48 protein-coding genes (2 of these 48 cut by a window edge) are annotated in these 57,671 nt (G+C 45.8%); 31 read left to right on the top strand and 17 right to left on the bottom strand.

The window, feature by feature from the left end; genetic code table 11:
• Positions 1-972: the 5' portion of a DUF6588 family protein gene (locus tag J4N23_RS15880; RefSeq protein ID WP_207428697.1), read on the bottom strand. 126 nt of this gene lie to the left of the window's left edge; the window shows 972 of its 1,098 coding nt (coding positions 1-972); it begins with the start codon at positions 970-972; the stop codon falls past the left edge of the window.
• A gap of 129 nt (positions 973-1,101) precedes the next feature.
• Between J4N23_RS15880 and J4N23_RS15885 the strand changes: the two genes are divergently transcribed.
• Positions 1,102-2,139 carry an RluA family pseudouridine synthase gene (locus J4N23_RS15885; RefSeq protein ID WP_207428699.1) on the top strand — a complete coding sequence of 346 codons (1,038 nt, stop codon included), beginning with the start codon at positions 1,102-1,104 and terminating at the stop codon, positions 2,137-2,139.
• 34 nt (positions 2,140-2,173) lie between these two features.
• Positions 2,174-3,007, top strand: a complete 834-nt coding sequence (locus J4N23_RS15890; protein WP_207428700.1) for an aminotransferase class IV — start codon at positions 2,174-2,176, stop codon at positions 3,005-3,007.
• Between the two features lie 63 nt (positions 3,008-3,070).
• Here J4N23_RS15890 and aroC read toward each other — a convergent pair whose 3' ends face one another.
• The 7 genes from aroC to J4N23_RS15925 all read right to left on the bottom strand — a co-directional run bounded on the left by aroC (position 3,071) and on the right by J4N23_RS15925 (position 11,082).
• Positions 3,071-4,159, bottom strand: a complete 1,089-nt coding sequence (aroC, locus tag J4N23_RS15895) for a chorismate synthase (RefSeq protein WP_207428702.1) — start codon at positions 4,157-4,159, stop codon at positions 3,071-3,073.
• 66 nt (positions 4,160-4,225) lie between these two features.
• A complete protein-coding gene (gene aroA, locus J4N23_RS15900; RefSeq protein WP_207428703.1) occupies positions 4,226-5,482 on the bottom strand; it encodes a 3-phosphoshikimate 1-carboxyvinyltransferase in 1,257 nt (418 codons plus the stop codon).
• Positions 5,482-6,582, bottom strand: coding sequence for a chorismate mutase (locus tag J4N23_RS15905; protein ID WP_207428704.1), 1,101 nt, complete (start codon positions 6,580-6,582; stop codon positions 5,482-5,484). The genes aroA and J4N23_RS15905 overlap by 1 nt, the downstream gene beginning before the upstream one ends.
• Positions 6,583-6,615: 33 nt before the next feature.
• Positions 6,616-7,446: a prephenate dehydratase gene (locus tag J4N23_RS15910; protein ID WP_207428705.1), complete on the bottom strand. Its 831-nt coding sequence runs from the start codon at positions 7,444-7,446 to the stop codon at positions 6,616-6,618.
• Positions 7,447-7,666: 220 nt separating this feature from the next.
• Positions 7,667-9,544 carry a hypothetical protein gene (locus tag J4N23_RS15915; protein WP_207428706.1) on the bottom strand — a complete coding sequence of 626 codons (1,878 nt, stop codon included), beginning with the start codon at positions 9,542-9,544 and terminating at the stop codon, positions 7,667-7,669.
• A 262-nt stretch (positions 9,545-9,806) separates the two neighbouring features.
• Complete coding sequence (gene aroB / locus J4N23_RS15920; protein ID WP_207428707.1) at positions 9,807-10,874, bottom strand: 3-dehydroquinate synthase; 1,068 nt, start codon at positions 10,872-10,874, stop codon at positions 9,807-9,809.
• 1 nt (position 10,875) lies between these two features.
• Positions 10,876-11,082, bottom strand: coding sequence for an RNA-binding S4 domain-containing protein (locus tag J4N23_RS15925; protein WP_207428708.1), 207 nt, complete (start codon positions 11,080-11,082; stop codon positions 10,876-10,878).
• A 104-nt stretch (positions 11,083-11,186) separates the two neighbouring features.
• Between J4N23_RS15925 and J4N23_RS15930 the strand changes: the two genes are divergently transcribed.
• Positions 11,187-12,350, top strand: coding sequence for a proline dehydrogenase family protein (locus tag J4N23_RS15930; RefSeq protein ID WP_207428710.1), 1,164 nt, complete (start codon positions 11,187-11,189; stop codon positions 12,348-12,350).
• 59 nt (positions 12,351-12,409) lie between these two features.
• Here J4N23_RS15930 and J4N23_RS15935 read toward each other — a convergent pair whose 3' ends face one another.
• The 3 genes from J4N23_RS15935 to J4N23_RS15945 form a co-directional block, all read right to left on the bottom strand.
• The gene (locus J4N23_RS15935) at positions 12,410-12,715 is read right to left on the bottom strand and encodes a phosphoribosylpyrophosphate synthetase (protein ID WP_207428711.1); all 306 of its coding nucleotides are present in this window, start codon (positions 12,713-12,715) and stop codon (positions 12,410-12,412) included.
• A gap of 113 nt (positions 12,716-12,828) precedes the next feature.
• Positions 12,829-13,467, bottom strand: coding sequence for an HAD family phosphatase (locus J4N23_RS15940; protein WP_207428712.1), 639 nt, complete (start codon positions 13,465-13,467; stop codon positions 12,829-12,831).
• Between the two features lie 42 nt (positions 13,468-13,509).
• The gene (locus tag J4N23_RS15945; RefSeq protein ID WP_207428713.1) at positions 13,510-14,304 is read right to left on the bottom strand and encodes a phosphatase PAP2 family protein; all 795 of its coding nucleotides are present in this window, start codon (positions 14,302-14,304) and stop codon (positions 13,510-13,512) included.
• Between the two features lie 196 nt (positions 14,305-14,500).
• Between J4N23_RS15945 and J4N23_RS15950 the strand changes: the two genes are divergently transcribed.
• A complete protein-coding gene (locus tag J4N23_RS15950; RefSeq protein WP_242689260.1) occupies positions 14,501-15,232 on the top strand; it encodes a response regulator transcription factor in 732 nt (243 codons plus the stop codon).
• Between the two features lie 21 nt (positions 15,233-15,253).
• Here J4N23_RS15950 and J4N23_RS15955 read toward each other — a convergent pair whose 3' ends face one another.
• On the bottom strand, positions 15,254-16,108 hold the full coding sequence (locus J4N23_RS15955; RefSeq protein ID WP_207428714.1) for an alpha/beta fold hydrolase: 855 nt from the start codon (positions 16,106-16,108) through the stop codon (positions 15,254-15,256).
• 471 nt (positions 16,109-16,579) lie between these two features.
• Between J4N23_RS15955 and J4N23_RS15960 the strand changes: the two genes are divergently transcribed.
• Positions 16,580-19,543 (top strand): sugar-binding domain-containing protein, encoded by a 2,964-nt coding sequence (locus J4N23_RS15960; RefSeq protein ID WP_207428715.1) that lies wholly within the window; start codon positions 16,580-16,582, stop codon positions 19,541-19,543.
• Between the two features lie 83 nt (positions 19,544-19,626).
• Here the strand turns inward: J4N23_RS15960 and surE are convergent, their stop codons facing one another.
• A complete protein-coding gene (gene surE / locus J4N23_RS15965) occupies positions 19,627-20,361 on the bottom strand; it encodes a 5'/3'-nucleotidase SurE (protein ID WP_207428716.1) in 735 nt (244 codons plus the stop codon).
• 76 nt (positions 20,362-20,437) lie between these two features.
• On the opposite strand from surE, the gene J4N23_RS15970 reads away from it, so the two are divergent.
• Both J4N23_RS15970 and J4N23_RS15975 read left to right on the top strand, forming a co-directional pair.
• Complete coding sequence (locus tag J4N23_RS15970; protein ID WP_207428718.1) at positions 20,438-21,328, top strand: diacylglycerol kinase family protein; 891 nt, start codon at positions 20,438-20,440, stop codon at positions 21,326-21,328.
• Positions 21,329-21,358: 30 nt separating this feature from the next.
• Positions 21,359-21,598 carry a hypothetical protein gene (locus J4N23_RS15975; protein ID WP_207428720.1) on the top strand — a complete coding sequence of 80 codons (240 nt, stop codon included), beginning with the start codon at positions 21,359-21,361 and terminating at the stop codon, positions 21,596-21,598.
• Between the two features lie 11 nt (positions 21,599-21,609).
• Here the strand turns inward: J4N23_RS15975 and J4N23_RS15980 are convergent, their stop codons facing one another.
• The gene (locus J4N23_RS15980; protein WP_207428722.1) at positions 21,610-21,837 is read right to left on the bottom strand and encodes a hypothetical protein; all 228 of its coding nucleotides are present in this window, start codon (positions 21,835-21,837) and stop codon (positions 21,610-21,612) included.
• A 250-nt stretch (positions 21,838-22,087) separates the two neighbouring features.
• On the opposite strand from J4N23_RS15980, the gene J4N23_RS15985 reads away from it, so the two are divergent.
• The 13 genes from J4N23_RS15985 (at position 22,088) to J4N23_RS16045 (ending at position 43,932) form a co-directional block, all read left to right on the top strand.
• A complete protein-coding gene (locus tag J4N23_RS15985; RefSeq protein WP_207428723.1) occupies positions 22,088-22,831 on the top strand; it encodes a DeoR/GlpR family DNA-binding transcription regulator in 744 nt (247 codons plus the stop codon).
• Between the two features lie 474 nt (positions 22,832-23,305).
• Positions 23,306-24,523, top strand: a complete 1,218-nt coding sequence (locus tag J4N23_RS15990; protein ID WP_207428724.1) for an exo-beta-N-acetylmuramidase NamZ domain-containing protein — start codon at positions 23,306-23,308, stop codon at positions 24,521-24,523.
• Between the two features lie 267 nt (positions 24,524-24,790).
• Positions 24,791-27,814 (top strand): SusC/RagA family TonB-linked outer membrane protein, encoded by a 3,024-nt coding sequence (locus J4N23_RS15995; protein WP_207428725.1) that lies wholly within the window; start codon positions 24,791-24,793, stop codon positions 27,812-27,814.
• Between the two features lie 11 nt (positions 27,815-27,825).
• Complete coding sequence (locus J4N23_RS16000; protein WP_207428726.1) at positions 27,826-29,349, top strand: SusD/RagB family nutrient-binding outer membrane lipoprotein; 1,524 nt, start codon at positions 27,826-27,828, stop codon at positions 29,347-29,349.
• A gap of 5 nt (positions 29,350-29,354) precedes the next feature.
• Positions 29,355-30,140 (top strand): hypothetical protein, encoded by a 786-nt coding sequence (locus tag J4N23_RS16005; protein ID WP_207428727.1) that lies wholly within the window; start codon positions 29,355-29,357, stop codon positions 30,138-30,140.
• Positions 30,141-30,151: 11 nt separating this feature from the next.
• The gene (locus J4N23_RS16010; RefSeq protein ID WP_207428728.1) at positions 30,152-31,741 is read left to right on the top strand and encodes a PKD domain-containing protein; all 1,590 of its coding nucleotides are present in this window, start codon (positions 30,152-30,154) and stop codon (positions 31,739-31,741) included.
• 63 nt (positions 31,742-31,804) lie between these two features.
• The gene (locus J4N23_RS16015) at positions 31,805-32,839 is read left to right on the top strand and encodes a glycosyl hydrolase family 18 protein (protein ID WP_207428730.1); all 1,035 of its coding nucleotides are present in this window, start codon (positions 31,805-31,807) and stop codon (positions 32,837-32,839) included.
• 210 nt (positions 32,840-33,049) lie between these two features.
• The gene (locus J4N23_RS16020) at positions 33,050-34,909 is read left to right on the top strand and encodes a PQQ-binding-like beta-propeller repeat protein (protein ID WP_207428731.1); all 1,860 of its coding nucleotides are present in this window, start codon (positions 33,050-33,052) and stop codon (positions 34,907-34,909) included.
• Positions 34,910-35,158: 249 nt separating this feature from the next.
• Entirely contained in the window at positions 35,159-38,113 is a 2,955-nt protein-coding gene (locus J4N23_RS16025; RefSeq protein WP_242689261.1) for a glycoside hydrolase family 3 N-terminal domain-containing protein, read from the top strand.
• Positions 38,114-38,302: 189 nt separating this feature from the next.
• Positions 38,303-39,115: an N-acetylmuramic acid 6-phosphate etherase gene (gene murQ / locus J4N23_RS16030; protein ID WP_207428732.1), complete on the top strand. Its 813-nt coding sequence runs from the start codon at positions 38,303-38,305 to the stop codon at positions 39,113-39,115.
• 9 nt (positions 39,116-39,124) lie between these two features.
• Complete coding sequence (locus tag J4N23_RS16035; RefSeq protein ID WP_207428733.1) at positions 39,125-40,642, top strand: sodium:solute symporter; 1,518 nt, start codon at positions 39,125-39,127, stop codon at positions 40,640-40,642.
• Positions 40,643-40,703: 61 nt separating this feature from the next.
• A complete protein-coding gene (gene nagB / locus J4N23_RS16040) occupies positions 40,704-42,623 on the top strand; it encodes a glucosamine-6-phosphate deaminase (RefSeq protein ID WP_207428734.1) in 1,920 nt (639 codons plus the stop codon).
• Positions 42,624-42,627: 4 nt separating this feature from the next.
• Positions 42,628-43,932: a sugar MFS transporter gene (locus J4N23_RS16045; RefSeq protein ID WP_207428735.1), complete on the top strand. Its 1,305-nt coding sequence runs from the start codon at positions 42,628-42,630 to the stop codon at positions 43,930-43,932.
• A 141-nt stretch (positions 43,933-44,073) separates the two neighbouring features.
• On the opposite strand, the gene J4N23_RS16050 is transcribed toward J4N23_RS16045, so the two are convergent.
• A complete protein-coding gene (locus tag J4N23_RS16050) occupies positions 44,074-44,364 on the bottom strand; it encodes a hypothetical protein (protein WP_207428736.1) in 291 nt (96 codons plus the stop codon).
• Between the two features lie 529 nt (positions 44,365-44,893).
• Between J4N23_RS16050 and J4N23_RS16055 the strand changes: the two genes are divergently transcribed.
• The 9 genes from J4N23_RS16055 to J4N23_RS16090 all read left to right on the top strand — a co-directional run bounded on the left by J4N23_RS16055 (position 44,894) and on the right by J4N23_RS16090 (position 53,989).
• Positions 44,894-45,385: a hypothetical protein gene (locus tag J4N23_RS16055; protein ID WP_207428737.1), complete on the top strand. Its 492-nt coding sequence runs from the start codon at positions 44,894-44,896 to the stop codon at positions 45,383-45,385.
• 163 nt (positions 45,386-45,548) lie between these two features.
• A complete protein-coding gene (locus J4N23_RS21290; RefSeq protein ID WP_370527289.1) occupies positions 45,549-45,857 on the top strand; it encodes a DUF6660 family protein in 309 nt (102 codons plus the stop codon).
• A 71-nt stretch (positions 45,858-45,928) separates the two neighbouring features.
• Positions 45,929-48,106 (top strand): TonB-dependent receptor plug domain-containing protein, encoded by a 2,178-nt coding sequence (locus J4N23_RS16060; RefSeq protein ID WP_207428738.1) that lies wholly within the window; start codon positions 45,929-45,931, stop codon positions 48,104-48,106.
• On the top strand, positions 48,103-48,519 hold the full coding sequence (locus J4N23_RS16065) for a Fur family transcriptional regulator (RefSeq protein ID WP_207428739.1): 417 nt from the start codon (positions 48,103-48,105) through the stop codon (positions 48,517-48,519). Before J4N23_RS16060 ends, J4N23_RS16065 begins: the two co-directional genes overlap by 4 nt.
• A gap of 59 nt (positions 48,520-48,578) precedes the next feature.
• A complete protein-coding gene (locus J4N23_RS16070; protein WP_207428740.1) occupies positions 48,579-50,543 on the top strand; it encodes a heavy metal translocating P-type ATPase in 1,965 nt (654 codons plus the stop codon).
• A gap of 185 nt (positions 50,544-50,728) precedes the next feature.
• A complete protein-coding gene (locus tag J4N23_RS16075) occupies positions 50,729-51,097 on the top strand; it encodes a hypothetical protein (protein ID WP_207428741.1) in 369 nt (122 codons plus the stop codon).
• A gap of 91 nt (positions 51,098-51,188) precedes the next feature.
• The gene (locus J4N23_RS16080; protein WP_207428742.1) at positions 51,189-51,962 is read left to right on the top strand and encodes an MbnP family protein; all 774 of its coding nucleotides are present in this window, start codon (positions 51,189-51,191) and stop codon (positions 51,960-51,962) included.
• A gap of 1 nt (position 51,963) precedes the next feature.
• Complete coding sequence (locus tag J4N23_RS16085) at positions 51,964-53,010, top strand: cytochrome-c peroxidase (protein WP_207428743.1); 1,047 nt, start codon at positions 51,964-51,966, stop codon at positions 53,008-53,010.
• Positions 52,973-53,989, top strand: a complete 1,017-nt coding sequence (locus J4N23_RS16090) for a hypothetical protein (protein WP_207428745.1) — start codon at positions 52,973-52,975, stop codon at positions 53,987-53,989. The genes J4N23_RS16085 and J4N23_RS16090 overlap by 38 nt, the downstream gene beginning before the upstream one ends.
• 85 nt (positions 53,990-54,074) lie before the next feature.
• Here J4N23_RS16090 and uxuA read toward each other — a convergent pair whose 3' ends face one another.
• Complete coding sequence (gene uxuA / locus J4N23_RS16095; protein ID WP_207428746.1) at positions 54,075-55,259, bottom strand: mannonate dehydratase; 1,185 nt, start codon at positions 55,257-55,259, stop codon at positions 54,075-54,077.
• 30 nt (positions 55,260-55,289) lie between these two features.
• Positions 55,290-56,132: an SDR family oxidoreductase gene (locus J4N23_RS16100; RefSeq protein ID WP_207428747.1), complete on the bottom strand. Its 843-nt coding sequence runs from the start codon at positions 56,130-56,132 to the stop codon at positions 55,290-55,292.
• A gap of 139 nt (positions 56,133-56,271) precedes the next feature.
• Here J4N23_RS16100 and J4N23_RS16105 point away from each other — a divergent pair, with 139 nt between their 5' ends.
• Together J4N23_RS16105 and J4N23_RS16110 are read left to right on the top strand one after the other, a co-directional pair.
• Positions 56,272-57,138 (top strand): AraC family transcriptional regulator, encoded by an 867-nt coding sequence (locus J4N23_RS16105; RefSeq protein ID WP_207428748.1) that lies wholly within the window; start codon positions 56,272-56,274, stop codon positions 57,136-57,138.
• A gap of 62 nt (positions 57,139-57,200) precedes the next feature.
• A protein-coding gene (locus J4N23_RS16110; protein ID WP_207428749.1) for an SDR family oxidoreductase crosses the window boundary here: on the top strand, positions 57,201-57,671 show its 5' portion. Its footprint extends 348 nt past the window's final position; 471 of the gene's 819 nt are visible here — the first part of the coding sequence; its start codon is at positions 57,201-57,203; the stop codon falls past the right edge of the window.

Below are 57,671 nucleotides of genomic sequence, written 5' to 3' on the forward strand. Positions count from 1 at the left end.
AAATCTGTCGTCGATCTTAACCGGATCTGTAAACACTTCGTATTGTTTGTCGATTGTACCAGTTGAAGTGGATGCAGTTGCGGTAGTCGTAATAGGATAGTTTCCGTAAAGACCCGCTTTAGTATTGGAAGTCACGTAACCAACCGACACGAAAGGAACGAACATGAAAAGCTTTTTAGAAGCGATCGCCTCTACACTGATACCAGAAAATTCAACTTCGAATTTCTGATTGTCGAAGTTTCTGTTTGCATCAGATGCATTTTTAGGTCTTGCATCTTCCTCTGGTCTTACGTCGATGTCGTCGTATGCATACTTAATGGAGTTGTAACCTACTGCAACAGCTAGATCAACAGGTACCAGCTTAGCGGCAGTTTTGGAAACCAGTTTCAAGGGCTGGAATTTCAGACCTCCACCTTTCATGCCTACCGTTCCGAAATCGTCGCCTGCTTTAATGTCTGGTGAATAGCGAACCATTGCTTCAAAACCCTTCACTAAGCCAATATTCGCCTGAAGCTGCACTCCTGGCATCGGAATATTAAGACCTTGAGGTAAATTGAACTCGGTCACTTTTACGTTGCCCTGGCTATAAACAGCCATCCTTGGTCCCTCTTCCTCTGCGCCCGCAATAGTTGGTGCAATAACATCATTGCTATTAACAGGTCTAAGGGTATTCGACAAGCCAATTTTGGTTACATCAAACGTTTTTGCGCTTGTAGGAGGCATTGCTGCAGTAACTCCAACCTTCAAATCGAAACGTAACAGTTTCTTGGTTGTTCCGGTAGTGGCCCATCCTGAATTAAGCCCCAAGCCGGTTCCTTTGAAGAAAGGTTCCAGATAAGCTCTCGTTAATGCAGTAGCATCTGCAGGGGAGGCTTTAATCAGGTCTGATATTTCATCCTGTGCCATCGAAGGAATTGAACAACCAAGGCCTCCAAACAGGAGAATCGTTTTTAGTTTAGTAGAAATTTTCATCAATAACTCATTAATTTTTAGATGCTTTAAAGTTGTCAAAAAAAATTCGAAACAAAAATACCTTGTTTTGGGTATTTGCCAATTGCTTCCGTTTTTTATACTCAGCAGGAAAGGCTAATTTTGCCGCTTATGTCGGAAGAGCTAAGTTTCACGGAGGCTGAAGAGCAGGATTTATATGAACACTTTCGCCTTGTGGTAGACAAAGGGCAATCGTTGTTGCGAATTGATAAATTTTTGATGCATAAAATAGAAAATGCATCAAGAAACAGGATTCAAAACGCCATTGAAGCGGGCAGCGTGCTAGTGAATGAAAAGCCAATTAAATCGAGCTATAAGGTAAAGCCTATGGACCTTATCTCGGTAGTACTAGCTCATCCGCCGAGGGATACCGAAGTCTACCCCGAAAACATTCCTTTGGATATCATGTATGAAGACGATGATGTGCTGATTGTGAATAAGCCGGCGGGGATGGTTGTTCATCCCGGATATAATAATTATAGTGGCACCTTAGTAAATGCGCTGGTGTATCATTTTCAGCAGTTGCCGCAACTACCCGGCAACGATGGTCGGCCGGGCTTGGTTCACCGGATCGATAAGGACACCTCGGGACTGCTGTTGATTGGTAAAAACGAGCGGTCCATGGCTTATCTGGCGAAGCAGTTTTTTGATCATACTATCACCAGGAGATATATCGCTCTGGCTTGGGGCGACCTCGTCGAAGATGGCACTATTTCTGGCTATATTGGTAGAAGCATGCGCGACAGGAAAATTATGGATGTGTATGATGACGAAAGCAAGGGCAAGTGGTCGGTAACGCATTACAAAGTTCTGGAGCGCTTTGGCTACGTAACGCTGATTGAATGTCAGTTGGAGACCGGGAGGACCCATCAGATCCGGGCGCACATGCAGCACATCGGGCATCCATTATTCAATGATGCTACCTATGGTGGCGACAAGATTTTGAAGGGTACGGTATTTAGTAAGTACCGCCAATTCATAGATAACTGTTTCGAAGTAATGCCACGGCAGTCGTTGCACGCGCTTTCCCTCGGTTTTGTGCATCCAAGTACCAAAGAATATATCTATTTTGAGTCCCAGTTGCCAGCTGATTTTCAGGGAGTGCTGGAAAAGTGGAGAAATTATATAAAAGCAAACCAATCAGAATGACGCTTTTCGGGTTGTTAACACATCTATTTACTTTATGAATTTTATCAATTATAACGGTAGCATCCAGCCAGCTAATCAAGCTGTTTTAACTGTAGGAAACCGGGGGTTCAAATATGGAGACGGCCTATTTGAGTCAATGCGTTTTATGAGAGGGGAACTTCGGTTTGCTGACCTTCACGCTGAGCGTTTGTACCGCGGTATGAAAGCTTTGAAGCTGGAAGGGTACTATGCTTTCGACGAGTATTTTCTCAAGGATAAGGTGAGAGAGTTGGTGAAAAGGAACGATGCGGGTGCGAATGCCAGGATCCGACTGACCGTCTACCGGGATTCGGACGGGCTCTACAGCCCTACAAGCAACCAGTCGGCCTACGCTCTGGAACTAACACCAACAAAAGAAGAATTTTATATCCACAATTCGAAGGGATTGATAGTAGATGTGTATCAGGAGCTTACAAAGCCTATTAACTTCCTCTCCAATCATAAAACTTGTAACTCTTTACCATTTGTAATGGCCGGCATTTACCGGACACAGAAAAACCTGGACGAAGTTTTTATACTGAATCAAAATGGCTTTTTGTGTGAAGCAATGAGTTCAAATGTGTTCGTTCTGTATGATAAGAAGCTGTACACCCCGGCTCTTACCGAAGGTTGTATCGCCGGTGTAATGCGGCAGGTGGTAATGCAGTTGGCAGAAGAAAGTGGCTTGCCAGTGATCGAGGCACAGATAAACCCCGATATTCTCAATGTTGCGGATGAAGTATTTCTTACAAATGCAAGTAGAGGAATTCAGTGGGTGATGGGCTTTAACAACCGGCGATATTTCAACCAGATGTCTAAAGATTTGCAGGATTTACTGAATAATTTTTAGCTCCCATCAGGGTTTCAATAATAAAGGCGTCGTAGTGGTTACGACGCCTTTTTATTGTTAATGCTACAGATAGCTATTTTGTCTTAAGTAGTGGTCGGCGATAACGAGCGCAGCCATCGCTTCAACGATTGCGACCGCGCGGGGCACCACACATGGATCATGGCGTCCTTTTCCTTTGATCTCGGCAGCGTTCCCCTCTTTGTCTACCGTCTGCTGGTTATGCATCACTGTAGCTACAGGTTTAAATGCAACTCTGAAAGATATGTCCATGCCGTTAGAAATTCCCCCCTGGATTCCTCCCGAGAAGTTGGTGAGGGTAGTTACTTTGCCGTCCGCGGCAGGCTGGAAGATGTCATTATGTTCCGTTCCCCGCATTTCTGAACCAGCAAATCCGGAGCCGTATTCAAATCCATGTACTGCGTTGATGCTCAGCATCGCTTTGCCCAGGTCAGCGTGTAGTTTGTCGAAAACTGGTTCACCTAAACCTACCGGGCAATTTCGGATAATACAGCTTACCTTTCCGCCAACAGTATCACCAGCTTTACGAACAGCGTCAATAAATTCAATCATCTCGTTGGCTGTGGCCGGATCGGCGCACCTTGCAATATTGCTTTCGCGGATTTCCAAGAGCTGGTCCAAATGAGGAGCATCGACGATCGGAGCGTCAATCGTTCCTACTGAAGAGACATGTGCAAAAACCTCTATTCCTTTTTGCTTCAAGAAGAGCTTTGCAACTGCTCCGGCTGCTACGCGGGCAGCAGTCTCACGAGCGGAAGAACGTCCACCGCCGCGGTGGTCACGAATTCCGTATTTCGACTGATAGGTGTAGTCAGCATGTGATGGGCGGAAAATATCTTTGTTATGATCGTAATCTTTTGATTTCTGATCTTCATTCGGGATAAGCAGTGCAATAGGAGTCCCGGTGCTTTTTCCTTCAAAAATCCCGGAAAGGATTTGAGCACTGTCGCTTTCCTTTCTCTGAGTAGTGATTTTCGATTGTCCCGGCTTACGTTTATCCAGTTCCGACTGAATAAATTCCATATCCAATTCCACATTTGGAGGGCAGCCATCAATAATCACCCCGATTGCTGTGCCATGTGATTCTCCGAAAGTCGTAATGCGGAATAGTTGTCCGAAAGAGTTACCTGCCATTGTTTTGGTTTTAGAAGTTAAAGTTGAGAGCCGACTGGCCATCCAATCGAATCTCTCAACCTCAAACTAAATTTCGAATCCTGCTTTTTTCAAATCTTCCCAGAAAGATGGATAGGATTTGCCTACCACCTCTGGTTCTTCAATTTCAAGCTGGTTTATTTTAAGAGCCAGAGGAGCAAAAGCCATTGCCATTCTGTGGTCTTCGTAGGTTCTGATAGTTATTTTATCAGGGAAGTGCAGATTGCTGCAGTCCAGATGGTAAAGCTCGTTGTCTTCTCTCAACACAATACCTATTTTAGCCAGCTCGTTCTGCAACGCTGCTACCCTGTCTGTTTCCTTGATCTTCAACGTTTCTAATCCTGTAAAGGTAGCATTGTGACCAAGGGCTGCACTAACAACTATTACAGTCTGGGCTAAATCCGGGCAGTCTTTCAAGTCGAAAAAGCGACCCTGGAGTTCATTGCAGTTTTTTGTCAATTCGAGACCCGTTTCCGTGAATTTGGTAACAATCCCAAAGCTCTCCATGATGCTGCTTATCCTGCTGTCACCCTGAAGGCTATTTTCCTTCAGAAAGGGAAGGGTGATGCTGCTTTCATCAGATAAGGCTGCAATGGCGTACCAGTAAGAAGCAGCGCTCCAATCCGGTTCAATTGTAATTGCAGAGTCTTTGAAAGGCTGAGGAGGAATAGAAATGGTGTTGCCATCCCATTTGTGGCTTACGCCAGCTTCTTCAAGCATCGCCAAGGTCATTTCCACATAAGGACGAGACGTTAAATCGCCAACGATATTTAAGTCGAGCCCCTGGGGAAGAGAAGCAGCAACCAACAGCAGGGCAGTGATAAACTGGGAGCTGATGTTGCCCTTAATATCTACCTGCTTGGTAGCTTGTTGGAAGTTTGATTGGAATTTCAAAGGGGGGTAGCCTTCCTTCTCTACATATTCAATTTCTGCTCCCAAAGTTCTCAGCGCATCTACCAGGATTCCGATGGGACGTTGTTTCATCCGCTCCGTTCCGGTAATGATCACTTCCTGGCCTGTAACAGCAAAATAGGCGGTAAGAAAACGCATGGCGGTCCCCGCAGGGCCGATGTTCACCACCGGAGTTTCTGAAGTTTCAGAAGTCTTTCCGGTAGCCAGATTCCTAAGAATCCCGTCAAGCGTCACCGTATCATCAGCAGAGGAAAGGTTTCGAACTTCCACCTTTCCGCTGCTTAATGCATTCAGTATCAAAGCCCTGTTACTCTCGCTTTTTGAACCCGTAAGCTGTATGGTACAAAAAGTCTGTTTAGAGGGCTTTGAGAGAATTAATTTATTTTCCGTCATTATTCAACAACGGTTTTGTCGTTCATGATTGCAGTTTGCTTTTTAATTGACTCATCGTGAATCAACTCTAACAACTTGGTGGTAAACTCCTCGTCTAAGTTTAAAGCTTTTGCAAAGTTTGCACGTTTAGTGATCAGTTCTTCCCAACGGTTAAGCTGTAGAATCGTGATGTCGTTATCTCTTTTGTATTCGCCGATCTTCTCAACAACCTTCATTCTTTCAGCAACTTTCTGGATCAGTTGGTCGTCGATTTTGTCAATTTGCTTACGCAGCTCAGCCAGTTTATCAGATACTGCAGGGTTTTGCGGTTCCTGGTGACGAACGGTTAAGTTGTCGATCAAGTCTGATAAGGCGGCAGGAGTCACTTGTTGTTTCGCATCGGTCCAGGCAACAGAAGGATCGATATGTGACTCGATCATTAGTCCGTCCATCTCTAAGTCTAATGCTTTTTGAGAGATGTAAGGGATCAGCTCGCGGTTACCACAAATGTGACTTGGATCGCAGATGATAGGTAATTCAGGGCAAAGAGTCATTAACTGAATAGTCAGTTCCCACATCGGCTCATTACGGAATGCTGATTTCTCGAAAGAAGAGAATCCACGGGAAATACCAGCAAGCTTAGTAATTCCAGCGCCATTAATCCGCTCTAAAGCACCAACCCATAAAGAAAGATCAGGATTTACCGGGTTCTTAACCATTACAGGGATATCCACGCCCTTAAGCGCATCTGCAATTTCCTGAACGGTGAACGGATTTACTGTTGAACGGGCACCCACCCAAAGGATGTCAACGCCGGCAGCTAAAGCTTCTTCCACGTGTTTTGCGTTTGCAACCTCTACCGTAGTAGGTAATCCGGTTTCTTCTTTAGCACGCTTTAACCATTCTAAACCAATGCTTCCGATACCTTCAAATTCTCCCGGACGAGTACGAGGCTTCCAGATTCCTGCACGAAGTACAGAGATTTTTCCTGTTTTAGCTAAAAGGTGTGCCGTAGCTAAAAGCTGATCTTCAGTTTCAGCGCTGCAAGGTCCTGCAATTACCAATGGTTGCTTGTTCGGCATCCATGCGCTTAGTGGTTCTATGTTCAAATTCAGTTTCATACTAATTAAAGAGTTAAATGTTAATGCAATTGTCTATACTGTTTCGTTTTTAAGATATTCTCCCATGATCGTGAAGTTCACGGTATGCCGCAATACCTGACGGATTGCCTGCTCATACTTTTCTTTCGAGCCCCACTCGATATCCACATAAAAATTATATTGATTTCGCTTGCCCAACACAGGCATCGACTGGATTTTGCTGAGGTTGATTCCGTGCTCTGCAAATACGTTGAGCACTTTCGCCAAAGACCCCACATCGTCTGTCACCTGGAACGATAAAGAAGCTTTATTGGCATTTGTTATGTGAATATCTTTATTATCTGTAAGGATAAGGAAACGGGTATAGTTCTTTTTGTTCGACTCTATCCTGCGCTCCATAATGTCTAACCCGTAAAGTTTAGCTGCTAACTTATTAGCAATTGCCGCTGTGTCCGTTAGTTGTTCATCGCGGATCTTCTTAGCGCAGGCAGCGGTATCCGAACTTTCAACCACATTCAGGTGAGGAAATTCACTAAAAAAGTCATCACACTGGCGGATTGCAATCGGGTGTGATTCTACCCGTTTAATCTGCTCGAACCTAACACCCGGGAGGGCTAACAAATTAAGTTGAATGTGAAGGTAAACTTCCCCGATAATTGAAAAGTGGTAGTCGCGGAGGAGTGAGTAGTTGGGTAAAAGACTACCGGCAATTGAGTTCTCAATAGCCATCACTACGAAGTCGGCTTCTTTGTTTTTCAAAACCTCGCAGGTTTTTTTGAAGGAGCTGCACTCGATTGTTTCGATGTCTTCCCCGAAAAACTTTAAAGCTGCTTCTTCATGAAACGATGCCTTAATTCCCTGTATGGCTACTCTTTTCTTCTCCATATGCTAAAAAAAAAATCCCGGCTGTTTGGGCCGGGACTTTGTATATGAGTTCTTTTAGTCAAAACATATTAGTCCCGGCTCTTACTGATAGTAGTAAAAGTAACCGAACCAATATGTAGTGTTGTTTGTCATTCTTGTCTTGTCTGGCAAAAGTAAGTTTCTGGATTTGAAATGGCAAATGGAAAATGAATTTTTTTAAAACAAATTCACCTAGCCCTGATTAGTCCTTTGATTCTTTATCCTGCTTCTCTTTTTTACGTTGTTCCCGTTTTTCCTTGCGCTCTTGCTGTTTCGCTTCTTTCTTCTTTTGCTTGTCGGTATGATCTGGCCCTGAAATAGCGTTCCCGATTTTCAGCAGGATATTTTTGTCGGCACCTTTTCCGTCCTGGTAGACCCCCATCATCGCAGAAGACATGCCGTCTACCGAAGCATCGAACAGAAATTTGAAAAATGACTGCCAGGGCTCCCGCTCTACATTTACCGGCCCTTTTTTAAATTCTCCATTTTTACGCGGATTATCATTGGGTGTGACCATGTTTGATACAAAGGAAAGAAAGCCTTTCCGATCGAGGGTGTCTGTGTCTTTATCTCTTTCCAAAAAGGCAATCTTCATACCCGAGTAGTACATGTTAACGTTGCCTGTTCCCCGGTATTCGTTCATCTTCAGGTGAGCTTCCATTTTGTTTAGTCTTCCTTCCTTGACCTCAATCAGTCCCAGAGGCTTGGACACCGGATTAAATGCGCGGGCATCCATTGGCCCAAGTGCTGAGTAGACGGTATACGAGCCGGCTTTGTCGAGCAGGTTGAAGGTGTACCAGGTTTTGAGTAGACCGGCGTTCATGACCCGGCTACGGCTAAAGACTTCTACTTGTGGCTTTCTTTTTTTCTGAGCTTCATTGTTAGTAAGGTTAGCTATTTCAGTACGGGTGTCTATGAACGACAGGGTAGAAACTTTGTCCGATTTGTCGGCCAGGATCCGGTAATAGATATTGCTGTTAAGGATGCTGATTCTTTTGAAGGTTAGATCAAAGGCGATTGTCTGATAACGTTCCTGGGGATAGGCATTCCGGCGATTCTCTTTTTTCAGCGGATAGTTATAGTTGGAGTAAATCTCGACCCAGGCGTTTGAAACATACTTATGATCAACGAAAAGCTGCTGGGTGCGGATAAATTGATCCACATCGATACCCTCGAACCTAATTTTATCGAATTTCCAATGATAGCGGTCTTTAGCGAAACCGGCTATTTTATGAAAGCGTTCTTTGCTGTATCGCGGTATTACAGCGGCCTGAGCAATGGTAAGCGTTTTCTTCGCAGGTAATAATTCCATGTCCCTGGCCACAATGTGGTAGTACTTGTCCGCGCTGGTCATTCGGAAGTAGCCTACTTTCAAATTGGTTCTGCTTTTATCGCTGGTGCTCTTTACGGGACTGCTGGTAAAATCCTTAATGAGGATATCGATGTTTCGCAGATGGTCGAACTTGTTCCTGTTTTTATTCACATAGCGGAAATCAAGGTTGTGTACTTCCATCGTTTTCACATGCATCCTGCTGAACAGGGATTTGAAGGATTTGTACAGCAAAGAGGGGTCGGAAGGACGGTTGTTATTAGGGCGGAGCTTGTTGGTAATGTGTACTTTCGGACTAAGAACTGAGACTTTTCCCACTCCGAAGCGACGTCCCTCAGGCGTTTTTGTAAACCCAAAATCACTCATCACCATTTTTTCCACCCTGATATCTGCTACGTTATTGGGTGCTTTGTTGTTAGCAATAAGCTTTTGAAGAACGCGGTTATCGGCAGTCAAGCGCAGATTGCTGATGGTGGCATAACCAGAATCAATGTCAATGTTGATGTCTGAGTAGGCAAAGTGATAAAGGCTGTCGCTTGCTTCCACGATCATGTCTTTTATTTTGTCTTCCAGTTTTGCTTTCAAGATCGGTTTGACCTTAGACGGCCGCGGCTTGCCTGTTTTTTTTGATATAGGTTCTGAAAGATCCCGCTTCAAAAAATAAAAGGCAGCAATGGCAATAAGCAGGATGGTAACAAGAGCGGCAATTATCCAGGCAGCAATGCGATAGCCTGTTCTTCTTTGTTTCATAGTATTCTGGGGTAGATTAAGTCATAAGGCGTTTATTTTCAGAAGGTTTATAGTAATTGGAATTTCCGTAAAACTACCTGTATCAAGAGCGTTGTGCGACACCTTTGTTCTTGTGTGATTGCTAATGATGTTGCAGACAGCTGGTCCGGTTGATAAGGCAGTGGGGGGATAAGGATTGGTGGATAGCAGGGCTGGAGGTGATTATTGGTTTACTGCCCGTGTCCAAATAAAAAAAGGGATGTTTTAATTCATCCCTTGTATTTTACCCTTTTACGATGCTGTTGTAAAAGTCGAGACTTTCCAGAATCTTGTCTTCCTCCAGGTAGTTGTTATAGTCGCATTCGCCCAGTCTTTTTAAGAGTGCGAAGCCGATTTTTCCTGAGGTGTTCTTTTTGTCATTCTTCATGAAATCGATCAGGTCCGGATAATTTTCCAGCGGAATTTCGTAATCAGGGAAGACTGCCCGGACTAGCAGTATCAGTTCGTCCAGTTCATCCTGACTGAGGGTGTTGTATTTATGCGAAAGATAGGCTTCACAGATCATGCCGACCGCAATAGCCTCACCGTGCAGCAAGGAATTTTTATCGTTTTGAAGCGAGTAGCTTTCTACGGCGTGACCAATTGTATGCCCGAAGTTTAAAGTCTTACGCAGCCCTTTTTCAAAGGGGTCCGTCGTCACCACGTGGTTTTTGATCTCAACGGAACGATAGATGATTTCAGGAGCAACGCTTAACGGCGAAACGCTTTTTAATTTTTCAAGATATTCCTTGTCGGCGATAAAGCCGTGTTTGATAATTTCAGCAAAGCCCGAGATCAGCTGGCGATTATCCAGGGATTGCAGGAATTCAGTGGAGATGAAGACGGCTTTTGGTTGCGCGAAGGTTCCCACGATGTTTTTCACGCTACCCAGGTCAATACCAGTTTTTCCTCCCACCGAGGCATCCACCTGCGACAACAGTGTGGTAGGAATCTGCACGAAATCTATTCCCCTTTTGAAAGTGGAGGCCGCGAATCCGCCCAGATCGGTAATAACACCACCACCCAGGTTGATCATCAAACTGTTGCGATCTGCCCCGAAATCCAACAGGTTGTGCCATACCCCGATGCAGTAATCAATATTCTTGTTTTCTTCTCCCGGATCTATTTCAATGATATCGTACGTGTCCAGCTCGGGCAGGTACTTGCCGATCAGCGGCATGCAGTGCTGAGACGTGTTCGAATCTGTAAGGAAGAATATTTTGGTATAGTTGGATGAGTTGATGAGGCTTTTTAACTCGCGTAAATCGTTGTCAAAAAATACGGAGTAGCCGTTACTTTGAATAGGAAGCATATTATATTACCAGGATTTTTTGATCTTCAAACTCGATAATGTCTCCGCGTTTTACCTTCAAACGCTTGCGGGTATCCACATTGCCGTTGTACTTTACAAGGCCCTCGCTCACTACTATTTGCGCCTCGCCGCCAGTTTGTACTAGGTTGGTGGCTTTCAATAGTTGGATGAGTGGGATAAATTCGCCCTCGAGCTTAAATTCAATCATTTTGCAAACTTACAAATACTGATTTAAGATTTTGGAACGTATCATTGCATTATCTCTATTTTGTTTGGCACAACATTAGCCGAAGAATTGATTTTGATTTAAGTATGCTGAATTTTGATAATACAGAAATCGCTTTCAGGGGAAAAAGCGATAAAGAGTTGAACCGCGCTTACTGGCTTTTTAAAATGTTAAGTAATGGCGTGGTGAGCAAGTTGGGTACTTCGGTTGCCTCCTCTGCGCTAAACGTGGGCTTGCCGGTTGGAGGTTTAATAAAAAATACAGTGTTCAGCCAGTTTTGTGGTGGCGAAAGCATTGAAGAATGTGAACCAACTATCGAAGCATTAGACCGGGGCTTTGTGGGATCCATTCTCGACTATTCCGTGGAGGCTGTGCTGAACGAGGAAGGATTTGCAAACACCGTCGAAGAGATTGTTCAAACCATTCGGAGGGCGAAAGAAGACCGGCGTATTCCTTTTGCGGTGTTTAAGCCCAGCGCGTTAGCCAGGGCAGCGCTGCTTGAGAAGTTGGGGGCAGGACACCCTTTAACAACGGCCGAGCATGCGGAATTTTTCAAGGTGAAGGGGAGGATCAATCATATTTGTAAAACTGCTTACGATCATGATGTTCCGGTAATGATGGATGCGGAGGAGAGTTGGATCCAGGATCCGATAGATACACTTGCTATCGAGATGATGCGTTTGTACAATCGGGAAAAAGCAATTGTGTACAACACCTATCAATTATATCGTACTGATAAGCTGGCATCGCTTAAAGCGGATGTTTATTTGGCAGAAACCGACGGGTTTATTTTGGGAGCAAAGCTGGTGCGGGGAGCCTACATGGAAAAAGAGCGGGCTAGGGCCGAAGCGCTGGGATATGCTTCACCCATTCATGCTACTAAAGATGCTACAGATCGTGATTATAACGAGGGCCTGGTGTTCTGCGCAGCGCATTTGGAACACGTGGCACTGGTGGCAGGTACGCACAATGAGGCGAGCTGTCTGGTACTAGCCGAGCTGATCAAAAAGAAACAGCTTGTGGAAGACCATCCGCATATTTATTTTGCCCAATTATTGGGGATGAGCGATAATCTTAGTTTCAATCTGGCTCACGAGGGATACAACGCAGCTAAGTACGTTCCATACGGGCCGATAAAAGCGGTAATGCCGTACCTGATGCGAAGGGCAGAAGAAAATAAAGCAATAACGGGTAAAATGGGAAGAGAGCTGGCCCTGATTGCTGCCGAGCGGAAGAGAAGATCATCTTAAAAATAAGGGTACGAATCAGGCTTAGTTCCTGATTCGTACCCCTGACTAAGTGCTGCAAGCTAGCCCGGCGTATTAAGTTTTTTTAGTAATTCCTCAGAAACGTCGTCAGAATAGGCGTTGTATCCGTTTACAAACGATCCCTTCAAGTTGTATTTATCTGATTTTATAGCGTAAACGATCATATTGTCCGCCGGATCTGACATTCCTTCAAACCTGTGGATTTCGCAAATGCTGAAATCGTCAGGAGAAAGTGCAATGTTCTGATCACTATTATGTAGAACGCCATTGGCGAGGTTGAAGTCTAATGTGAAGCCCCGTTCTTTTAATCCAGCTAAGGCTTCTACTACTGTTTGATAGTTTTCCATATCAATTTAACAAGCTCCCACTTTCTTTTGTTTAATTGCTAAAGCCAGATTTTTCTGAAAGTGTTCGCTTCGCCAGGCCCTATTTTCGTTTTCTTTAAAGAGCGGCAGCAGGTCTACGACAATAAGCCGGAGCGGGCCATGAAGCTTTCCAGGGAATCGTCCGCGGTAAGCAGATGGGTGTGAACAAAACCTGCTTCAATGGCACCTTTGATATGCTGCGGACTGTCGTCAATATAAAGCGTTTCACTTGGGTCAAGATTGCTGTCCTGCAGCACAAACTGAAATATTTCCGGATGCGGTTTTCTCATTCGGACAAGATGAGAGTAGTACACTTTTTCAAAAAAAATATCATTGGTGTCCGTATTGAACTCTCTCTTAAGATACTCGGTGATGTAATCGAGGTGAATTTCGTTGATATTACTTAAAAGAAAGGTACGATATCTCTTTTGCGCAGCAAGAACGATCTGGTGGTTTACAGGCGGAATCCCGACCAGAAGGCTCATCCAGGCTCTGTTTATTTCTTCATCGCTCAACTCGGGTCTGTTTGTGATCTTTCTGATGCCATCCCTAAACTCAGCCGATGAGATATTTCCTTTTTCGTACTCGTCAAACAAAGGGTTTTGTCCCACATGTGCGAAAACGTTCTCCACATTCTGGATGCCCAACTCAGTAAAAGTATGTTGTGTTTTTTTGAAATCTATGGTGAAGATGACGTTGCCGTAGTCAAAAATTATATTCTTAATGTTGTTCATCCTGCAAAGGTATCAGCCTAAGCAAAACAGCAAACAGAAATTTTATTTGTCAGGTCGGTAAATGAGGGATAAGCCTGCCGTGCGGCTTTGGTAAACGGGACTAAGTTGAAGTTTTTGCGTATTTATTTTTAAAGACTGGTGGACGAATCGCTTCATTCTGGGATAGAGAAAGTAGGCTAGATCGGTAGATAGGATTCCTACACCCGCCCCGGCAATCACATCTGTAAACCAGTGTTTGTTATGGTAGATCCGCAGCGCCCCGGTAGTGGCTGCTATGGCATAAGCAGAGATCCCAAAGAGCGGTGATGCATCTCGGTATTCCAGTCGCATAAACTCTGCAGCTGCGAAAGCTGTTGTCGTATGGCCGCTCGGAAAGGAGCGCCTGTCGGAGCCGTCCGGCCGCATGCGACCGCTGATTCCTTTCAGATTATCTGTTGTCGTCTTGCCGATGTAGTGGGATAGTCCGTAAAGAAAAGCCCGGTCCATGAAGCCGTTGCGGCTTTTAAATCCAAGCAGGTTAAGTGCGAACACCGCTTCAGCAGGTGTGTATTGGAGCGCATCGTCAATCTTCATGTTAACCCGGCGATTTTTGTCTTCGAGCACTTCGGCCCGGATCTGCTTGTTCAGGTGATGGAGCTTATGACTGTTATTCGCCAGCAAGCCTAACCCAAACATCACGACAGGAGCTGCATATTCGGGATTGATTGGCCGGCGAGACTTAGTCGGAGCAGCCGCCGCAAAACTTGAGTCAGAAAGTTCGCTAAAGGAAGTTGGTAACGTCTGCGCTCCCGCTGCTGATACGAACACAAACAATAGTAGTATTGCAAAAAACTTCATCACACTTGAAATATCAGAGGCGGAAAGTCTTTCGATTCTCCACCTCCAAATGGTTGACAATAAACGCCTGAATTCCCCAATTCTAAAGCTTTAAAGTTACTGAATTGTAAGGGTTTATACTGTTTAAGAAAAATAAGGTTAGGAGTATTTTTAAATTTTATAAAGAAGCATGTTGGAAGAAGGGATTAAGTAAAAGATGTCGCTTGCTGTTATTGCCCCGCGGGTAGTGAAAGCTTCTCCTGATCCAAACAAATTTTGGATAAACGAGCTTAAAGGAGTGATGGAGAAGATTAGATTAATACTTGCCGAAGATCATGTCATTGTTAGAAACGGACTTAAATCGCTGTTGCAAACTCAGACTGACATCGATGTGGTAAGAGAGGCGAGTAATGGATTGGACGTGCTATCGGCACTGGATGGAGGTCTCATAGCTGATTTAATCCTGACAGATTTAGATATGCCCGAAATGGACGGGTTGGAATTGGCTCGACAGGTCCGGGAGAGGTACCCCCAGCTTAAGGTGATTGTTCTCTCGATGATGGATAACGAAAAGTATATTTTTGATGCCTTTGCTGCAGGCGTGAACGGTTATTTGTTGAAAAATGTGAGTATTGAAGAGCTAGTTTTTTCGATCCGACAGGCCGCCACCGGTAAAGAGGTGCTGGCCATGGAGCTTGGGATGTCAATGCTGAGAAGGGCAAGTAAGCATCATAATAATACTTTTTTTAATGCTGGCGTGAGCCTAACTGTAAAAGAAATGGAGGTGTTGACCTTAATCGCAGACGGGTATACCAATCAGGAAATCGCCGAGGTTACTTTCACCAGTCGCCGGACGGTAGAGGGACATAGGCAAAGCCTGATCGACAAGACGGGTGTTAAAAATACGGCGCAACTAATCCGTTACGCTTGTAAAGAAGGTCTGGTGTAGATCCTGGAACGCATAGCAGTTTTATAATGCCATAGTTCGCGTTGGTACTTGCAAAAACTCTATCAGATCTTCATTCAATTTTTGTTTGTGCGTGAAGAATAAGCCGTGAGGTGCATCTTCGTACACAATAAATTCTGCTCCAGGGATCAGCTCCGCGGCCTTTTCGCTCGTTGCTTTAATCGGCACGGTTTCGTCACTTGCTCCATGAATAATAAGAACGGGAACATTAATACTGTTCATCTCATCGCGAAAGTCTGTTTCAGCAAAAGCGTGGGCACAATCCAGAGTAGCTTTGGGAGAGGCTTGCATAGCCACCGTCAAATTCCAGTCTAGCATGGCCTGGCTTGCCGGGTGGTTGAGCCAGCTTACACCATAAAATTGCTTGCCGAAATCTGCCAGAAAGCCGGCCCTGTCTGTTTGCAGCTCAGAAAGAATTTGCTGCAGCTTTTCCGGTGGCACTCCGTCCGGATTATCGTCGGTCTTCATAGTGAGGGGAGTAATTGAACTTATCAGGACCACTTTCGCCACCCGAGCCCCGTGATGCCGGCTCATATATCGCACTACTTCACCACCTCCCATTGAAAAGCCGACAAGGGTAACGTTGTGGAGGTCGAGCTGGTCAAGCACTGCTTTTAGATCGTCGGCCAGTACGTCATAGTTGTAGGGCGCCCACGGCTTATCCGACTTTCCGAATCCTCGCCGGTCATAAGCAACACACCGGAAGCCCATCTCTGGTAAAACGCTCATTTGGTACTCCCACATCTGGTGATCCAGCGGCCAGCCATGAATGAATACAACCGGTTTTCCTGTTCCCCAGTCTTCGTAGAATAGGTTTACCGGACTTCCATCGGGATTTTGGGATTTTATGAATTTCATCGCTGAACTAGTTTATTGTCAAAAACCTGTATTCCTCAAATTGGTTTTGAAAATGAACATCTCTGCTCCAGATCCTCGCCTTCCTACCTTTTTTACCCCGATGGGAGTCAGCAGCTGAAGAAGAACGGCTCTTGGCCGCACATGCTCCGCTGAACTATCCTTTTTAGCGGAGCTGGTGCGGAGAAGGTGCGGAGAAAGTGCGGCCAAACCCCCCGCTGGACCACAACTTGTCTCGTCCCCACCATCACCAATACTTACAATTACTGACAGCGATTATCCGGAGTTGGATGGCTAAGATGAAAAGAAGCGGCTCGCGATGATGTTCTTCCTTTCTTTATAAGGTGTTAGTTAATACGAGGTAATACAGATTTTACATATCGGAATTCTCAATTCAGTTATCTTTCGCTACTCAATTGGATGGACGCTAAGATTCATACCGGTTGAGAACCAATTATTAAACATTCAAGTTATATGAAGAGACACCTGATCCTGCAAGCGGCTTTTTTAATGCTGCTGGGGCTAACAACAGCTTTTGGTTCGGCCCGAATCAAGTACAACTTCAACCCTGGCTGGAAACTGTTTGTGGGGGATGAAAAGGGGGCAGAAGCACCAAATTACGACGACAGTTCCTGGAAGTCGGTAACACTTCCGCATGCCTGGAATGAAGATGCCGCCTTCAAAGTGGCGATCGACCACCATCCTACCGGTATTGTTTGGTACCGGAAACGCTTTAAGCTTCCTTCTTCCGATAGAGGTAAAAAAGTGTTTCTTGAGTTCGAAGGAGTACGTCAGGCAGGTGAATTCTACTTAAATGGAAAATTTATCGGCTTACATGAAAATGGTGCAATGGGTTTCGGATTTGATGTTACCGACCTAATAAACCCCAACGGGGAGAACGTGATCGCGGTGAGGATTGATAATGACTGGGCCTACAAAGAAAAAGCCACCGACACTAAGTTTCAGTGGAGCGATAAGAACTTCAACGCCAACTATGGGGGGCTTCCTAAAAACGTTTGGCTTCATGTAAGTGATAAACTCTACCAAACGCTACCGCTTTACAGCTTTTTAAAAACTACCGGAGTGTATGTTTATGCTAAAGATTTTGATATCCCCGGAAGGGCCGCAACTATTGTAGCAGAATCTGAAGTAAAAAATGAGCATGGTCGCGAGCAGACCTTTCAATATGAGGTAGAGGTGAAAGATTTGGATGGGAAAACGCTGAAGGTATTCAGATCATCGGCAACGCGAATAAAACCGGGAGAAACTAAAACGGTGAGCGCCAGCGCTGCTATGAAAAACCTTAACTTCTGGAGCTGGGGCTACGGATATCTTTACGATGTGCAAACCCGTCTGAAAGTGAATGGGAAACTGTTGGACGAGGTGAACACGAGAACCGGTTTCCGCAAGGCCGAATACAAAAATGGGATGGTCTACCTGAACGATCGCGTACTGGTGATGAAAGGCTATGCACAACGTACCAGTAACGAGTGGCCTGCTCTGGGATTATCCGTACCACCCTGGTTAAGTGATTACAGTAACGGACTGATGGTAGAAAGCAATGCCAACCTGGTTCGCTGGATGCACATTACACCTTGGAAACAAGATGTAGAATCATGCGATAGGGTGGGTCTGATCCAGGCGATGCCTGCCGGTGACGCGGAAAAAGACGCAAAGGGTGTACAATGGCAGCAAAGAACAGCGCTGATGCGCGACGCCATCATTTACAATCGGAACAACCCCAGTATCTTGTTTTACGAAAGTGGCAATGAGTCGATCAGCGAAGAGCATATGGCTGAAATGAAGGCTATCAAATATAAATACGATCCTCACGGCGGTCGCGCTATCGGTTCGAGAGAGATGCTGGATAGTAAGGTTGCCGAATACGGTGGTGAGATGCTTTATACGAACAAAAGCGCTCATATCCCGATGTGGGCTACTGAATATTCCAGAGATGAGGGTCTGAGGAAATATTGGGATGAGTTCTCGCCTCCTTTTCACAAAGATGGAGATGGGCCTTTATACCGAAATGCACCTGCAAGTGCTTATAATCGTAATCAGGATTCTCATGCCATTGAGAATGTCATCCGTTGGTATGAGTTCTGGAGAGAACGTCCGGGAACGGGCAAACGGGTAAGTTCCGGTGGGGTGAATATCATCTTCTCCGACTCCAACACCCACTTCCGTGGGGCGGAGAACTACCGCAGGAGCGGGGAGGTCGATCCGATGCGGATTCCGAAAGATGGCTTTTTTGCTCACCAGGTAATGTGGGACGGCTGGGTAGATGTGGAAAGACATAGTAGTCATATTATCGGGCATTGGAACTACCAGCAGGGCGTTAAGAAAAATGTGTACGTGGTATCAAGTGGCGAGAAGACAGAGTTATTGATTAACGGGCAGTCTAAAGGTTTTGGAGAGCGCAGCCACGGCTTTTTGTTTACCTTTAAAGATGTCGCTTATGAGCCCGGCACAATTAAGGCCGTATCCTACGATGCTCAGGGCAAAATCCTGTCGACAGATGAAATAAAAACAGCGGGAGCTCCGGCAGCTCTAAGGCTTAGCGTGCAACAGGCGCCTAAGGGACTAAAAGCAGACGGTGCCGATGTAGCACTGGTACAGGTGGAAGTGGTGGATGCGCAGGGAAACCGCTGTCCTACAGCTCTAAACATGATTGACTTTAAGCTAGAAGGAGCGGCTGAATGGCGCGGCGGGTTAGCGCAAGGTCCCGATAATTACATCCTGGCGAAAAGCCTTCCGGTAGAAGGCGGCGTCAATCGGGTGCTTATACGGTCTACTACCCAAGCTGGACAGATAGTGCTTACAGCCAATGCCGAAGGACTGAAATCAGCCACAGTAGCATTCAAGTCTGTTCCAGTAAAGGTAACGAATGGTCTTTCCCTGGATATGCCTTATGACGGGCTTCGTCCCAGTCTGAAGCGGGGACCGACACCAGCCGGAGCTTCGTTTAAGCCTTCGCGTATTGCTCATCAGATAGTAAATGCAACAGCAGGTGCCAACAGTGAAAGTGTAAAAGCTTCATTTGACGACAACGAACTTTCCGATTGGGTGAACGATGGAAAGATATCAACGGCCTGGATAAAGTACGACCTTGAGAAAGAAGGAATAGTAGATGAGGTGACGCTGAAACTGAATAACTTCAGAAGCCGTTCTTACCCGATCAGTATTTCGGTAGATGGAAAAGAAGTGTTTCGTGGTAATACGCCGACAACCCTTGGCTATTGCACTCTTATTTGTGAACCAACAAAGGGAAAGTCGGTAACTATTCGCTTGACGAATGAAAATTCCGGTAAAGACGATTCCAATATCGGAACCGAAGTAAATGGGAAGAAATTGGATGACGGTGTAGCCCGCGATGATAAGAATGCCAAAGGAACCTTAAGTATTATTGAAGCTGAGATCTATAGCAGAGTTAAATAGGAGGCAGAGGTTTGTTGAACAGCTAAGCGAATGAATACCAGGAATAATCCGGTGCGATGTGGCCCCGGATTATTCTTTTTAAGCTAGACCTGCTGGGTTTGCTGTACTCTTTTCAGTTCCTCTTCGTTCGTAAGATCAAGCCTTAGCGGTGTTATGGAAACAAAATTATTCTCTACAGCCCAGCGGTCCGTTCCTTCTTCAGCCGGCTCCAGTGGGGTAACTGTGAACCAGTAGTGCTTGCGTCCCATCGGATCAGTTCCGGGTATGATGGTACCATCGTACAACCTCACCGATTGTCTTGTCCATTTGATTTCCTGAGGATCAGGTGGGAAATTTACATTGTACAGGGATAGCTCGTTCTTCTCCAACAACATTGAAAGCGTTTTTTCTACAAAGGGGGCCAGCAAATCAAAGTTCGGCTCTGTTTTTCCGACAGGAGTGCTTAAAGCGATTCCCTTAATTCCTAAAAGCACTGCCTGTTTAGCTGCTGCTAAGGTTCCTGAATGCCACATCCCGTTCCCCAGGTTCGGGCCCATATTTATTCCGGATAAGACCACGTCTGTATTATTCCAAAGATGAGTTCCCAATGCAACGCAATCTGCAGGGGTTCCGTTTACACGGTATGCCTCGATTCCCGGAAATTCGATTGGCGATTTTTTATAAGAAAGCGGACGGGAATGAGTCACCGCATGCCCCATAGAAGACTGTTCTACATCGGGGGCTACCACCCGCACTTCTCCAAATTTGGAAGCAACTTTGGCTAAGGCGGCAATCCCCGGACTATAAATCCCGTCATCGTTTGTTACCAATATTCTCATAGTATATTTTTAATAAATCCTTCAATCGTGCCAAACAATTAACAGGAGCTATGTTTTAAAGTTTAGAGAATTAACAATGCAGGTAGTTACCCTTTTACACAATCCGAAAGCCGGAGATGAGTCCCACTCGAAAAAGGAACTCGAATCAATGATCGAATCAGCCGGAATTAAATGTCATTATTCTTCTCTAAAAAAGGAAGGTTGGGATCAGCTTGACGAGGAAACGGATTTTGTAGCCGTTGCTGGTGGTGATGGTACTGTTAGAAGAGTGGCAAAGAAGTTTTTGGAGAGAGGGCTCAACAATAAGTTTCCGCTAGCAGTTTTTCCCGCCGGCACTGCCAATAACATCGCCAAAACCCTGCAAATGCCGGAAGACGATAAAGAGGTGATTCAAAAATGGAAGCATCCTGAATTTAAAAAGTTTGACGTCGGCAAGGTTGAAAACGTGCAGGGTGCCAGCTTTTTCCTCGAAGGCTTCGGTTTTGGAATTTTTCCATTACTGATGCAAGAGATGGAAAAACAGGACGAAGCCTTGAAAGATACTCCGGACAAGAAGTTGCACCTTGCGCTTGCGTTGCTGCAGCAAATAGCAGAAACGTTTCAACCCCTGCAGGCCACCATTGATATAGACGGTACTGTTCATAGTGGAAAATTCTTGATGGTAGAGGTAATGAACATACAGTCTATCGGGCCGAATCTTGTGCTTTCACCTTTCGGGGACCCGGGAGATGGTGAATTTGAGGTGATCCTGATTCCGGAAACACAACGTGAGAAATTGCTTGCTTACGTCAAAGCTAAATTAAATGGGGTGGAGGACCCGGATCTCTTTGACACCTGCAAGGCTAGGGAGCTTCGCATTAGCTGCGATGAATTTATAGCGCACGTAGACGACGAACTTGTAGAGGCGAAGCACGTGCCGACGGTTCATCTGAAGTTGATGGAGGGTTTGCTGAAATTTCTAGTTTAACCTGAATCGCGCACCTAAATCCTAAAAAACATGAAATTAAGAATTTTTGATGGTGGTAGTAAAAGCCAGTGGATTGGTTCAGGATATCGGTATGTAAAGATCACCTATTCGAAAGACATTGGCCTAAAAGACACTCTTACCGGAGAATTCTACCTTCTGGAGCCTTATCTTAACGAGGATGAAGCCCTGGAGGATGAATCAGTAGTGGATATTAATTCTCCGGAAATTGAGGAGATAATGCAAAACAAAACCGGTCGCTATTACCAGTAGCGGCCCTCTGTCTATTCCAGGTTTTCCTCGTTTTTGCCAGGGTGGGGCAGTATGTCCGTGTCCGATCCTCCGTCCAGGTCCCCATAGTGTTTCTCAAACTCTTCGTCCTCCGGAATCAATTCATCATCGTCGGGCCGTGGCGTGATTTCTTCGGCTTCGGCATCGTTTGACTGGCCGGGTACTGGATCAGGACCGGGATTTTGAGTTCCTGATTTTTTCAGATGTTCTTCAATTTCCATAAAATACCAGCTTTATTATTAAACTTCCCGGGGATGTATTGGTTTTTTGTTTTTGTCCTTTAATAGAAGAGACAAATTTGAAGTTCTAGAAGCAGGTTGTGTAGAAAAAGGGGAGCACTTGCGAGCATATAGAGCCCTTTATTTTTAATTAAGTTTAATTTGTTTCTTATTTTTTGTTTTTTTATCGAAAATTTCATTCTTGCTCTTTTGGATGGAGAATGATTCCCAAACTTCAATCGGACGAAAGTAAATGCTCAAAGAAGAACGCCAGGCCTACATCATTAAACAGATCAACCTTCACAATAAAGTATTATCATCAGACCTAAGCACTGAGCTGAATGTTTCTGAAGATACCATAAGACGGGATTTGAACGAGCTTGCAGAAACAGGTAAGATTATTAAAGTGTATGGGGGCGCCTTGTCCAAATCCTTTCACTATCCTTTTACCGAGAAGGAAACCTATGCAAAGGACTCGAAGAAGGAGATCGCTAAAAAAGCCTTGAGTCTTATCAAAGATGAGATGGTATTGCTTGTAGGTGGCGGAACAACGATGATCGAGATTGCACGCATGGTGCCAAAGAACTTGCGTTGTACTTTTTTTACGATTAGTCCTTTAGTAGCACTGGAACTGGTAGAAAATTCGAACATCAACGTGATTCTTCTTGGTGGACAGCTTTCGCCTAATGCTCATATTAGTATAGGATCGATGGTGATTAACCAGCTGGCAGATATACACGTTGATCTGTGTTTTCTGGGAACAAATGGTTTATCTCTTGAAGCCGGAATCACCGATTCTGATATTGAGGTAGTTCAGGTAAAGAAAGCAATGTTGAAGGCTGCGAAAAAAACAGCGATAGTAAGTATTGCCGAAAAACTAAATTCTGTGCAAAAGATGAAGGTGTGTAATCTGAACGCCATTCATTATTTGGTAACAGACCTCGAGCCTTCTGATGCGGCTTTGCACGGCTACTCAAAATTTGTCGAACTTATCTGATAGACCGTATTCCGTCTTATTTTGTAAAACCTGGATAGTTAAGGGTAACTCTTGCAGTTGGGGCTGAATTTCGAAAACCGAACCTGGTCGCACTATTGACCGTTTTATGTCTTTCAATTTTTTTAAAAGGCCCAGGGATAAATCTGCACAAAGGTGCATTTTTAGTCCGCTTGTGCGTATTTTTTTTTTGTTTCTCCCCCTTTCTGTGTGTGTTTTTGCATGTTTTAAAGAAAAAAATGCGTTTTCTTGCATTTTATAATTTTATTCCATAAGTTTGAATTGTGCGCCTGAGCGCAGCTAACCAACTAAAATTATTAACTAATTAACAAGCTCGCTTTTGAAAGAAAGCAGTATTGTCGACCTCTTTAAACAAGGTAAACTCAATCTCAAATAGTTGTAGGGTGATTTTTGATCTGGCGGGAGCTGTTTCTGATTGTCATAAAAACTGTAATGCATAGGTATTAATGTTTAGATATGAAAAAGATCCTGCTATTGACCTTGTTATTCGCCGGCGTTCTAACCCCGTCTGAGGGGCGGGATACGGAGCCGAGGTCCAAGAAAACTTCAATTATTACCGGAGCTGATCAGACAGAAAAGTACCTGCCCTATTTAAAAGGTAAGCGAGTAGGACTCGTCGTCAATCAAACTTCTATCATCGGGCACCGTCATAGCGTAGATAGTCTTAAAGCGCTGGGTGTGAATATTGTCAAAATATTTGGTCCTGAACACGGCTTTAGGGGAAATGCAAGTGCCGGTGTTCATGTGGACGATGAAAGAGATCCCAAAACAGGCATTCAGGTAGTTTCTCTTTACGGGAAAAATAGCAAGCCATCTAAAGAAAGTTTACAGGATGTCGATCTGATGGTTTTTGATATTCAGGACGTGGGCGCTCGTTTCTATACCTACACAATTACCATGCATCGCGTGATGGAGGCTTGTGCCGAGAATGGAAAGGAATTGCTCATTCTGGATCGTCCGAATCCTAACGGGTATCTGATAGACGGCCCGGTCCTAAACCCGGATTTGAAGTCGGGTATTGGCATTCATCCCGTTCCTATAGCCCATGGAATGACCGTTGGAGAGTATGCTAAAATGATAAATGGGGAAAAGTGGCTGGCAAATGGCGTTCAGTGCAAAATCACAATTATTCCTGTCGCTAATTATTCACACCACCTGCCCTACGAGCTCCCGGTTAGTCCTTCGCCAAATCTCAATACTCCTGAATCCATAATTCTTTATCCATCCACCTGTCTCTTTGAAGGAACGGTGATAAGTCAGGGTAGGGGTACATATACTCCTTTTACAGTGCTTGGGAATCCGGAGTTGAAAGGTAAATATCCCTTTTCATTTACACCAAAGAGCATCAAAGGAATGAGTGAAACTCCGCTGCATATGAATAAGGAGTGTTTCGGGCTGAATCTGCGAAGCGAGGAGGTGGTTGCGGCTTTGCGAAAGAGTGGAAAGATTAATCTCAGTTGGATGATGGAGCTGTATGCCGCCTATCCAGATAAAGAGAGGTTTTTTGACTTTACGCAAAGTAAGGAGATGGGAAATATAGATAAGCTGGCAGGCGTGAAGGAATTTAGGGAGCAAATTATTGCCGGCGTTTCTGAAAAGGAGATCAGGAAAAGTTGGAAGAAAGGATTGTCGAAGTATAAATCGATTAGAAAGAAATATTTGCTTTATAAATAGCCTTTTTTGGTGTTGGTTTTTCTTGTTGCTGTAGGAATTGACTAAAAAAATGTCGTTTTGTTTGAATTTATTTGTGGGAGTGCGGTGATGGGGACTTTTTTTTGATTTTTCTTGCGTTTTTTTTCTTGTTTTGTTTTAATGTTGCAAATTCAAATAATATATTTGAGGTATATCGCGAATTTGAGGTGATTTGGTGTTCGTGTTTATGCGGCTTTATTCATTTTGTTAGAAATTTTTAATTATATATAAACTCAATCATTCATTTTTATGAAAAGAAGGCTACTCGCATTTATCCTGGGCCTGCTCGTGTCGATCCCCGTCTTTGCTCAGCAGCGACAGATCACAGGGACGGTTACTTCGGCAGAAGATCGGCTCCCCTTGCCGGGCGTCTCTGTCAAGGTGAAAGGAACTAACCTAGGGGTTAGTACCGCGGCCGACGGAACGTACTCCATTCGCGCCTCTACGGGACAGGTTCTTCAGTTTTCTTTCGTTGGTACGACGCCTGAAGAAAGGACGGTTGGAGAGGCAGACGTCATTAATGTGTCGCTTAAAGCGGATGCACAAGTATTAAACGAGGTAGTAGTGACCACAGCCCTCGGGATTGAGAGAAGCAAGCGGACGCTCACATATTCGGTACAAAAAGTACAGGGTGAGGATCTGCGTGCCTCCAACCAGGCCAATATTATTAATGGTTTGCAGGGGCAGATTGCCGGCGCTCAGATCACCTCTGCAGGCGGTTCGCCGGGCCTTCCTTCCGAGATTATTTTAAGGGGGGTATCCTCCTTAACTGGCGATAACCAGCCTTTAATGATCGTCGACGGAATCCGGGTAAGTAACGCATCTACGGATGGGACAGTGAACCGTCTAGCCGACTTCAATCCGGAAGACATTGAAGATATTTCGATCCTGAAAGGTGCAGCTGCCGCAGCCTTATATGGCATTGATGCCGCTTCTGGGGCGATCATTATTACGACCAAAAGGGGAAAAGAGGGGAAGATGAGCGTAAACGCTTCTTTGCGGTCGTATGTAGAAACGGTAGGACGCCTGCCTGAGCAGCAGAAATTGTATACTAACGGACTCGGAGGTACCTTTGACGAAAGCTCTGTTTCTTCCTGGGGAAGGAAGTTTAGGAGCGATGAGCTGATCTATAATAATATGGAGCGGTTCTTTCAGACCGGGCTGGTGAACGATGTGAACCTTAATGTTAACGGCGGCACGCAAACGTATAGTTACTATATGTCGGGTAATTACCGCTCGGGGAGTTCGATTATCCCCAATACGGAGTCAGACAAACTTTCCCTGTTGATCAAGGGTACAGCGAACCTGACGAAAAAACTTGAGTTAACGGCCTCGGCCAACTATATAAGGAACGATATCCAGGAAGGATTGGTGGGCAGCAATTCAGGGGGGTGGGCAAACAGCATCTATTTTTATCCGCTTCGCTACGATATCGAAAGATATCAATATGAAAACGGCAATCCTTATTATGAGTACTTCGAGGAAACCAACTCCCAAACCACAGCGAGGATATCACCAATGTGGGGGGTGCAAAAAAATCCGAGGAATTCAGGAACACAGCGGGTGGTGATTAACGGAAATCTGAATTATAAACCGGTGAAGTGGATTAATCTGTCTTACCGGCTTGGCCAGGATTATTATAATCAGGGTTATGGCAATGTGACGGTTGCAGGGACGCCGGGTTTTATGGATGGAAGAATCTATGAGAGCAAGGGTAATTATGTAAATCTTACCTCGATCTTCAACAGTACCTTCGACCGCGAGATTGTGAAGAATCTGCGAGGTACACTGATCCTCGGCACCAGTCAGGAATACTATGAGGGGAGATCCAATACTTTTTCTGGGGAGAATTTTTTGGTTCCCGGGGTTTACAGTATTAATAATATAGCTCCCGCAAATCTGATAGTAGCAGAGGGGAACCCGAAAAGAAGGAGGTATGCTGTTTACGGCGACTTTAAGCTAGACTACAAAAATATGCTGAGTGTCGGTGTGACCGGTAGAAATGACTGGACCTCTACCTTGCTTGGTGATAACCGGACATTCTATTCTCCTTCCGTTTCCGGGAGCTTCACGTTTTCAGAGTTGTTCAACAATCGGGGCGACTGGTTTGGAAAAGTTCGGGCGAGCTACGCTAAAGTAGGTAAAGACGCACCGATATATGCTACCAATACGGTATTGACCCAATATTTCGGTATAGGCGGAGGATTTCAGAATAACGCCACAGGTGGAAACCCCAACCTTGTTCCTGAAACTACAATTGAGAAGGAATATGGTCTGGAGTTTAGCCTCTTTAAAAATCGCTTACGTTTAGAAACTGCGTATTACGATAAGGAAAGTAACGATCAGATCATTACTGCCCGCGTACCCTTACCCACTGGTTTCGTCATCCAGACCTTTAATGCCGGCAGCCTGCGAAACCGCGGGGTTGAGCTTTCGCTGAGTGGAACTCCTCTAAAGAACAGAAACCTAACCTGGGATGTCACCCTGAACGGCTGGAGGAACCGGTCTAAAATGCTCGAATTTCCAGGACAGATTGAAGTATTCCCCTATACCTTCGGGCAGCCGTATTCAGCGGCCATCGCGGGCTCGATGATCAACATGCCGGTGCTCGGCATTATCGGTATCGAGTATGAGAAAAATCCGGACGGATACACAGTTATTGGTGACGATGGTTACCCGGTGATCAACTCGGAAGGCAGGCAAAGCTATATCGGGAACAGGGAACCTAAAGTTAATTTTGGTTTGTTAAATAAGTTCAACTACAAGAATATGTCCCTTTCCTTCCTCTGGGACTTTAGGTTGGGCGGAGACGTTTACAATGCTACCAGACTTGGCATGATCTCACGCGGAATTGCGGCCGACGTCGGAGAATGGAGAGATAAGGAGTTTGTCTTTGATGGAGTTGTGCGTCAGCCTGACGGATCGTATGTTAAAAACACCAGGGTTGTTCCGCTGGACTATAATTATTTCACTACCAACTATACTTCTGTGGGAACGAATTTCGTGGAGGAGGTAAACTGGGCTCGGGTGCGTTACATCACCTTTGGTTATTCTCTTCCCCAAAGTCTGACGAGCAAACTCCGTGTAAACAGCCTTCGTCTTGAGCTTTCGGCTCAGAATCCGATCCTCATTACCAACTATTCAGGAGGTGATCCCGAAGTAAACAGCGCCGGCCCGAATGCTGGCGGGGGTGGAGGAAGCACTATGGGTGTCGACTTTGGAGCTATTCCGATTTCAAGAACTTATTCACTTGGACTGAGCGTTGGACTATAACAATTACAGCAATGAAAAAGATATTTAGACTTATTCCGGTACTGGTTCTCTTGATTGCGACATCGTGCGAGAAACTGGATATCAACACCAATCCGGTTCAACCGGTAACCACCTCCTCCAACTTGAGGCTACCTGCGATTCTAGGGAACATGGCCTACCATGCCTATTCACATGCGCGCTATTCGAGCTTCCATTCATTTTATCTGACCAGTAGGTATAATACACTTGCGGAGGAAGCTCGCTGGGACTATAACCAGATCACCCGTATGGGTGCATGGCGCTGGCATTATTTTGATGTGGGCAGTAACTGCATTGGGCTGATAGAAAGGGCAGAAGAGGAAGGTTCTCATAACTATATGGGAGTGGCGAAGATCATCCTGGCCCTTTCTTATCTCACTGCTACGGACTCCTTCGGAGATATGCCCTTCAATCAGGCATATACCGGAACATTCAACCCGGTGTACGATCCGCAGGAGGTGGTTTATCAGGGAGTGGCTAAGCTGCTGGATGAAGGAATTGCAGATATTCAGCGGAGTGGTTCAGGCGCTCAGGTGATGAACGAAAAATCGGATCTGCTCTATAAAGGCGATATGAGTAAATGGATAGCCTTCGCTCATGCGATAAAAGCACGGATGCTCTTGCATACTGCCAATTTTCAGGATGGTTACGATGAGGTGTTAGCAGAAGCGGGTGCCGCTCTGAATGGTTTTGGTGATGCAATATTTAATTACAGTACTGCACCCACAAAAGACTGGGAACGCAACATGTGGGGGCCGACCATTCCCAGACCTGAGTGGAATTTTGCGGATATCGTCAATGAATTAAATAATACCGTTTCTACGGATTTCTTCATCAACTATATGAAGGTGAACGATCAGGGCCTGGTCCATGATCCCCGGCTCTACAAGCTTACAACGCCCGGTGCGAAAAATGCCTATAATGGCGCACGCGCTTCCGAGGGTTTAACTGTAGAGGGCTGGCCTACGCCTACCACCCCTCCTACAATGGACGATTTTGCAAATCTATATAATGGGTACTGGACTGCCGATAATTCTCCTTATCCATTATTTCTAAAAGAGGAGCTGTATTTCATTAAAGCAGAAGCTGCTTTTTATAAGAACGATAAAAATACAGCTTACGAAGCCTATAGGGATGGCATTATGGCGAATATGACGCGGCTAGGGGTAGCAAGCGCCGACATAGCGAGCTATATGGCTTCCAGCAAAGTAAAGCAGAGCGCTGGAGAGCTGCTGATCAGTGATATTATGATGCAAAAGTATGTCGCTTTGTACCTGCAACCGGAGACCTGGGTGGATATGCGAAGGTACGGCTACAGTGCGACGGCATATCCCGGTATTTATCGTCCCCTGAATGTGCTGCCCGAATTTGGGGACAAGTGGATCCAGCGTTTTCCTTATGATCCTCAGACGGAATATATTTATAATCCCCAGGAGATCAAAAGGCTGGGAGCCACTGCGCGAAACTGGGTGTTAACACCCGTTTGGTGGGCTGAAAAATCACAACTTAAGAACTAAATTCTATGAAATTATACATGATAGCTTTGATGGCCGGCCTGATGATGTCAATGGCGGCCTGTAAAAAACAAAGCCCTGTGGAGGAATTGGGAGCGACAAGTGGGAGGTTAAGGGCGGAAGTTCGTGTAACGCTCAGCAACAGAAGACCAGCTCTGGAGGAAACCGTCCGCGTGACAGCTTCCAGCTGGCATACGGAGGATAGGATATCGAAGGTCGAGTTCCTTCACACGCTGATAGAGAAGTTTGGCGTAAAACTACAGCTGGACAATACCACTTTTAGCACCTGGAGCAGTACCGACCCTGTAATGGTAGTGACTGACACCATCAAAAAGAATGAAGTTTGGAAGTCGGTGAGTAGTGTCAACAAGGAACTTGATAACTATTTCGTAACTGCGACGAACAACTATGTTATCTCCGGCGATTACACACTCTTTAAGCCTGTTCCCGGAACCTATGCAATGGAGGGTCAGGAACTACTGATGAAACTGTCGGAGGAGGCGTTCTCGATCCTCAGAAACCAGTTGTCATTCGTGATAGCCGTTGCGGATTATCAAAAACTGTTTCCTAATGCTCCCGCAGCAAACTACACAACCAGCGGTACGACTAGAACAGGCATTTCCGATGCCGGTCGTGCTTATCTGAGGGCAAACCTGACCCGCCAGCTTTTAGTGGATACCGGTTTCAAATCGCTTAAGAAAGAAGGTACGCTGCGGGCCATTTTAACAGTTCGAACTATCGTTGATTCGGGCGCAGCGGCAGAAGTTGTCAACGAGTTTGAGTCCACTTTTTAATCTGAAGTACGATGAAAAGAATTAATTTTTTATATCTGATCGCTGCCTTCCTTTTTTTGCTGGGAGGTTGTAAGGAGGAGGAGTTTACAAGAATTGAACCAGACGGGGAATTTGCTGTAAACTTCGATTTTCCGCAGGCCGAGGTCTTTGCACCTGCGAAAATAGTCCTCACCAATCGATCCAAGTATAGTGAATCCTATAACTGGAAGTTTGAAGGTGGCAAGACGCTGACTGCTGAGGGGCTTTCTGACCTGAACACCAGCACTTCTTTGGTTCCGGATACGATCTATTACGCTCTTCCTGGAAAATACACGGTTACCTTGACCGCGACGCAGGGTGGCAGATCGGAAACTATCTCTAAAGAGATCACTATTCAGAAGATGCAGCCGAAGATAGTCGTACCGGCAAATCTCGGTATCATGCAGGAAGCCACCTTCTCTGCGAATGTTTTCAAGTATCCTAACCAGGATGTTACCTATGCCTGGGATTTTGGAGAGCCTGGTTTAACTTCTACCGAGGCTTCACCTAAAGTCACTTTCCAGGATGAAGGCATGCATACGGTGACTTTAACGATAAACGACGGTCAGGAAACCTTGACAGCTACTGCGCAGGTAGTGGTGCTTGGGGAGCTTGTTAAAACCTTGTACTTCACTGACGTGAGGACGGGAAAACTATACAAGAAAAGATTCACGCAATTGAAACCAAGTAGTGCGCTACAACTTCCGGCTAATGTAGGTTTACACCCGCTTGGGATAAATGTATTTAATAATAGGGTTTATATATCCGATGCCGGAACGGGAGTCGTATTCACTTCGTTGAAATCCGATGGACGCGTTTTCTCTGTAAACCTTGAGGGGGGAGATGAAAAGACGATCACACAGCCAGCGCCAAATAGTGCTTATGGGGATGATCCGTTCTACAGTACTGTGGATGCGAACGGAACGGTTTATTTTGTTACTCGATTTGGGGGAGTAAGAACCATCTCAGCTTCTGCTGTCGATGCAGCTTACCCTCCGGTACGTTTTAGCGTCACTGCTGCACATGCAGGAACCACAAGTACTTTCGGATGGTTAGATGGAGGGCTTCAGGTGATAGACGGAACGCTTTGGTATTCCAAACATGGATCCGCCGGGAAAGGCTTGTATAAGTATAACGCCAGCACTGCTGCTTTCATTGAGGCTGTACCCGGGCTAAAGGATGCAAAGATTCGGAACTTCGCCGTTGACACGAAGAATGGTAAGATCTATTTCGCCATCAACTTTGTGGGGGGCGGATTGAATAAGGGCTTTTACAGGTCGAACCTTGACGGAAGTAATATCGAGCTCCTGGACGCTATGCCTAATTTTTCAACCGAGGGAGGAGCAAATGAACAGACGTATGTGACAGGAATAGCTATCGATAGCGCACCTGACGATGGCACTGCAGGCTATGTGTATTGGGGATACCGCGATGCTGCGGATATAAGTGCGACAGGTGTAGTAGTTGGTGATGGTAGTAACTCCGGAATCAAGCGCTATGCTCTTGACGGTAGCAAGCCCGTCGAATTTTTCCTAAAAGGTTTTATTCCATATGGTATTGCGATCGATCACACCAAGAGATAATCATTCCATCATTTAATATGACCCGAGAGTTCCAATAGGTGCTCACGGGTTAATCTAAGTTTTATGAGAAAAATTACTTTTTTATCATTCGTTCTACTATTAGGGCTTCTGTCCTGCACAAAGGAGAATGAGGGGGTGCCAGATGGGTACTCCTATGCAGCACACGTTTTGCCGGAAGGGGAGTACGTTCCGGATAACAGCTTTAAGATTGTGGCCTATTATTCTGAAGCGCGGGTACCCGATTCCATTGAACTAGTAAAGTTCAAAATGATCACCCATTTGCACTACGCTTTCGCCTATCCCAATACGGACGGCACTTTAAAAGCGATTGCCCAACCTGCTAGATTTGAAACAATGATTCAGCGGGCAAAGGAAAACGGCGTTAAAACGGCTATTTCTTTATCGGGCGGAGAGGCTGTATACTCTGCTCTTGCCGCCGATCCCTTACTGAGAACGAAGCTTATAAAGAATATAAAGGATTTCGTACTGAAGTACCAGTTAGATGGCGTGGACATCGATTGGGAGTATCCACGATTAAATAAGGCTAATGATATTACTTACGAGGCCTTTGTGGTAGAACTCTCTGATACCCTGCACCGCTGGCATAAATACCTGAGTGCTGCGGTGACCCCCGCTCTGTATCAGGGGTCAGTAAAAGAAGGGATAACTCCTGCCGCGGTAGCAGCGATGGATTTTGTCAACATCATGGCTTATGACGGTATTGGATGGGACAACCAAAATCCCAATCACCACTCGACGTATCGTATGGCGGAAACAGCGTTGAATGTATGGCTTACCGAGAAGGGGTTGCCGAAGGAAAAAGCCGTGCTTGGTTTTCCTGCTTATGGGAAAACTACCGCTAATGTAGCTCTGGCCTACAGAGACCTTCTGTTTCAGGGAAAGGCTAATCCTCTTGAAAATTCCGTTACTATCCAAAACGCTACCTACTACTACAATAGCTTGGACGTGGTGAAACAAAAGGCCGTACTGGCGAAGCAAAATGCCAACGGCTTGATGGTATGGGAGTTTTATCAGGATGCAAACGGGCCTCAGTCGATGATCAAGGCGGCCAATGATGCGATTGGCAGAACGTACTAGTTAGATCAAAGGTCTTCGGAAGTGCACTAATACTTCCGAAGATTCTTTTTGGTAGATGAGGCAGAAGAAGGATTTAAAACAAGGGAGTCTCGGCTTCTTATATGCGTTTTTCTGCATGTTTGTTTTAAACTATTGCATTTTTATGAATTATTTTTCTTATTTTTATGCCGGGTTCTGCGGATCTTCTGGTGCTTTTATGCTTTTGTAGATATGCTTGCTAAGACACTCTTCATATTAGTGCAACTTATAGCCGCCTCGGGTATCCTGCTCGCTCAGTCCCTGAAGTTCGCTTTCGTAACCGATACCCACATCGGGGGGCAGACGGCGGCAGAGGATCTTCGCCGTACCGTGAACGACATCAACTCACTTCCTGATCTGCAATTCGTGATTCTTTCAGGGGATATTACGGAATTTGGTTCAGACGAGGAGTTGAGGCTGGCAAAACAGATCCTTGACAGCTTAAATAAGCCTTGGCATATCATTGCAGGGAATCACGATTCTAACTGGTCAGAGAGTGGTAGTAATAGTTTTCTTAAGGTATTCGGGGGTGAAACGTTCTCTTTTGCTGCCGGCGGATATTTTTTTGCCGCAACCAGTTCTGGTCCGAACATGCGGATGGGACCAGGCCAGGTGCCAAGAGAAAATTTAGTATGGCTGGATTCGGTGCTAGCCGCTATGCCTGATCCGGAAATGCCTTTGATTTATATAAACCACTATCCGCAGGATTCTTCTCAGAACAACTGGTACGAAGCAATTGACAGGGTGAAAAAGAAGAACGTTCAGCTATTACTTTGCGGACACGGGCATTCTAACCGAAGGTTTAAGGTAGAAGGAATTCCTTCTGTGATGGGACGCTCTAATCTGAGGGCGAAAGATAGCATTGGTGGGTATAATATTGTCACGATTCAAAATGGAATAGCCAGCTTCGATGAAAGGAAGCCCGTTATTCCGACTAATAGAAAGTGGACTGAGGTAGTCCTGGCAGATCACCATTTCGATAAAGATACTACCTCCTATTTCAGACCTTCATTTGCGGTAAATAATAAATATGCTCAGGTCAGGCAGATTTGGGGGTATCAGGACCAGAGCGATATCGGAGCTGGTACGGCAAAGTCGAAGGATTTAGTTTTTGCAACTAACACAAAAGGACTAATATATGCGCTTAATAGAAAAACAGGTGCCCGGGTTTGGCAGTACCAAACCGGTGGTAAAATTTATTCAACTCCTGAGTATACTGGTGGTTGTCTTCTTGCTGGTTCATCTGACAACTTTATTTATTGCCTTTCTGCTACAACCGGCAATCTGAAATGGAAGTTTCCGGCACGAAAGGCTGTTCTCGGTTCGGTTGTTGTAAAAGATAGCCGGGTCTTTATTGGAAGTTCCGACGGTCATTTTCGTGCAATCGACCTGAAATCGGGTAAACTTATTTGGGATTTTGACAAGGTTAAGGGTTTTGTGGTTACTAAGCCGCTAATTTACAAAGGGTTGATCTACTTCGGTTGTTGGGCTAATGATTTTTATGCGTTGGACCTGAAAACAGGAGCACTGGCCTGGAAGTGGAACAACGGCGCCTCCAACCGGATGTTTTCTCCAGCTGCCTGCTACCCTGTAGCTGCAAAGGGAAGGGTGTTTATAGTGGCACCCGACAGATATATGACGTCCTTTGATGCAAAAACGGGAAGGGTAATCTGGCGCACGCAAATGAAAAACGTAAGAGTTCGTGAATCGATGGGTTCATCTCACGATAAGAGCCTGGTGTTCGTCAAAACAATGGACGGGGAACTTTACGGGATCTCTACCACGGCATCAGAAATGGAACTAAGTTGGAAGGCTCAACTCCGCCTGCCTTACGAACTTACACCTTCGGCAATCGTTGAAGACAGGGGCGTTGTATATGTGCCCAGCCATTCCGGTCTCGCTTCGGCTATTGATAGGAAAACGGGCAAGGTGCTTTGGCAGTACAAAACATCCAATTGTTTAATGAATCCGATAATGCCGCTGGAAAAAAATAAGGTTATTGTTAGTACGATGGACGGGAAAATCGCTTGCCTGGAGTACTCTTCCAGATAGTTTAAGCGAGAAGCTCAGTCTTCGGAATCATTTTAACGATGACTTGTACTCTTGTCCGTGCCGGATTTGCCCAGCTTGAGGTATGATCGAGTTTAGGAATTGGTACCAGCCGACGAGGCTGATCTGGATGCCCTTTGAATATCAGTAACACTATACAAAGGAACAGAGGTAATTAACAGGAAAGTGACCTTAAGCGAGCTTCCCCGGTATCGGAATAAAAAAATCTAGTTCAATAAGAAAACTGGCTAAATGAATTTTTTCAATACAAACAGCATGAATAGGAAAGGCTTGCTGAGAGCGCTTCTGCTCTCGCTCTTAGTCAACGGTATTGTTGCGGTCGCTAACGCACAGCAGTTTTTGCAAAAAACGCCTGCTGCCCAGGCATGGGTTGAGCAATCGTTAAAGAAGCTTACCAGGAGACAGAAAATTGCTCAGCTGATGGTGATCCGCCTGTCGGAGAGAAAAGGAAAGGAAGTAGTTTTCTATGATAAGGAGGTGGGAAAATATGTCCGCAAGTATAACGTTGGTTCCGTTTGTCTTTTTCAGGGAAATTCTCCTCAACAGGCAACGGTATTAAATAGATTGCAAGCTGCTGCAAAAACACCTTTACTTGTTTGCATTGATGGAGAAACAGGTTTGGGCATGCGTTTCGGAGATGTGAAGCCTTTTCCGGACCAGCTTACTATAGGTGCTGCTCCTGATGCAGCCCTTGCATACCAGGTAGGGAGGGCAATTGCTGAACAATGCAAACGGGCTGGAATTCATGTTGATTATGCGCCGGTTGTCGACATCAACAACAACCCGAATAATCCCGTGATTAATTTCAGATCTTTTGGGGAGGACAAATACAAAGTAGCAAGCTTCGGCACGCAGATCATGAAGGGTATGCAGGATGGAGGCGTGATGGCTTGCGCCAAACACTTTCCCGGTCACGGTGATGTAGCGGTCGATTCTCATCTCGATCTTCCCGTTATCAACAAATCGCTGGCCTCTTTAGATTCCCTGGAAATATATCCTTTCCGGGAGCTGGCAAAGGCAGGTGTTGGAAGTATGATGGTTGCCCACCTTTATATTCCGGCAATCGACACGGTCGCTAATCAGGCAACATCTTTATCCAGAAAAAATGTCACCGGGCTGCTCAGAGAGCAGCTTGGCTACCAGGGCTTAACGTTTACGGATGCCCTGGAGATGAAAGGTGTATCTAAGTTTTATCCTCAGGGAGAGGCTGCAGTGCAGTCGCTCATAGCAGGAAATGACATGCTATGCCTTCCCGGAGATATAAAAGGAAGTATAAAAAAAGTACGCAAAGCGATCAGGCAGCATAAACTTTCCTGGGGAGACATAGATGAAAAAGTGCGGAAAGTACTTATTTCTAAGTTCCATCTTGGAGCGGCAAGCTTTCAACCAATTGACACGATAGGTATCGCTGCAGACTTAAATAAAGATGTGAACCGCTTGAAAAAGGAAATTTACGAGAACGCTATCACGGCAGTCCGCTTGACAAATAGCTCTTTGCTGCCTTTAAATTCTGTAAAGAAAATAGCTTTTTTAGGAATAGGTCTTTCAGGCGAAAACGAGTTTGGAAAATTGCTGCGGGAAAACTATAAAGCCGACTGTTATTACCTCGACTACGCTGCTGATGCGGCCGCTATTGATGGGGCCAGAAAAAGCCTGCAAGGGAAGTATGACGTGCTAATTACCGGATTACATGCCTACAAAAAATATCCTGCTAACAATTTCGGTATTAGTGCCACTTCTATAGAGTTGCTGCGTCCTTTAGCAGAGGATTCTAACACCATCAATTTTGTGTTTGGAAATCCCTATGCTATAAAGAATATTACAAGTGCAAAGAACATCATCGCTTGTTATGAAGACGATCCCGTCATGCATCAGGCTGCGCTCAAACTGCTTCAGGGAGTGATAAGCGCAAAAGGAAAGCTTCCCGTTACTGTTTCCCCGGAACTTCCTTACGGCACAGGTGTTTCTTCAGCTCGTCTGAGCTCCGTAAGCCCGGAAGCTGTGGGTCTAAACGGGCAGCAACTAAATAAAATCGATTCTGTTGCGCTAGACGCGATTGAAAAAGGGGCTACCCCGGGGGCAGTGGTGCTGGTCGCAAGAAAGGGCAAGATTGCTTTTCATCGGGCATACGGCAGCATGGATGCCGAAAAAAAGGAAGCGGTGACTACCGAAACAGTTTACGATTTAGCTTCGGTTACCAAAACGTCGGCCACAACTTTAAGCGTAATGAAGCTTTACGAGGAAGGTAGGTTAGACCTGAATAAGACTCTTGGCGACTACCTTCCCTGGACAAAGGGAAGCGATAAAGCAGGGCTAACAATAAAAGATATCCTGTTACATCAGGCGGGCCTTGTTTCGTTCATCCCTTTTTATCGCGAAACGCTGGGTGCAAGCGGAAAACCGAAGCCAGGAGCGTACAGCTCTGTTCAAAATTCAGTTTATTCGGTTCGGGTAGGCGAAAATATGTACATGCCGGCAGCCAGGATCGATAGTATGTATCAACGGATCCTTACCAGTAAACTCGGCCCTCGCAACAAGTATGTTTATAGCGATAACGACTTTATTTTCCTTGGGGAAGTTGTAGAGCAGATCACTGGTCAAGGACTGGATCAGTACACGCGGAATACATTCTATCTTCCGCTCGGAATGACGACCACCACTTTTAAGCCGCTGGAGCATCTTTCCCTAAATCAGATTGCGCCTACTGAGAATGAAAAATACTTTCGTCTTCAGCAGATAAGGGGCGACGTGCACGATCAGGGAGCAGCTATGTTTGGCGGAGTTGCCGGCCATGCCGGCCTGTTTAGTAATGCTGCTGATCTGGCCAAACTCTATGTGCTTTTGCTGAACGGGGGAGAGCTAAACGGGCTCAGACTTCTTAAAAAAGAGACGATAGATTATTTTACCGCTTACCACAGTGATATCAGCCGAAGAGGTTTGGGCTTTGATAAACCTGAAAAAGACAACAAGAGCCCGGAAACAGCCTATCCCTGCTTCAGTGCCTCGCCGCAAACGTTTGGACACACTGGTTTTACAGGAATTGGTGTTTGGGCCGATCCCAAATACGACTTGGTATATATATTCCTGTCTAACCGCGTCTGCCCGGATGGAGCGAACAACCAACTGTCAAGCATGAGCGTGAGAGGTAAAATTCAGGAACTGGTTTATCAGTCGCTTGTTAAATAGATCAATCGCAGAGCAGGATCAGCAACCTCTAAAAAAAGCTTTTAATCGGCTTTATACTGGGTGTGATAAGCAGTTTGAAGAGCTTTATTTATACGGACGAGTTAAAACACAAAAGGAAACATAAACCAAAGTTCCCATTGAGACATAAAAAATTGAAGGGCGAGTATGCAAAATAAAAATTTAAACGGAATGGAATTTACAACAGAGAAAGATTCAAATTATAAAGACCTTGATAAAATGACTGTGACCGAGATTCTTCAGAATATCAATAAAGAAGATCAAACGGTACCACAGGCAGTTGCGAAATCCATTCCTCAGATAGAAAAACTGGCAACAGCGGTCGCGGAAAAAATGAAGGATGGGGGGCGTTTATTTTATATCGGTGCCGGAACGAGTGGACGTCTTGGGGTAGTGGATGCATCAGAATGTCCACCAACATTTGGTGTTCCCTTCGACTGGGTAGTTGGCATTATCGCAGGCGGAGACGGGGCGATACGCAGAGCGGTTGAGTTTGCGGAGGACGACATGGAACAAGCATGGAAAGACCTTCAGGAGTTCGATATAAATGAAAAAGACGTGCTGGTAGGCATAGCGGCCTCCGGAACTACGCCTTATGTTATCGGAGGGTTGCGAACAGCTAACGAAAAAGGGATTTTGACAGGATGTGTGGTCTGTAACTCCGGCAGTCCGGTAGCCGCAGAAGCAAAGTTGCCGGTAGAAGTAGTGGTAGGGCCGGAGTTCCTTTCCGGTTCAACGCGGATGAAATCAGGAACGGCGCAGAAACTCGTGTTAAATATGTTGAGCACTACCGTGATGATCCAATTAGGCCGTGTGAAGGGGAATAAGATGGTGGATATGCAGCTGACTAACAATAAGCTTTTCCATCGGGGTGTGAGAATGATTATGAAAGAGACCGGCACAGACGAAAAAACGGCAACTCAACTTCTCGAAAAGTATGGGAGCGTAAGGCTTGCCATAGACAATTTAATGCAGGCACTCTAAACGCAGATTATGTCACCAATAGTCCTTTTAAGTTTTCTGATAGCCTACTTTGGGGTGCTGATATTTATATCCCATTTAACCTCAAAGGGTTCTTCAGATAATTCAAGCTTTTTCATAGCCAACCGGAACTCCAAATGGTACTTTGTTGCCTTTGGTATGATCGGTACCGCCTTGTCTGGGGTTACTTTTATCTCCGTTCCGGGAGCGGTAGCAAAAAGCAATTTTGGGTATTTTCAGTTTGTACTGGGGAATGCGGTAGGCTTTGTTCTGATTGCGTTGGTGCTGCTACCCCTGTATTACCGGATGAATCTTATCTCCATTTACACTTATCTTGAACAGCGGCTGGGGTACTGGAGCTACAAGACAGGGGCCGCTATATTTCTTATTTCCCGCACCATTGGCTCTGCTTTCCGGCTGTACCTGGTCGCTATCGTTCTTCAGAAATTCATTTTCGACGCATGGCAGGTACCGTTCTGGGCTACCATTGCCATCTGCCTGGCACTCATATGGTCGTACACTTACAAAGGAGGACTGAAAACGATCATCATCACGGATACTCTTCAAACGGTCTTTCTGTTGTCAGCTGTCATTTTATCGATCTGGTTTATTTCCGAAAGTTTAAATCTGGACCTTGCGCAAACTTTTGAGACGGTAAAAAATAGCTCGTATTCTACTGTTTTCCATTGGGATAGCTTCCTGGGAAGTAAGAATCACTTCCTTAAGCAGTTTCTGGGCGGGATATTCGTGACCGTGGCAATGACAGGGCTCGATCAGGACCTGATGCAGAAGAATCTGAGCTGCAAAAATATCGGCGAAGCACAAAAGAACATGCTCACGTTCACAGCCGTTTTTGTGGTGATAAATATTTTCTTTCTCAGTGTAGGAGCCTTGCTGTATGAATTTGCAGGGGCCAACAATCTCCCGCTCGCTAGTATGAAGACGCCCGACCATCTCTTCCCCGAAATAGCGCTCAATCATCTCACGATGCTTCCCGCGATCATTTTTATGCTCGGCCTTACAGCCGCCACTTTCGCTACTACCGATTCTGCACTGACGGCCCTTACCACTTCTTTTTGTGTGGATTTCCTGGGCTTTGGCAAAAGGGAGGATCAAAATAGCGCAGGTCTGGTGAGGACGCGTCACGCCGTTCACGTAGGATTTTCATTTTTGATGCTGCTGGTGATAATGATCTTCAGACTGATCAATAATGATTCGGTGGTGAACGCCATCTTCAAAGCCGCTGGTTATACTTACGGTCCGCTGTTAGGTTTATTCGTATTTGGTATGGCAACGACGAGAACGGTAAAGGATAGGGCCGTTCCGCTGATCTGTCTCATTTCACCAGTTCTATCCTTTCTAATTGATACTAATTCAATAAGCCTTACGGGTTATGCGATAGGGTTCGAACTGATTGTAATCAACGGATTTATTACCTTCCTTCTTCTCTTGCTAAGCAGTAGCAAGCAACAGAAAGTTCAGGCAAAAACAGCGGAACCGAAGGCGGTATTAGTGCCCGAACTTAATTAGCATCGCTACTTGAGTGGGTGTATATAAGTATTAAAATAGTTAACAAGAGCCAAAAATTAATATGTCACGATTAAACCTCTTAGAAGAAACAAGATTTGAAAAACTGCCGGTATCTATTTTTCCAGATAAGGAGATTGCCTCGAAGGCAGTGGCAGCAAAAATTGCGACGATCATCCGGGCCAAACAGGCTGCCGGTGAAAAAGCTATTCTGGGACTTGCAACTGGTGTAACGCCCCTACAGGTTTACGCAGAATTGATCCGCTTGCATAAGGAAGAGGGATTAAGCTTTCACAACGTGGTAACTTTTAACCTGGATGAGTACTATCCAATGCAACCGCAGGCCGAGCAAAGCTACGTGCGCTTCATGCACGAAAACCTGTTTGATCATGTAGACATTGATCCTGCAAACATCAATATCCCAAATGGAACCCTTCAGCCCGAGAAGATTAACGAATACTGTCTGGAGTACGAGAAAAAGATTACAGAAATGGGCGGTCTCGATATTCAAATTCTTGGTATTGGTCGTACAGGGCATATTGGTTTCAACGAGCCAGGTTCTGCCCCAAACTCCGGGACGCGTGTTGTTACTCTCCATGATCTGACCAGGAGAGATGCTGCCCACGACTTTGGAGGAAAAGCAAACGTTCCCGTTAAAGCCATTACCATGGGTATCGGCACGATCTTCAAAGCCCGCGAGATCGTCCTGATGGCCTGGAGTGGAAAAAAGGCGCCAATCATCCGGAAGGCGGTTGAAGGTGAAATCTCGTCGGATGTTCCGGCAACTTATCTTCAGTTATCTGATAATGTAGAATTTGTTCTGGATCAGGAGGCGGCCGCCGAACTGACGAGATTCAATACTCCCTGGCTGGTAAAAGATTTGATTTGGGATGAAAAAACCATAAAAAAGGCGGTCATCTGGCTCGCTAAGACGTTGAACAAACCGATCCTTAAGCTGACAGAAGAAGATTATAATAACCACGGAATGTCGCAGCTGGCGACGGAAAAGGGCCCGGTTTACGATATTAACATCCATATTTTCAACAAAATTCAGCATACCATTACGGGCTGGCCAGGAGGAAAGCCAAACGCAGACGACTCTCAGCGCCCGGAAAGAAGGGATCCCGCCAAAAAACGTGTTCTTCTGTTTTCGCCTCACCCGGACGATGATGTCATCTCGATGGGAGGGACCTTTATCCGGCTGGCAGATCAGGGACACGAGGTTCATGTCGCCTATCAAACTTCGGGTAATACGGCCGTTTGGGATGATGATGCTTTGCGCTTCGTCGAGTTTGCTGTAGATTTCGGAAAGTCTGTAGGACAAAACACCGACGGCCTGGAGAAACTCTACGGAGATATGAAGTCGTTTATGGACGGGAAGTCGCCGAACCAGGAAGATATCCCACAAATACTTAAGGTAAAAGGATTAATTCGTAAGGGAGAAGCTATTGCAGGAGCCCGTTTCGCGGGTTTACCCGACGAAAACATTCACTTCATGGATCTGCCTTTCTACGACAGGGCCAAGAAACAGAAAAAAGTAAGTTATGAGGATGATATACTCCAGACAATGGAACTGTTGAAGCAAATAAAGCCCCATCAGGTTTATGCTGCGGGAGATTTTGCTGATCCGCACGGAACCCATAAAATCTGCTTTAATATTATCCACGAGGCGCTAAGAAGATTGAAAGCAACTGAAGACTGGATTTCTGATTGCTGGCTGTGGTTGTACCGGGGCGCCTGGCATGAATTTGACATTCATGAGATTGAGATGGCCGTGCCGCTTTCTCCACAAGAAGTGGAACGCAAACGTTTTGCCATCTTCAAACATCAATCTCAAAAAGATCGGCCTGTTTTCCCAGGGGATGATGCAAGGGAATTCTGGGTTCGGGCAGAGGACCGGACAAAAGAAACGGCGAGAGGATATAATCAGCTCGGTTTGGCAGAATATGAGGCGATAGAGGCATTTGTTCGATTTAAATACTAGCAGAATGGCCTTTGATCCTCATAGTACTAAAACGCAAAGCGCAGAGAAGGGACTAAAGCCGATTATAATTATCGGCATCTTATTCTTCGTGTTCGGCTTCATCACTTGGGTGAACGGAACCTTGATCCCTTATTTGAAAATCGCCTGCGAGCTGAAGTCTGATACCGAATCGTATCTGGTAGCTACCGCCTTTTTTATTGCCTACACCGTAATGGCTTTACCTTCATCTTACGTGTTGAACAAAACAGGTTACAAGAAGGGAATGGCGCTCGGGCTACTCATTATGGCGGTAGGAGCCGTGATTTTTGTTCCGGCAGCTCAGGCGCGTAGTTTTAATATGTTCCTCAGCGGCTTGTTCATTATAGGCACCGGACTGGCATTGTTGCAAACCGCTTCTAATCCCTATGCTGCTATTCTTGGTCCGCCGGAAAGTGCGGCAAAGCGAATCAGTATCATGGGCATCTGTAATAAGATTGCAGGGATACTGGCAGGACTTATTTTCGGATACATAGCACTAAAAGACTCAGACAATATTGAGCAAAGGCTAGCAGGTATGACAGCGCAGGCCCGGTCGGCGGCTCTCGATGAGCTTGCCTCAAGGGTTATCGTGCCTTATATGGTGATTGCCGTAGCGCTCGTTCTCTTGGCTATTGCTGTTTTAAGATCTTCATTGCCAGACATACGGGATGAGGAGGCTGGGGAGGAGCTGCTCGATGAAAACAGAGCGGGAAAAACCATTTTCAGCTTTTCTAATCTCTGGCTCGGTGTGCTGGCACTGTTTCTTTATGTGGGTGTGGAAGTGATGGCGGGGGATACGATCATCAGCTATGGAAAGGCCATTGGCATCCCACTTTCTACCGCCCGGTTTTTCACCCAGGGGACGCTTGCTTTTATGCTGCTAGGCTATATTATCGGGATCGTGTGTATACCGAAATACGTTTCCCAGCAAAAAGCTTTGCAAATCTGCGCGCTCTCGGGCGTTCTTTTCACCATCTGTACTATCTACACAAGTGGCTATGTTTCAGTCTTCTTTCTTGCCCTTCTGGGACTGTCGAATTCACTGATGTGGCCCGCAATATTCCCTCTCGCGATCAAGGGGTTGGGTCGGTTCACAAAAACCGGATCAGCTCTCCTGGTAATGGCAATTGCCGGAGGTGCCGTGCTTCCTCTTTTGTACGGCAGCTTCTCTCAATACCTAAGCTTACACTTCGGGCCGGCAGTTGCAGTGTCAAAAGCCTATTGGATAATGGTTCCCTGTTATCTCTACATCTGGTACTTCGGAGTTAAAGGCCATCTTATTAAACATTAACATTAATCTAGCGATCAGGAGTTCCGCCCCCAGGTGGAACCCTGATTTATTTCGGTAATCCTGGCTAAAGCTCGCTTGTGAAGTTGCACCTACAGCTTTTCAGGAAGGGGCACCTATAATGAGCTAAAGCAACAAGGTCGTTTAGCTTCCGGCAAAGGGAGAGCCGAAGAGGCCCACCGCCAGTTCAACCCAGATCAGAAAAAGCGCCGCCAGAATGAGACCGCAGATAAGCAGGCGGGAGCGGCTTCTTCTTACATTTCGCAATACCAGCTCACAACTAAGTCCAGTTCCAAACAGCAATACTGCCGCAATAACGAAATCTGATAAGGTCCAGTTGACCTCCTCGCTGAACTGCATCGCCACTGCCGGAATCAATAGTAGAATAACTACCGTAAGCAAAATTCCACCGAGTCTTTGGTTTTTCGTGATCATATGTCTTAAGTTTTAAAGTTACTTGTGCTCGTTACTGGTCGGCACCTACCATCGTGTACCGTTGGGTCGTCTTTCTATGACCTCGTCAAAAGTACTTTGTATTGCAAAGTTAGTAGATTTTACTTTGCATTACAAAGTGAAATAAAAAATATTTGTCGGAAGAGTGTCGTTAAGGTAAGTGCTAAAAAGCTTCAATACCCAAGCGCTGGTACTTCCTGGACGTGGATGCGATTTGTATCTCCCTTCTATGCAGAGTCCTTTCATTCCGGCCCTTCCTTGTTCCTCAATTCCTTAAATTCTCCTCTTTAACAAGCTGTTAACGACGACTGCGTCTTAATTTAACCTGCAACTGCCAGCCTCGTCGCATGCTTTTTTACACTTTCAAAAAAACGCAACCTTTTTAGGTTGATATTTTGAATTCTTCATTCTGAAAACCTTTTTATTATTTATTTTTCATAAAAAGTAAAAATTATTTTAGAATATGTTATTAAAAGTGGATGTTTGTTGTGAAATTAAATCACACGAAAAAATGAAAAAAACAATCGTATCGGCCTTATTTGTTCTGGCGTTGATTGTAAACGGGTTTGCAACCGACAAAAACAAATTTGTAAGCAAAGAATTGAAAGTGGCTTCTACTGTTCAAAACAGTTTCAAGGCGCGTTATAAAAATGCTCAGGACGTTCAGTGGAGCGAGGTGGATGGCTACTACAAAGCCAGTTTTACTCTGGACGGACTTAAAAAAGCTGCGTACTTCGACAGAACAGGTAAGTATGTAGCCACTAGTGATTATATAAAAGCCGACGCGCTTCCAACGTCATCTGTTGTTCAGTTGAAGAACAATTATAAAGACTATCGTATCGATCAGGTACTGCGTTATGAGGTGGAGTCGTCTGATGTTAACGTCCTTTCAGATGAAGGATCGGTAAAAACATATTACTTCGTTAGTCTTTCAAACACAGAAAAGCATATAGCTGTGAAAGTTTCTCCTGACAATGCTATAAGTTACTACAAAAGCTTTTAACACCATCTACCTATTTGGGAGGCCGGCTTGTCCGGCTTTTTTTATGAATTGACTTTTCGAAATAAAGAAGATTTTTAGGGCTTGCCATCGGTCGTCTTACCTACTCATCCCCATTCGAAGTTCCGTTATTCACTTTGACGGCATATTACTATCTTTGCAAGCAATGAAAGTGCTGGCCCTTTTCATGACTGTCATTATGCTTTTTACAGGTTTTGACCTGTGTAAGGATGAGGAGTCGTGTGGCAGCAAGAAGCAGGTGGAGCTCAGTAGGACCCAAGATGAACATCCACAGGATTCTGATTTGTGCAGTCCTTTTTGTAACTGCACCCGTTGTCCTTTTTCTGTTCTTCTTCCTCAGGGACTCGGCGCATTGCAAAGCTTTCATACCCTCGTTCCTCAGTACCAGAAGGAACGGTCCGCTAACCCCATTCGAGTAAGCCCCTCTGTGTGGCAGCCTCCTAAGCTTGCTTAAAAAAGCCATCTTCAAGTAACTAAATTTATTTAATCCTTTCCTGGTTGTTGCCGGGTGATCAATGATATTCAATGAAAGTAATCTCTATGCTTTTTATAGCGATGGCCTGTACCATTACAGCCTTCGCACAAAACAACCTAAGGGTTGTGTTAAAAGATGCTGAAACAACAGAGCCGCTGATCGGAGCGAGCGTCTCTATGCCTGGTATCAATAAAACTGCATCAACGGATGCTACAGGCACTGTTAACTTTACAGATATCCCGAATGGGATCCATCATATCGAGTACCGTTACCTGGGCTACACCACCCGTCAGGATAGCCTGACATTTCCCCGAGCTACCACTCAGCCTCTGGTGGTTTTACTCCAGGCAGCAGAGGGCGAGGAGCTGGAGGAAGTGGTAGTGTCGACTACACGCAGCAGCCGGACCATTGCTAATATCCCTACCCGTATTGAGGTAATTGCGGGTGAAGAATTGGATGAAAAAGCTAACATGAAGCCAGGGGATATTCGAATGGTGCTAAATGAAAGCACCGGAATCCAAACACAGCAAACCTCTGCCACCAGTGCAAATGCTTCTATCCGTATCCAGGGACTGGACGGACGGTACACACAGATCCTCAAAGACGGATTTCCTTTATACTCCGGTGCGGCAACTGGCCTGGGCTTATTACAAACGCCACCCCTGGATCTTAAACAGGTGGAAGTGATTAAAGGTTCCGCTTCCACATTGTATGGGGCGGGGGCCATTGCCGGACTCGTCAATCTGGTCAGTAAAACGCCAGGAGAAGAGCGCGCACTAAATGTTCATCTCAACGGCACTTCGGCAGGCGGGCTGGACTTGAATGGTTTTTATTCCGAGCGATACGGTAAGGCCGGTCTCACTGTTTTTGCATCCAAAAATAGCAATCGTCCCTATGATCCGGGTGATATCGACCTCACGGCGATTCCGGAATTTACCCGCTACACGTTCAATCCCAAGCTATTTTTATATTTCAATGATAAAACCAGCCTGAACTTCGGTATCAATTCGAGCTTTGAGGACAGGACGGGTGGTGATCTGCATTACATCAAAGGTGAAGGAGATGCTACCCATCGTTTTTTTGAACGCAACAATTCTGATCGTTTGTCGAGTCAGTTCGCACTTAAACAGCAACTTGGAGCGCAAACGGAACTTAATCTTCGCAATAGCATCAGCTACTTTAATCGCAAAATAAGTATTCCAGACCACGCTTTTGAAGGCACTCAGTATGGCACGTTCACCGAGGCGAATATTATAAGCGGGGGAGAGAGATCGGAGTGGGTTGCGGGTCTGAATTTATGGACCGACCAGTTCCGGGAACAGCCGAAGGCAGCTTTTCCTTTACGTGATTACTCACAAACCACTGTCGGTGCTTTTATCCAAAATAACCTGCACGCCACTGATTGGCTCGAGTTGGAAACGGGGCTGCGGGGAGATTATGTGCTGGACTACGGCTTTGCACTATTGCCACGGGTTTCAGCGCTGGTCAAGTTCAACGAAAAGTTTAATTCAAGGATAGGCGGAGGTCTCGGCTATAAAGCGCCAACCATCTTTACTGAGGAGAGCGAGCGGATCCAATATCAGAACGTGCTGCCTGTTTCCAGTAACATCAATAAGCTGGAGCGTAGTTATGGCCTAAACTGGGATCTTAACTATCGTACCGGTCTATTTAATGATCAGGTTGGTTTTAGTTTGAACCATTTGTTTTTCTACACTTTTTTAAATCACCCGCTGGTGATGGAGCCGGAGCAAGGAGGCGTTTACAGGTTCACCAACCTTCCCGGGCATATGGATAGCAGGGGCATGGAGACTAACCTGAAGCTGACCTACGAGGACTTTAAGCTTTTCGTGGGATACAGCTTTACGGATGCCGAGATCCATTCAGGTGGCCTACGACGTCAGAACCCACTGACTGCTAAACACCGGTTAAACAATGTGCTGATGTACGAGGTGGAGGAGAAATGGAAGTTAGGTCTGGAAGGCTATTATTACAGTAAACAGCAACTGAACGACGGCAGCACCGGGAGGTCATATTGGATTTTCGGCTTCATGGCCGAAAAGTTATGGGAGCGTTTTTCGCTTTACATCAATTTTGAGAACTTTACTGATACACGTCAAACCCGTTTCGGCAATATCTATACAGGAAGTATTTCCAATCCCGTGTTCCGGGATATCTATGCTCCTTTGGACGGTTTTGTCATCAACGGAGGATTAAAATTAAGGTTATGATTGCAGACGTAGAGAAGAGATTAGAAGCGGCGGGCATCAAACCAACGGCTATGCGCAACCTGGTTCTGGAGTACTTGTTGAAGCAGGGATCGGCCATCAGTCTGGCGGAACTTGAAAGAGGACTGGCGCCGGTAGATCGGGTCACGGTCTATCGCACGCTAAAAACTTTCGAGGAGCATTGTCTGGTGCATTCCATCAATGATGGAACAGGAGCTGCAAAGTACGCCTTGTGTCAGGAGGATTCCGGGGAAGTGCGCCACCATGACCTGCATGTGCATTTCTACTGCAATAGCTGCAAAGAAACCTTTTGTCTTCCCAAAACCTTGATTCCCGCTGTTGTGCTTCCCCAGGGTTTTATATCCGAAGAGGTAAGCCTGGTGATGAAGGGAGTCTGCGAACGTTGTTCGGCCTGATGTTTGCAATTCTGTTGCATGCGCTACAGGCGTAGTTTTGTTGCATTAGAACTTGCAAAATGAAACCGACCACGATAACTGATAATAGTGCAACAAATGATTGTTGCGGGGGAGGAACGAAAGCCCCCGCAATACATGTGTCTCCAACAGCGGCTACTCCAAAGGATGCGGATGGATGGCGAAGTCACCCGGACCTGCTGGCTGCTCTTGCCATCCTGTTTTTGATGCTGACATTAGAGTATGGCTTCAAGATCACCTTTTCGACTCCCGTTAACTTTCTCATCTATGCTGTAGCTTATCTCCTTTCTGGATGGAACGTGCTGCGGCTTGCTTTTCGAAAGGCTTCCCGTGGCGACTTCTTCAATGAATTTGTGCTGATGAGTGTGGCCACCCTCGGGGCGTTCTACATTGGCGAATTTTCAGAAGGAGTAGCTGTGATGGTCTTTTATTCTATTGGCGAGTGGTTCCAGGATTCGGCGGTAAGCAGGGCCAAGAGAAGTATTAAAGCACTTCTTGATATTCGGCCGGATCAGGCAACCGTTGTAAGAAACGGAACTACGGAGCTGGTAAGATCATCGCAGGTACAGCTGGGAGAAAGCATTCGCCTGAAGCCTGGTGAAAAGGTAGCACTGGATGGAGAACTTCTTTCCGACAATTCTTCGTTCAATACTGCGGCTCTAACCGGGGAAAGTAAGCCGGATACCAAATACCGGGGAGAGCAGATCTTAGCCGGGATGATCAATCTCTATACCGTGGCGGACGTGAAGGTGACCGCATTGTTTAAGGACAGCAAGCTAAGCAGGATCCTGGAAATGGTTCAGGATGCTACCAGCCGCAAATCTCAAACTCAGTTATTTATCTCGCGATTTGCTAAAGTGTACACGCCCATTGTGTTCTTTCTGGCATTGACGCTGGTAGTGCTGCCTTATTTCTTTGTTCAATCGTACGACTTTACCGACTGGCTATATCGGGGATTGGTATTTCTGGTTATCAGTTGTCCCTGCGCGCTGGTGGTATCCATTCCCCTCGGTTATTTTGGCGGGATAGGGCTGGCTTCACGGAGTGGTATCCTGTTTAAAGGAGGGAATTTTCTGGATGTAATGACGAGGGTAAACACCGTGATACTGGATAAGACAGGAACACTTACAAAAGGTGTCTTTCGGGTGCAGCGGGTGGTGTCAGAAGATGGTGATGAACGAGCATTGCTGCGGGTTGTGTCGGCGCTGGAGAAAAATTCGACCCATCCGGTAGGTAAAGCAGTAGTAGAATATGCTGCAGTCGATCTGCAACAACTAAGCGCAAGTGAAGTGGAAGAACTTGCCGGGCAGGGCCTTAAAGGAAGGGTAGAAGGGAAGATGGTGCTGGCCGGAAACCTGAAACTGCTTAGGAAGTTTAATGTCGCTTATCCGGCTGAGCTGGAGAAGTTAGTTGACACCGTGATAGCGATCGCAATCGAAAATAGGTATGCAGGCTACATCACTATTGCCGACGAGATAAAAGAAGATGCTGCAGCTACGATACGGGCGCTACATGCACGGAATATTAAGACGGTAATGCTGTCAGGCGACAAACAAGCGGTGGTGGATAAGGTAGCACAGCAGCTTGGAATTGATGAAGCGTATGGAGATTTGCTTCCGGAAGACAAGGTGGCAAAGGTTCAGCAGTTCAAAGATCAGGGCAGACGGATTGCTTTTGTGGGTGATGGCGTGAATGATGCGCCGGTAATAGCATTAGCCGATGCAGGGATAGCGATGGGAGGTTTGGGTAGCGATGCCGCGATTGAAACGGCAGACATCGTGATCCAAAATGATCAGCCTTCGAAAATTGTTACAGCCATAAGGACAGGGAAAATCACCAGGAATATTGTGTGGCAGAATATCACGATGGCTATGCTTGTTAAGGTGATTGTGCTTAGCCTGGGAGCAGGAGGCGTAGCGAACCTCTGGGAAGCAGTAATCGCCGACGTGGGCGTGGCCTTGCTTGCAATTCTGAACGCAGTGCGGATACAACGGATAAAGCTCTAGCTGCAGATTACCTCTTTGGATGACTGCCTGAATTTCTCTAGCTTCGGTTAAGGAACAGTATAGATACGGTATAGGAACAGTATAGCAATAGTCGGCCTTCAGTCTTCCAGCTTCAGAACGAAGCGTTATAAGCTTCTCACTTCCTGTTTAAAATATTACTACAGAATCTTACCTTTGCCGCGTCTATGCTGAAAAAGGCGACTGCATATCTGTTAATTCTGTTAATAGTGACGATGGGCCTCTCCCGTTGTTTCATCTATGCCGGTTTCGCCATCAATAAAGATTACATTGCCAACACCCTCTGCGTCAATAAAGCGAAGCCCAAAATAAACTGTAAGGGTAAGTGTTACCTGTCGAAGAAGTTGAAGCAGGCAGAAGAAAAAGAAAAAAATACAGAGGGAGAAGGGCAGAAGTCTAAATACCAGGAAGCCTTTTTGTCTCGGGTAGAACGACTTCAAATTCCACTTGTCGAACTTAGTTTTGCTTATGCAGAGCTGATGCCTGATGCGGCTATTCATCGCTCATCGTTAATCTTCCATCCTCCCAAAGCCTAACTCGCTTTTTATATTCCCCTTTTAATTTAAGTAATTCAAACGGTGTTACTGGCACTGCTATGTGCTGTTATGCACCTGTAATTCTATAAACATGAAACTAAATACCCTACTATATTTAGCTGCTACGCTATTGTTTGGCAGCGCTAACTTATCTTCCTGCAAAAAAGATGATGGCGGACCTTTAAAGTCAGAGACTGGAGCTTTACAAATAGAATTCGAAAACCGGGTGGGCAATCAGGCATTGGTTTTGAACTCGCAAACCTATGAAAATGCTAACGGGGACGACTTTAAAGTAAGCATGTTTAAATATTACGTTAGCAACTTGACCTTTATCAAAGATGACGGTACCGAAGTCCTTGTTCCTGAATCCTATTTTCTTATTGATGCGGCCGATCCTGCTACCCGTACTCCACGCGTTGATAGTGTCCCTGTTGGGGATTATAAAGCCATCAAACTGACAATCGGTGTTGATAGCTTGCGCAATTTCGCTGGTGCACAGGATGGGGCTCTCGATCCTGCAAAAGGTATGTTCTGGACCTGGAACAGCGGCTATATCTTCGTGAAGTTTGAAGGTTCCTCCAGCAAATCTACTGCCGCTGCTAACAAGCTTACTTTTCACATTGGAGGCGCAAAAGCACCTCACAATACGATCAGAACTGTTACCCAGACATTCAGCAGTCCTTTACGTATTCGGAAAGACAGTGAACCTGAACTTCATTTTATTGTAGATGCAGGGGCTTTATTCAGAGGGGCGACAACCGTCAATTTTGCAGAACTGAATTTTACGATGGGAGGAGCGGCCTCGGTGCTGGTTGCTGATAACTACGCGAGCAGGATGTTTCGTTTAGACCACGTACACAACTAAGATGTTCAGGAACTGGAAAGTGGCCGGTATTATCGCAAGTGTGATCATACTAGGCTATTCCTGCGAGAAAGACAGAAGCAGCGGTCCCGAAGGGGAGACCGTTGCCTTTGTGCGGCCCTCTAACTTCCCCGAGCCCGTCTACCAATTTGAGGGGAATAAGCTGACGGCTGAAGGCTTCGAGCTGGGAAGAAAGTTGTTTTACGATCAGGCGCTTTCCCTTGATAACAGTACGTCTTGTGGGAGTTGTCATCAGCAGTTTGCAGCCTTCGCCAATCTGGATCATTCGGTAAGTCACGGAATAGACAATTGCCTCGGCACCCGCAATGCTCCCCCGCTGTTCAATATGGTTTGGCAATCAGAGTTCATGTGGGATGGAGGGGTGCACCATATTGAATTTTCTTCCCTAAATGCCTTGACGAACCCCTGTGAGATGGGCATGGACCTCGATTCACTTACTGCCAGGTTAAGCCGAACGAGCCCCTATCCTCATTTATTTCAAAAGGCGTTTGGCAGCGCTGGTATCACTTCCCAGCGGGTGTTAAAAGCCCTTACTCAGTTCATGGGGGCAATGGTTTCCGCGAATTCGAAGTATGATAAATACGTCAGGAGGGAGCCGGGAGGGGAGTTTACCCAGGCAGAACAGGCGGGCTATCAGCTGTTCAAAGCGAAATGTGCTTCCTGTCATACCGAGCCTTTGTTTTCAGATTTCAGTTACCGGAGTAACGGTCTGGACCTGAACCCGCTCGACCGTGGCCGGGACAGCATTACGAATTCAAGTGCTGACCGGGGAACGTTTCGGGTTCCTTCGCTCCGCAACATAGAGGTGAGCCGACCCTACATGCACGATGGACGTTTCTTTTTCCTGGAGGATGTCCTGGAGCATTACAATTCGGGTGTGAAGGCCCATCGAAATCTGGACCCGAGCCTCCGAAATGGCGAGCGACGGGGTATCCCCTTATCAAAAACAGACCAGAGCAACATCATTGCTTTTTTAAAAACACTTACAGATCATGAATTTCTTCGTGCTAAAAAGTTTTCAGAACCCTAAGCTGGCAGTGCTTGCCCTATTGTTCACCCTATTGGGCGGTAATGTTATGGCTTGTGATATTTGTGGTTGCTTTATGGGTATCACGCCCTACGACAACCAAAGTAGTATAGCCTTCCTGTATCGGTACCGTTCATTTAGCGGCTATCAGGGACAGTCACATCCGGTCTTCCCCGAAGGCTCAAAGTTCTTCCGTTTAGGTAGTCAGACCGATGGGGAAATCAGTCACCACAACAGTGATCCTTCCGACTATGAGGTCTACCGGGCGCTGGAGGTTCGCGCTCGCTATTTCTTGAGCCAGCGGATGGAGCTCAACGCCATCCTTCCTTATAACTCCAATTCCGAACAGTATAACGGAAATTTGAACACCGTAGCAGGAATCGGGGATGCAAACCTCTATGGCGGTTACCACTTGCTGCGCAAACTGGACCGTAAACTGAATCAGCGCTTAATAGTTGGCCTGGGAGTAAAACTTCCCACCGGAAAAAGCGATGTCACCAACTATAAAGGTTTACGTTATAGTACGCTGACCCAAACCGGTACCGGAAGCACGGACGGCTTTGCTTATTTCAATTATCTGGCTGGTTACAAAAAGTTGGGACTCAGTTTAAGCGGAACTTATAAAGTAAATGGAGAGAACAGGGACGAGGAAAGCATTGCCAACAGCACTACTGGTTTTTTGAATTTATTCTATAACCAGTCGTTAAATACATCGCTGAAAATGGTTCCTTCGGTGCAATTTGCCTATGAGTATTCAGCTGGAGAAAAGTATAAGGGTGTGAAAACCGGCGAGCATGTGATGAATAATTTGATGGCTGGTGCCGGATTGGATTTCTTCGTTAAGAATGTCACTCTAAATATGGCTTACCAGGTGAAAGCCTGGACGGTGAAAGATGATCATCCCCAACCGGCAGGAAGGGTGGTGTTAGGGGTGACTTACAACTTCAATCAACTCTACTACGCCTTGAATCCACGGAAGTAGCAAGATCCGAGAAATAAAAAAACCGGTGGGAGCCTCTCAGCCATCCACCGGTTTTTATAAAGCTAACCTAAGGTCGCTTCTTTTTTTAGATTCCGGATCTTTCAATCCCGAGCTCCAAACCGCGCAGCTCTGCTAAGCCTCTCAGTCTGCCGATTGCTGAATATCCCGGATTTGTTTTCTTGTTCAGGTCGTCCAGCATTTTATGTCCGTGATCCGGACGGAACGGCATCCGCAAATCTTGACGACCCGCCTCGATGCGTTTCTTCTGTTCTTTTAGTAAGGCTTTCATCACAGCATACATATCTACATCGCCTGTCAGGTGGTCCGCCTCGTGGAAGTTTCCTTCCGCATCTTTCTTGGTAGCCCGCAAGTGGATGAAGTGGATCCGGTCTCCCAGGCGCTCGATCATACCAGGAAGGTCATTGTCTGCACGAACACCAAAAGAACCGGTACAATACGTCAGTCCGTTATTTAACGAAGGCACTGCTGCGTATAGCTCATGAATGTCCGCTTCAGTACTTACTACCCGTGGTAATCCCAGAATCGGGTAGGGAGGATCGTCAGGGTGGATACACAGCAGCACTCCTGCTTCTTCTGCCGCAGGTACGACCTCCGAAAGGAAGCTATATAAGTTCGCTTTTAGTTCTTTGGGGCCAATACCATCGTAACCTGCCAGTACTTTCAAAAACTCTTCCAGGGTGTAACCTTCTTCAGAGCCCGGCAGACCTGCAATGATGTTTCTTACCAGCAGTTTTTGATTTTCTTCTGTCAGGTTATCCAGGTAGGCTTTCGCCTTTGCTTTTTGCTCCTCGTTGTAATCGTTCTCTGCTCCGGGTCTCTTCAAAATGTACAACTCAAATGCTGCGAATGCCGCTGCTTCAAAACGAAGGGCCGTCGAGCCGTCTTCCATCCGGTAGTCCAGGTCAGTACGCGTCCAGTCCAGTACCGGCATGAAGTTGTAACAGACGATATCGATGCCGCAGGCACCCAGGTTTTTCAAGCTCTGCTTGTAGTTCTCGATATATGTTTTGTAGTTGCCTGTTCGTTTTTTGATGTCTTCATGAACCGGCACACTTTCTACTACCGACCAGGTTAAGCCTACTGCTTCCACTTCGGCTTTTCGTTTTAAAATTTCTTCCTTTGTCCATACTTCTCCATTCGGAACATGGTGCAAGGCTGTCACCACTCCGGTAGCGCCCGCCTGCTTTACATCCCACAGGGAAACAGGATCTTTGGGGCCGTACCAACGCCAGGTTTGCTCTAAGCTCATTGTAATATGATTAAATGTTTTCTAATTCGTTTATACTCCGCTATAAGCGCTGAATCCACCATCGATGGGAATTACTACGCCTGTTACAAATTTTGATCCTTCTCCGCACAGGTACAACAAGGTTCCAGTCAGATCGTCAGGGGTTCCGAAGCGTCCCATCGGGGTATGACTGATGATGGTATTTCCACGATCGGTAAGACTTCCATCTGCATTAGTAAGCAAGGTGCGGTTCTGCTCTGTCAGAAAGAAACCAGGAGCAAGTGCATTCACCCGGATACCCACTTTGCTGAAGTGTGTCGCCAGCCATTGCGTGAAGTTAGAGATTGCGGCCTTGGCGCCACTGTAGGCAGGAATTTTGGTTAGCGGTCGGAAAGCGTTCATCGAAGAGATGTTAATGATTACCGATCCCGGTTTCTTCACCATGTCTTTCGCGAACACCTGGGTTGGTAGTAAACTTCCGATAAAGTTCAGGTCAAATACAAACTTGATCCCCTCAGGGTCGAGGTCAAAGAAGGTCCTGAGCCCTTCCTGCTGAGCGTCAAGGTCGCTTTCAAGAAAATGAGTATTGGAAGTGGTACCTTTCGGGTGGTTTCCGCCAGCACCGTTGATTAAGATATCACAGCCGCCTAATTTCTGAAGAACTACCTCGTGCGCTGCTTTGATGCTTTCAATATCCAGCACGTTGCAGGCCACGCCAATAGCTGTTCCTCCGGTCGCTGTAATTTCTGCTGCCACCTGCTCTGCATTTTCTGCTTTCAGGTCGAGTATGGCTACCTTTACGCCTTCGTTAGCCAGGGCTTTTGCCATGGTACTGCACAGTACACCACCGCCCCCGGTGATTACCGCCACTTTGCCGTTAAATTCTGATGACATATCTAAGTTTTGATGTAAGCTAAGTTTACAATTATTTTGATGATGGAAAGATTATACAAATAAATCGCGTAAGCGCTATAAAATTTGTAACGATTTTAACATGATTATAAACTATTTTAGCCTCAGGAAATAAAGCGACATGAGGGCAGAGTTACGAAAGGTAAGTTCGGGCGCAACGGAGTCTTTCAGCGTGCGAAGAGACCTGGTTCCGGATATCAATAACCGCTGGCATTACCATGATGTGGTCGAGTTGATTTGTTTTAAGGAAGGCAGTGGAACCCATTTCATCGGCGACAACATTCGCAGGTTCCACAACAACGACGTTGTGCTTATTGGCTCCAATCTTCCGCATTTTACCCGCTTTGATTCTTCTTACTTTACCCAGGTGAATCCAAATATGCTGGTGTTGCATTTTCGGGAAGATTTTTGGGGGAACACCTTCTTAAATATCCCCGAGAATGCGCCTGTCAAGTCGCTGCTTGAGCGAAGCAGAAGAGGTATTCTGATTAATGGGGAAGCAGGAAAGAAAGTTGCGCACCTGATGGAGGAAATGCTCGAAGCAAGTCCGCAGTCGCGGTTGCTGATGTTGATGCAGATCCTGTATGCTATTGCTGAAGGGAAAGCGGAAGAACGTTTGCTGTCGTCGATGGGTTTCTCAGCAGAGTACAGCGAGAGCGAACAAGACCGGATTTCGGCCATCTACGACTATACATTAAACCATTTCCAGCGTAAAATTTATCTGGAAGAAATTGCTGAAGTGGCGAAGCTGGCGCCAGAATCTTTCTGCCGCTATTTCAAATCCAGAATGAAAAAAACATACTCGGACTTTGTTCTGGAAATCCGGGTAGGGCACGCTTGTAAATTGCTGATTGAAGATAATTTCAACCTGAAGCAAATATGTTACGAAAGTGGATTCAATAATGGCGTGACATTTCACCGCTACTTCAAGCGTTACACGGGCATGTCGCCTACCAATTACCGCAAGGAATTTGGCTTGGGCAGGTAGCAGAGTCCAGCCTCTCTGCATTTGGTGCTCATAAAACCGTTGAACTTAGTACTTTTAGCCCGATGGATGTGATCAGTATACTTGGCGCCGGTTGGTTAGGCCTTCCGCTGGGGCGCTTTCTCAAACGGCAGGGATACGAGCTTAAAGGCTCGGTAACCAGTTTCGAGAAATTCGGACTTTTGCAGGAAGCAGGAATTCAACCTTTTCGGCTAATGCTTTCCCCGGAACTGGAGGGCGAGAACACAGATAGTTTTTTTCAATGCGACCTCCTGATCGTGAACTTTCCCCCTAAAAGACGTCCGGATATCGAAGAATACCATTCCGCTCAAATGACGGCTTTGCTTGAAGAAATCAGGAAACACGGAATCAAAAAGGTTCTTTTCGTCAGCTCAAGCTCGGTATATCCGGATGTGAACCGTGAAGTGTTTGAGTACGAAGATCTCGAGCCGGAGAAGGGAAGCGGGAAAGCCCTGCGGATGGTGGAGCAGCTACTCATGGACGAGGCGGGCTTGCAAACGACCATCCTTCGGTTT

Origin of the sequence: Pedobacter sp. SYSU D00535 (assembly GCF_017355855.1) — a bacterium.
Taxonomy (GTDB): Bacteria; Bacteroidota; Bacteroidia; order Sphingobacteriales; family Sphingobacteriaceae; genus Desertivirga.

Bases quoted from the DNA above. Each gene is read 5' to 3' on its own strand.
- J4N23_RS15975 (WP_207428720.1), top strand. From the start codon at position 21,359: ATGAAATTAAGAATTTTTGATGGTGGTAGTAAAAGCCAGTGGATTGGT.
- J4N23_RS16060 (WP_207428738.1), top strand. From the start codon at position 45,929: ATGAAAGTAATCTCTATGCTTTTTATAGCGATGGCCTGTACCATTACA.
- uxuA (WP_207428746.1), bottom strand. From the start codon at position 55,259: ATGAGCTTAGAGCAAACCTGGCGTTGGTACGGCCCCAAAGATCCTGTT.
- J4N23_RS15925 (WP_207428708.1), bottom strand. From the start codon at position 11,082: ATGATTGAATTTAAGCTCGAGGGCGAATTTATCCCACTCATCCAACTA.
- J4N23_RS16055 (WP_207428737.1), top strand. From the start codon at position 44,894: ATGAAAAAAACAATCGTATCGGCCTTATTTGTTCTGGCGTTGATTGTA.
- J4N23_RS16000 (WP_207428726.1), top strand. From the start codon at position 27,826: ATGAAAAAGATATTTAGACTTATTCCGGTACTGGTTCTCTTGATTGCG.
- J4N23_RS16045 (WP_207428735.1), top strand. From the start codon at position 42,628: ATGGCCTTTGATCCTCATAGTACTAAAACGCAAAGCGCAGAGAAGGGA.
- J4N23_RS16070 (WP_207428740.1), top strand. From the start codon at position 48,579: ATGAAACCGACCACGATAACTGATAATAGTGCAACAAATGATTGTTGC.
- aroB (WP_207428707.1), bottom strand. From the start codon at position 10,874: ATGCTTCCTATTCAAAGTAACGGCTACTCCGTATTTTTTGACAACGAT.
- surE (WP_207428716.1), bottom strand. From the start codon at position 20,361: ATGAGAATATTGGTAACAAACGATGACGGGATTTATAGTCCGGGGATT.
- J4N23_RS15910 (WP_207428705.1), bottom strand. From the start codon at position 7,446: ATGGAGAAGAAAAGAGTAGCCATACAGGGAATTAAGGCATCGTTTCAT.
- J4N23_RS15945 (WP_207428713.1), bottom strand. From the start codon at position 14,304: ATGAAGTTTTTTGCAATACTACTATTGTTTGTGTTCGTATCAGCAGCG.
- J4N23_RS16080 (WP_207428742.1), top strand. From the start codon at position 51,189: ATGAAACTAAATACCCTACTATATTTAGCTGCTACGCTATTGTTTGGC.
- J4N23_RS21290 (WP_370527289.1), top strand. From the start codon at position 45,549: ATGAAAGTGCTGGCCCTTTTCATGACTGTCATTATGCTTTTTACAGGT.
- J4N23_RS16050 (WP_207428736.1), bottom strand. From the start codon at position 44,364: ATGATCACGAAAAACCAAAGACTCGGTGGAATTTTGCTTACGGTAGTT.
- J4N23_RS16035 (WP_207428733.1), top strand. From the start codon at position 39,125: ATGTCACCAATAGTCCTTTTAAGTTTTCTGATAGCCTACTTTGGGGTG.
- J4N23_RS15990 (WP_207428724.1), top strand. From the start codon at position 23,306: ATGAAAAAGATCCTGCTATTGACCTTGTTATTCGCCGGCGTTCTAACC.
- aroC (WP_207428702.1), bottom strand. From the start codon at position 4,159: ATGGCAGGTAACTCTTTCGGACAACTATTCCGCATTACGACTTTCGGA.
- J4N23_RS15930 (WP_207428710.1), top strand. From the start codon at position 11,187: ATGCTGAATTTTGATAATACAGAAATCGCTTTCAGGGGAAAAAGCGAT.
- J4N23_RS15950 (WP_242689260.1), top strand. From the start codon at position 14,501: ATGTCGCTTGCTGTTATTGCCCCGCGGGTAGTGAAAGCTTCTCCTGAT.
- J4N23_RS15995 (WP_207428725.1), top strand. From the start codon at position 24,791: ATGAAAAGAAGGCTACTCGCATTTATCCTGGGCCTGCTCGTGTCGATC.
- J4N23_RS16075 (WP_207428741.1), top strand. From the start codon at position 50,729: ATGCTGAAAAAGGCGACTGCATATCTGTTAATTCTGTTAATAGTGACG.
- J4N23_RS15980 (WP_207428722.1), bottom strand. From the start codon at position 21,837: ATGGAAATTGAAGAACATCTGAAAAAATCAGGAACTCAAAATCCCGGT.
- J4N23_RS16010 (WP_207428728.1), top strand. From the start codon at position 30,152: ATGAAAAGAATTAATTTTTTATATCTGATCGCTGCCTTCCTTTTTTTG.
- J4N23_RS15955 (WP_207428714.1), bottom strand. From the start codon at position 16,108: ATGAAATTCATAAAATCCCAAAATCCCGATGGAAGTCCGGTAAACCTA.
- nagB (WP_207428734.1), top strand. From the start codon at position 40,704: ATGTCACGATTAAACCTCTTAGAAGAAACAAGATTTGAAAAACTGCCG.
- murQ (WP_207428732.1), top strand. From the start codon at position 38,303: ATGGAATTTACAACAGAGAAAGATTCAAATTATAAAGACCTTGATAAA.
- J4N23_RS15890 (WP_207428700.1), top strand. From the start codon at position 2,174: ATGAATTTTATCAATTATAACGGTAGCATCCAGCCAGCTAATCAAGCT.
- J4N23_RS15960 (WP_207428715.1), top strand. From the start codon at position 16,580: ATGAAGAGACACCTGATCCTGCAAGCGGCTTTTTTAATGCTGCTGGGG.
- J4N23_RS15915 (WP_207428706.1), bottom strand. From the start codon at position 9,544: ATGAAACAAAGAAGAACAGGCTATCGCATTGCTGCCTGGATAATTGCC.
- J4N23_RS16090 (WP_207428745.1), top strand. From the start codon at position 52,973: ATGAATTTCTTCGTGCTAAAAAGTTTTCAGAACCCTAAGCTGGCAGTG.
- J4N23_RS16005 (WP_207428727.1), top strand. From the start codon at position 29,355: ATGAAATTATACATGATAGCTTTGATGGCCGGCCTGATGATGTCAATG.
- J4N23_RS16065 (WP_207428739.1), top strand. From the start codon at position 48,103: ATGATTGCAGACGTAGAGAAGAGATTAGAAGCGGCGGGCATCAAACCA.
- J4N23_RS15985 (WP_207428723.1), top strand. From the start codon at position 22,088: ATGCTCAAAGAAGAACGCCAGGCCTACATCATTAAACAGATCAACCTT.
- J4N23_RS15940 (WP_207428712.1), bottom strand. From the start codon at position 13,467: ATGAACAACATTAAGAATATAATTTTTGACTACGGCAACGTCATCTTC.
- J4N23_RS15885 (WP_207428699.1), top strand. From the start codon at position 1,102: ATGTCGGAAGAGCTAAGTTTCACGGAGGCTGAAGAGCAGGATTTATAT.
- J4N23_RS15970 (WP_207428718.1), top strand. From the start codon at position 20,438: ATGCAGGTAGTTACCCTTTTACACAATCCGAAAGCCGGAGATGAGTCC.
- J4N23_RS15935 (WP_207428711.1), bottom strand. From the start codon at position 12,715: ATGGAAAACTATCAAACAGTAGTAGAAGCCTTAGCTGGATTAAAAGAA.
- J4N23_RS16100 (WP_207428747.1), bottom strand. From the start codon at position 56,132: ATGTCATCAGAATTTAACGGCAAAGTGGCGGTAATCACCGGGGGCGGT.
- J4N23_RS16015 (WP_207428730.1), top strand. From the start codon at position 31,805: ATGAGAAAAATTACTTTTTTATCATTCGTTCTACTATTAGGGCTTCTG.
- J4N23_RS16020 (WP_207428731.1), top strand. From the start codon at position 33,050: ATGCTTGCTAAGACACTCTTCATATTAGTGCAACTTATAGCCGCCTCG.
- aroA (WP_207428703.1), bottom strand. From the start codon at position 5,482: ATGACGGAAAATAAATTAATTCTCTCAAAGCCCTCTAAACAGACTTTT.
- J4N23_RS16105 (WP_207428748.1), top strand. From the start codon at position 56,272: ATGAGGGCAGAGTTACGAAAGGTAAGTTCGGGCGCAACGGAGTCTTTC.
- J4N23_RS15905 (WP_207428704.1), bottom strand. From the start codon at position 6,582: ATGAAACTGAATTTGAACATAGAACCACTAAGCGCATGGATGCCGAAC.
- J4N23_RS16025 (WP_242689261.1), top strand. From the start codon at position 35,159: ATGAATTTTTTCAATACAAACAGCATGAATAGGAAAGGCTTGCTGAGA.
- J4N23_RS16085 (WP_207428743.1), top strand. From the start codon at position 51,964: ATGTTCAGGAACTGGAAAGTGGCCGGTATTATCGCAAGTGTGATCATA.